The sequence below is a fragment of the Rhodobacter sp. TJ_12 genome, from assembly GCF_020023995.1.
Classification (GTDB): domain Bacteria; phylum Pseudomonadota; class Alphaproteobacteria; order Rhodobacterales; family Rhodobacteraceae; genus Rhodobacter.
Window position 1 is genome coordinate 1 of sequence record NZ_NRRD01000001.1, and the last position, 55259, is coordinate 55259.

A 55259-nucleotide genomic window follows, 5' to 3' on the forward strand; every position below is an offset into this window, starting at 1 on the left:
CCGGCCTCCTGCTCTTTGATCATCCCGATAATCTGTGCCTCGGTGAAACGGCTCTTTCGCATTCGTCTGCTCCTTCAGGTTGGGCAGACTCTACATCAGATTGAGGGAACTTCCGGGGGGCAGGTCAGCCACCATCGCAAACTGACCGACGACGAACGCCGCCAGATCATCGAGGCCCACACCAGAGGCACATCAGCCGCCGCTCTGGCCCGCCGCTTCGGCGTCTCGAGCCGGACGATCTACAACACGCTGATTCGGGCCAAAGGCCCGTGCCCTGGCCCCACCACGACGATCAGCACCCGCTTGAGCGCGCGCCAGCTGGCCGGCTTTCAGGCCGCACTGGCGCGCCGCGGAATCACCGACCAACCCGCAGCGCTCCGCCGGTTAATGGGGGCAGCCGACACCCTGTTGCGCCCAGCCGATCCGGTCGTGCGCGATCACCTGCAAGCCTGGGGTGCGCTGGTCGCCGCCGAAGGTGCTGCGGTCAACCGCATCGCCCGCAAGCTGAACGAGGCCAAACTGCGCGGTCGCACGATGCCCTTCACAGATGAGGACATGACCACGATCCGTCTGTTCGCTGCGGGCCTGGTCGAATTCGCCGAGGGGTTCCGTATCCTATGGGAGGCACAGTTGGCCGAGAAGGCGCGCGAGGTCGACAATGCGCTAAAGGGGTTGGTCATAGATGCACCGGAACCTAAAGCAGGTTCAGCATCTGCGCCGCCCGCTGCGTCGCATCGCTGGCGATCGGCTCGCTGACTGCCGCCGGGACCTGATCACCCACCGCCAGAAGCGTGCGCTCCAGCGCAGGGCCTAGCCGATTGGTCATGTCCTGCAACAGCTCCAAGGCGCGGCCCTTGGGCAGACCCGCCGCGCGCCCCTCGGCCTCGAAGTGGCGCGGCACGATCTCGTCGATGCCGTAATGGCAATCGATCGACATGGCGAGGCGGTAGCGCTTGCGCTGCAAGCGTCCGGCGCGGACGACCGGGGCGACGCTCAGGATGTCATAGAGGGGCGCGAGCGTGAAACGCGCCCGGCGGCCCAGACGCAAGCTGAAGTTCTTGGCGTGCCCGTCTGAGGCCCCGATCAGGAAGAAGAAGATCTGCGCCCGGAAGAACGTCTCCCGGTCTTCGATGGGCGTGTCGGATTCCCTCAAGAGCTCCATGATCTGCGCGATGCCGGGGCCGCCTAACCTCTGGTATTTCATGGCAGAAGGGTAGCCCAGCGACTGGCAGATATCCTCTTGCGGCAGGCGTTTCAGGATGCCGCCGCGCCAGTCGCGATCGAACCGCTCGACCGACAGCACGACCTGCCCGGGAAGGGTAAGCTTTTCGACATGCGCGACGGGCAGGCCGATTTCACCAGCTAGGGTCATGCAGAACAATTCGTTTTCGACGCTGTCGCTCAGGTCGATTTGCTCAGGGCCGGGAATGATGCCCATGGGCGTCTTGAAGATATGGCTGGTCGGCGTGATACCGCGCGGCTTGGCCCAGTGTCCGTCGATACGCAGATAGGCCGTCTTCTCCTGCGCGCCGGCGATGGAAATCCGGAAATCCTCGTTTTCACCAAGGGCGAGCGGCGCGGTGGCGAGGTTCTTCAAGTCGGCGACCATCTCCTCTTCCGAGACGATGCGATACTGCATGTCCTGTTCGGACGGTGTCTCATCCACCGGCAGGAATTGCAGCGCGCCGACACAATCACGCCCCAGCACGGACAACAGAGAGAACACATCTTTGCCCTGTGCGCCTACGCGCGCGGCGATCTTCTCTCGCAGCTCTCCCTCGGCATCGGGCAGGAGGTTGTCGAAGGCCGCGACAACCGGATCGCCCTGCCATTTTAGCCTAGTGAGCGGCAGGGCGCTGGCAACCGGAAAAGCGACCTCGGACACAAGCCAGTCAGGATCGTAGGTGAAGGCGATGGCCCCATCCGTCGCGCGGGTCAGCGTGCCCACCCGCGCCGTTTCGAACCAGACGGCGGTCTTGCTTTGACGTGTGCGGTGGCCCGCGCGTGCGATGCGTGCCATCCTAGCGCTGCACCGGGTCAGCTATTCGATCCGTCGCGGACAGTTCCGCGCCGAGGGCCTCGAGAAGGCGCAGGTAGACATCGAGGCTGACGGATACGACACCATTTTCGATATCGGAAATGGTGGATTGCGCCGTTCCCGTCATCTCGCCAAGCTGCTTTTGGCTGATCTTCCGCGACGCGCGCCGCGCCTTCAGCACGGCCCCGGCTTGGCGCAGGCTTCGGATTGGGTCGGCTGATGCTTTTGTCATGGAGCATGCATAGCTCAAGGACTATAATTTGTAAATATCCCTTCTGGGCTATAATGCAGGGTTATAGTTCAAGGGCGATAACTCGTGCCCCCTTGACTAAGACGCACAGTTGGTATCCGTGCTTGCCCCTACAAATCCTTCAGAAGGGTCTCAGCTTGCTCGAGAACGATCTGGGCAGCTTCTGTAGATAAATCCGGCGGATAGCCGTATTTCTTGAGTATGCGCTTTACAAGAATGCGCATCCGGGCCCGAGCACTTTCTTTCTTGTGCCAGTCAACGGTTGCATTCTTGCGAACCTGATCGAGCAATTCATGCGCGATCAGGCGCAACTGTTCGTTGCCCATGGCTTCAACGGCGCTCTCGTTCTGTGCCAGGGCGTCGTAAAAGGCCAACTCTTCATCAGACAAGCCTTCGGCTTCACCACGGGCCGCAGAAGCTTTCACGTCTTTGGCAAGGTCGATTAAGGTCTGGATCATCTCGACCGTGGAAATGGCGTTCGCGTGATAGCGGGCTACGGCTTCTTCAAGGCGCTGACTGAAGGCGCGGCTTTCGACGATGTTTCGTTTGGCTTTGCTTTTGATTTCTCCGTTCAGGAGTTTCTTGAGCGCCTCCAGGGCAAGGTTCTTGCGCTCCATAGACTGAATTTCGAGAAGGAATTCATCGGACAGGATGGAAATGTCTGGTGTCTTGATACCCGCCGCATGCAAGATGTCGACGATTTCCGCATTGGCAACCGCCTTGTTGACCAACTGCTCGATGGCAAATTGCTTCGCCCGCGAAGAGAGTTTGCCCTTGACCGTGGTTTTGGTCATCGCCGCGCGAACGGCCTGAAGGAAGCCGACCTCGTCTTTGACGTCCTTCGCCAAATCACTGGACGACGCCAGAGCAAAGGCGCGTGACAGTTCCAGAGCTGCGTCTTGAAACCGCGAAAGCTCGTTCTTCTTATCGACGTCGGACGACTTCTGGCGTGCTGCCTGTGCTTGCTGTCCGACGATCCAATCGACCGCATCACCGAGCGCCTGCAAGCGTGCCTGAGCCATGCCGTGCAGGCCTGCGCTGTAGTCATGCCCATTGAACATGTGGCGGACTACGTCGAGCTTTTCAGCCAGCAGAGCCACGGCTTCTTCCTCGTCGATACCGGTGCGTTCGCGGTCGGCGTCGGAATACTGTGACAAAGCATTTTTGAGGTTCTGGGCAATGCCGATATAGTCGACCACCAGTCCGCCCGGCTTGTCCCGAAAGACTCGGTTGACCCGGGCAATGGCCTGCATCAACCCATGTCCCCGCATGGGCTTGTCGACATACATTGTGTGCATGCACGGGGCGTCGAAGCCGGTCAGCCACATGTCCCGAACGATGACCAGCTTCAGTGGGTCATCCGGGTCGCGCGCCCTTTTCGCAAGTTCATCGCGCCGTTTCTTGTTTCCGATATGCGTTTGCCATTCGAGCGGGTCCGATGCTGAGCCAGTCATGACGATCTTGACCGCGCCAGATGCATCATCGTCCGAATGCCAGTCGGGGCGAAGCGCGACGATCTCGTTATAGAGCGCGACGCAGATCCGGCGGCTCATGCAAACCGCCATGGCTTTGCCACCAAGGGCGGAAGTCCGCGCTTCCAGGTGCTTTACAAGATCGGCGGCCACTTGCTTCAGCCGCTTTTCTGCACCGACCAGCGCTTCAACGGTGCTCCACTTGGCCTTGGTCTTCTCCTGTTCGGACAGCGTATCGTCTTCGAGGATCGCAGCGATCTCATCGTCGATCTTCGGCTTCTCGTCTTCGTCAAGTTCGATCCGGGCCAACCGGCTCTCATAGTAAATAGGCACCGTGGCCTTGTCTTCGACGGCCCGCGTAATGTCGTAAATGTCGACATAGTCGCCAAAAACCGCTGGGGTGTTTACGTCCGCAGTCTCAATCGGCGTGCCAGTGAAGCCGACAAACGAGGCATTGGGAAGCGCCTGACGTACGTAGTGGGCATAACCATATTTCCGTTCACCGGTCTTTGTGTTCACCTTCGCATCCAGCCCGTATTGGCTGCGATGCGCCTCATCGGCGATGACGATCACGTTACGACGGTCGGTTAAGGTCGGGAACCGCTCTTCGCCCTTCTCCGGGGTGAACTTCTGCATGGTCGTGAATATCACGCCGCCGGATTGCCGGGCCAGCAAATCGCGCAGCTCTTCCCGGCTTTCCGCGTGCTCGGGCGTCTGCCGGATCAGGTCTTTCGTCATGGCAAAGGTCTGGAAAAGTTGATCGTCCAGATCGTTCCGGTCTGTCAGGACAATAAGTGTAGGGTTCTCCATCGCAGGGCTGCGCACCAGCAAGCCCGCGAAGAACGCCATGAGCAGCGATTTCCCCGACCCTTGCGTGTGCCAAATCACACCGATCCTGCGGTCGCCTTTGGGCTGCGTCGCCTCGATCGCACTGGCCAATGCCTTTCGCGCGCCGAAAAACTGGTGATAGCCTGCGATGATCTTGAACGGCCCCTCGCCCAGATCGCCGAACACCGTGAAATCGCGCAAAAGCTCAAGAAACCGCCCCTTGTCGAACACGCCCCTGAGCAGCGTCGCCATTTCCTGCGGCCCCTCGGGTGTGAAATCCCCCGCTGCGCCGGTGACAGAGCGCCATGGCATGAAGCGCTCTTCATTCGCAGTCAGCGAGCCGATCCGGGCCAACAATCCGTCCGAACTGATCAGCACCGCGTTCGTCCGGAACAGGGACGGAACTTGCTGCTTGTAGGTCTGGAGCTGGGCGAAGGCATCCTCGATGGTCGCGGCCTCGCTGGCCGCGTTCTTCAGCTCGATCACAGCGACAGGCAGACCGTTCAGGAACACGACCACATCCGGGCGGCGCTTGTGCTTGCCTTCGATCACGGTGAACTGGTTTGTCACCAGCCAGTCATTGGCCTGCGGGTTCTCGAAATCGACCAGCCAGACCTTGTCGCCCTGGATCGTACCATCATACGCCTTGAACTCCACATCCACGCCATTGACCAGCAGCGCGTGGATGCGCCTGTTTTCTTCGGTCAGGCTTTGCGACGCAGCACCGGTGACCTGCCGCAGCGCGTCCCGGCGGGCGTCTTCGGGGACGCGGGGGTTCAGCCGCGCCACGGCCTGTTCTAGCCGCCCAAGCAACACGACCTCGCCATAGGATGCGCGCTCTGGGCCTGTGCCATCGGGCGAGATCACATCCGCGCCTAGGTAGGGAATGCCCTGATCCTGCAAAATGGCCAGCGCGGCTTGTTCAACGAGGTCTTCGTTAATCATCGACGGCCCCGTCTATCGATGCTGCAAAGCGGGATGGGTCAAGGGCTTTCACCTTGGCGCGGAAAACCCGATCAAAGTCTTCCAGTTTTGCAGTCAGCCATTCACGATATTCCTGCCATCGAGCCTGGTCCTCTAGAGGGCATTTCTCGCGGATAAGCAAGATTCGGCTGGCCCGCTTGTCCGGTAAGGCGCGCCAATCCACAGCATAGCCCAATTCTTCTTCGATGGCAGCTTTGCTGGCCTCCAGCTCCCGAAAATACGCCATGGCATTCTCGTCACCCAAATACAGTTCGACAGCAATCTTCTCTTCGCGGGAATTGAGGATCGCGCCCAAGCGCGCACCAGAGCGACCAATAGGTATGTTTGTCCAATGCTGCGGGCGCGGTTTCTGCGTGCGTATTCCGGGATGCGTCTGAAGTTCAGCATGAAGCTGCTCCCAAAAGGCCAATTGCAACTGCTTGGTATCCGTCAGTGCTTCCGTCTCGATCCGCCGAGTGGCCGCTCCAACTGTCTTCGACCATTCATTCGGCTTGGAAACGATGTTGAATTTCGGCGCAGCTGGGCTTTCGCCAATCCGCCAAAGCTCCACCTCCAAAGCAAAGAAACGGAAATCATCGCCCGTTACCGCATTCAGCCAATCCAGCGCAGCGCGGTGCTCTTCAGTGAACGTTGCCGCTACCCAAACAATCGTCACGGCCTTGAGCCCTGCCGCATATGTAATCAACTGGCCGAGATGCCTGTGATCGGTGCGCTCCAGCTGGTTCTCGATCAAGACCCAGCTGTCATTGCGGATGTCCTTGCACAGAATGTCGGCACGAAACGGCCCAACCTCCTTCTCCTGCGCCTCGACTTCCAACTCCAGCCCGAGCGTGTCAGCAAGGAGCGAGATATTTTCCTCCCGCGCCAACCATGGAGTGAAGTCCTGATCTTCGGTGCGCCAGATATCGCGGAGGTCAATTTTCTCTAAACGGCCGAGCGCACTCACAGCTCATCTCCGCTACTTCCAAAGCCTGGGCTGAACAGGCGTTTATAAAGCCGCTCTGCATAGCTGTCTGTCATCCCAGCGACGTAGTCGCAAACCCGTCTTTCTGGAGAGCTTTCCCTGCATCCATCTTGCCAGGATGAAGGAGGAATAAGGTGCTCGGGGTCTGAGATCAGAGTGTCAAATAACTGCGCCACGACCATTTGGCCGCGTCGTTCAAGCTGCTGGGCCTTCGCCTTTCGGATCACGAGTTCGTAGGCTAGTCCCTTCAGAGCTTTCAGAAGCCTTGCGTGAGGCTCGGGCAAACTTGCGTTAAACCTGAGTAGCGCGTGCTCGTACGAACTGTGCTCTGAAAGAGCCACGTTCGTAATGAAGAGGTTCACAAGCCCCGAAATCGTCTGCTTTCTTCGAAAACTGTCGGACAGAAGGCCATCGCAGACTGTTTTCGCGTCAAAACCAGCCAGATTTTCAATTTTCGCGAACGCCTCAGTGATTTCTTCTCGGATCTCTTTGTCTGACGCGAGGCCGCGCGCAACAATATCTTCAATGTCATGAATGCCGTAAGCTATATCATCAGCGAGTTCGAGAATGCTGCAGTCAAGGCTGTGATGAGCGCCTTTGCCATCAGCAGATGTAATTAGCTTCTCTCGATCGCTCTCGGTAAATCCCGCCAAAGCCCAATCTACAACTGTGGCCTCATCGTCGTGATAAGATTTCGGCGGTTTCTTAGCGTATTCATCGAGATTGAACGACGCCATGGAGCGCGGATACTTCAAGATCCCGAGAACCAGGCGACGGGTTGGGTACAATCCCTTCCCGCGCTCCTTGTATTTTTCGAGCTTCGTGAGAATGCGAAGTGTCTGGCCGTTTCCTTCAAAACCACCATGGCGCAACATCGCCTTATGCAGCGCTTGCTCACCTTTGTGGCCAAATGGAGGGTGTCCAAGATCGTGGGCGAGACACGCTGCTTCAATCAGATCACGCGGCGGCAACCACTCTTGAACATCCTTATGAAAAGTAGCCTTCTCGGCTCTCAGCACTTGTAGCAAGCCATAGCCGATCTGCGCGACCTCAATAGAATGCGTAAGCCGGGTGCGATGGAAATCACCCTCTCCGGTTCCCATGACTTGCGTCTTGCCCTGCAGTCGGCGAAAGGCCGCTGAGTGCATGATCCGCGCCCGGTCCCGTTGAAATGGCGACCGGCCATCTTTGAGGCGATTGGGCTGATCCTCGTGAAGTCGTTCTTCAAAAAATGATTGTTCAGATGTCATGCTTAAATCCCAACGTTACTCATCCGGCAGGTCCCTCGGCTCAGGACGCTCCGGAAAATCGCGAACATCAATCTCGACCAGACGACCGATCCCTCGCTCGCGGTAGTCTGCCGCGCTCCCTCGGCGTTCAAATTCCGGCTCGCCAATTTCCACGAGACCTTCGATCTCCCGGTCTGGGCGATCCGGGGCGTTCAATTCATCGAGCGTTGGGAAGCCCAGTGCCGCCGCGCTGTCCCGCGAACGGTCAGAGCCGGTCGCGACCCTCACATCGGCAGAGGAAACGACGAAACGCAACACGCTGCTGTCTACGTCCAACACGTGAGTCAGGCTCGCTTGGGCATAGTCCCGCCGCTCCACCAGATAATGCCATGGCACGCAGTCTTTCTCGATATCGGCGAGGGTCTTGGGCATCTTGGCTTTGACGGTCTGTGCGTGGGCCAGGAGACAGCCCGCTTCGAAGGCCTCAAAGCCCCCGCCAACGTTTTCCTTTTTCCAGTGGTCGCGCTGCGCTTCCGTTGAATAGATGCAATACACGGGCTTGAGGCGATGTTTCTTCGCATCCTTGATCAACAGGTCGATCTGCTCTTTGCCCGTCGATTTCACCTTGTGCGGGATCTTCAGCTTGTGGTCCTTTTGCAGCCGCTTGGCCTGGACGCGCATCCGGAACTTCCGGCGACGCCCGATAATGTGCCATTCCCAATCCGCGCCGTTTTTTGCTTCCTTCGCCTTGCCGAAGGTGTTCAGCGTGATGATGGCCGGATGGCGGCGGCGCAGTTCCAGTAGGTTGGTTTCGGTAATCGTTTCCTCGCCATAGCTGACATGCACATCGTCGCGATGCGCGAACCCGAGGTTCTGCGAAGTCGCGTGGGCCAGTTCCAGCAGGCTGTGCAGCAGCGATCCCCTCACACCACATCCTCCGCGCCGGTCAGGCGGAGGTCGCCGGACATGAGTTTGGGGAGGAGGAGGTCTCGGGTGGCGGCGAGGGTTTGGTTTTCTTGGCCGTTGGCTTTGATCAGTTCGAACATTGGTTCGATCAGCCTCTCAAAGGCCGTGAACACATCCTCGCCCGCCCAAGCGAAGTTCAGGCTTTCGAATGTTGCGCGGGTGATTGTCGAGAAGACGGACCCATGCGCCATGGCCTTCAGTCGTTCGACCATGCGTTCGGTCGCAAGGTAGACGAAAATGTCGCCGACTGGCTCAACGGCACGTAGCGCGTAGCAAGACTGGTTAAACGTCATTGGGCGCGCTGCCATTGCTATGTTGCCGACCGTACCACGCGCCGAGATGATCGTGGTTCCGGCGTCGATCATCCGGACAGAGCTTTCGGCAACGCCACGCTCGGTGATGGTTTTCTCGGTATTCCAGACGAAGACTCCACCCGTGGGCGGCGTGTCCACCACCGAGAACCAAGGCACCTTTCCCCCCCAATACTCGGGGACCTTAGTTTTTGGTGTTCCGCCACCGATGATGTCAAGAAACCCCACGAATGGGCGCTCTTCCCACCCCTCCGGCAGGCCGTTGTCTCCGAAGCTGTCGGGGAAGAGGGCGACGAGGGGGGCCGCTTTTTCGGGGTCGGGGAGGAGGCCGCCGAGGATGGCGGCGGGGTCGGTGATCCCTGCGGCCTTGCGGCGGGTGGGGCCGAAATCGACGAACCAATCCCGAAACACCGCCCGCGCCATCGCCTCCAACGTCTCATTCATCCGCCGGTTCAGCTCGATCTTGTCGTCGAGGGCGCGCAGGATTCTAGCGATGTCCTCTTGTTCCCAAGTTGGCGGAAAAGAAAACTCGAACTTGGGAACGTCCCCACAACGCAAGCTGGAAAAAACAGCGCCGACATTCAGATATTTTTCGATCTCCACCCACCAAGCGGGAGAATGAACTATCCAGCGAAGAAACGGGGGAAATACCTTTGTTCCATCGGCGCGCAACAACACCAAGTTCTGACCGAGCGCAAACTCGGTTCCCGTGTCATCAACAGCGGTAACACCAGGGTTTGTGCGCCGCGAGAGGATTACGTCGTCCTTCTGATACTTGGTTTTCCGTGTCCAAGTGATAAAGTCCGCCTCGGAGATTTTTCTGGCCGACGCAAAATCCACGCGACCTGTTGTGATCTGAGGTATGCCTACATAAGGCCGCCCAGATTGTTGGGCGGCTGGCGTCTTGTGGTCGCAATCAAGCAGAGTAATTCCCGCTTCTGCGAAGGTCATATGCTGCCAATCCGCAGGCACCCTCTGCCGCTCCACAATCGCCCGGAACTCTGGCGACACGGCGGTCAGGTCGATCACGTCCACCTTCCATGGCAGATCCGAGGCCTCGAACGCCTCTTCCAGATCGATCAGCACATCGGGTGCCAAGGGCGCGGCCCCTTCCAGCGCGATGTCCAGATCGGAAAAGGGCTTGGCTGTCCATGCCACGCGGCTGCCAAAGGCCCAGGCCAGCGTGCCCTTCGGCAGGTGATCCTTCAATATCCCCTGCACGATGGCCAGTTGTTCGGGGCTGATGTCGATCTTAACCGTCATTCCGCGTTCCGCTCTTGCAGGCGGGCCAACAGCACCGCAGCCTCGTCCCGAAAGGCGGGGATGCGCTCAAACACCTCGTTGGCCTTTTTCTCGTTGTAGGCATGGCTGGTCGCGTTGCGCGCATCGCGGAAGCGCCGCCATTCATCCCAGCCATTGGCCAAGAGCCCGCGTTCCGCGCCAGAGCGGATCATGTCGGGAAAGCTCATCTGGTCGATCTCGGACGGGTTGGGCGACATCGCCTCCAACTGCCGTTTCAGCAGCTTATGGGCCAGTTCATAGGTGTATTCGAACCGCTGGATGCAGGCGTCTTTCACGAACTGGCTTTGGGTGCGGTCAAATTCCGTCAGCGCCTCGTCCAGCGAGGCTAGGGCTTTCTCAAACGATGACAGCTCCAATTTCATTGCGTGCCTCCCGGAATGCGCGACAACGTACGCCGGATCAGATCGGCCATGCGGGCGCTTTCCGTCAGTTGCGCGTCAAGCTGGGTGGCGAGGGCTGCGAATTTCTCCTCGAAGGGCACGCCGTCGTCTTCCTCATCCGCGGCACCAACATAGCGGCCCGGGGTCAGGACGTAGTCATGCTTGCGGATCGCGTCGAGATCGGCGCTGGCGCAGAACCCCGGTTCGTCTTTGTAGGGCTGATCTGGCGCCTTGGCCCGCCAACGGTGGTAGGTGTCGGCGATCTTGTCGATCTCGGTATCGTCGAAGTCACGGCGCACGCGGTCGACCATGTGGCCCAACTGGCGCGCATCGATGAACAGCACCTGTCCCTTGCGGTCGCGGTGGCCATTGGCGGATTTGTCATTGGCAAGGATCCACAGGCAGGCGGGAATCTGTGTCGAATAGAACAGCTGCCCGGGCAGGGCGACCATGCAATCGACCTTGTCCGCCTCGATCATGGCTTTGCGAATGTCGCCTTCACCCGATTGTTGCGAGGACATAGAGCCATTGGCCAGCACGACGCCCGCCGTGCCGCGCGGGGCCAGATGGTGCAGAATATGCTGCAGCCAGGCGTAGTTGGCGTTCCCCTTGGGCGGCGTGCCGTATTTCCAGCGCCCATCCTCGGTCAGCCGCTCTCCGCCCCAGTCGGAGATGTTGAAGGGCGGGTTGGCGAGGATGTAATCGGCGCGCAGGTCCGGCAGTTCATCGCGGATGAAGGAGCCTTCATTGTTCCATTTGATCTCGGCGTCGATGCCTTGGACGGCGAGGTTCATCATCGCCAGTCGCCATGTGGTGTGGTTGATCTCCTGCCCGTAGACCGAGATGTCGTTGCGGCGGCCGCCATGGTCTTCGATGAAGTTCTCGGACTGGATGAACATACCGCCTGAGCCACAGCAGGGGTCGTAGACACGGCCCTTTTTCGGTTCCAGCATGGCCACGAGGGTTTTGACGACAGAACGGGGCGTGAAGAATTCGCCGCCCCGCTTACCTTCGGATGAGGCGAAGCCCGAGAGGAAGTACTCATAGACCCGGCCTAGCAGGTCGCGGGCCTCGGTCGCGTTGCCGCGCATGTCGATCTTGGAGAAGAGGTCGATCAGGTCGCCCAGCATCTCTTTGTTGAGCGTGGGGCGGGCGTAGTTCTTGGGCAAAACGCCTTTTAGCTTTTCGTTGGCCGGGACGCGCTCGATGGCCTCCATCGCGTCGTCGATGATCTTGCCGATGTTCGGATCACGCGCCTTGTTGCGCAGGTTCGACCAACGCGCCTCTGGCGGCACCCAGAAGATGTTTTCGGCGAGGTATTCCTCGGGGTCCTCGGGGTCCGCGTAGTCGTCCAATGCCAGCTTGGCGTGGTAGCCTTCGAACGCCTCGGAGATGTATTTGAGGAACACGAGGCCAAGGACAACGTGTTTGTATTCGGACGGCTCTAAGTTGCCGCGCAGTCGGTCGGCGGCTTTGAAAAGATCGGCCTCGAATCCGAGATCAGAGGTGCGCGCTTCGGCCATTGGAATTCCTACCAGTAAATGTCTTCAGGCGAACGATCACCCCCTGCCTGGCAGTGAAGTTTTCGCGGTGCAGGCGGCGTCGGAAATAGCTTTCAATCGCGACTGCCAAGGTGAAGGCCGGAGTTGTCACGGCCATGATGCAGGCGGAAAGTCCCGCGATCAGAAGCGGAAGCCATGGCATGTTGTTAGCATCCCCAAGGCCAATGAGCGGCCCCCAGGACATCAGGTAGGCCAGAGAGCTGACGCACATGGTGATCATCACCGGGCGCGTAAAGTGGCCAATGTCGGCCTGCATTCGCTCAGTGGTTGCCAGTTGGTGGCGCTGCCACGCCTCGGTTTGCCTCAGGTCCATTCTTATTCTCTCAACAGTTCGATCCAGGTGTGGACATCGTCCATGGAAATTTCCTTTCCTTCTAGAAAGGAGCGATACCAACGCGCGGCGATAGCCCCGCGCTTTTCGCTTCTTATCTTGATCCCGCTGGCGGAAAGATGCCTATCCAACGCGATTTCGAATTCCTCCAGCGCAGTCAGGTCGTGTTCCAGCCGAACGGCTTCGACGCCGAGGAGTATCCAGTTGAGGTCCACGGCGAACTGACGGTGCAGTTCGACCAGCGCCTCGACTGGGATCGAGCGCTTGCCCAGCTCGTAGCTCTGGTAGGCGCGCAGCGATATCCCAAGCGCTGCCGACATTTTGGCCTGCGACATGCCAAGTTCGTTGCGCGCGATCGAGATGCGCGCGCCTAGGGCGCTCAGGTAGTCATGCGGACGATCCACCATTTTTGACGGCAAGACCCTTGTTTTAGCGCTCGATTGAATGCTATACGCACAAATGAACGTTATTTGACGTGTTTCAGTTCGGGCGCGGTGCTTTGCTGCGTGTGACCCGATTCGCTCCACTTTACGAAAAGGAGATGGTTTTGGCACAAGAAAAACTGCTTTCGCCCAAGGAGCTAGGCGAAATAGTCGGACTGAGCCCCGCGCAAGTTCGCGCGTTGATGAACGAGGGGCGCCTCGAGTTCGTCGAGATATCCTCAAAGACGAAGAGATTGACGATGACCGGTTGGGAGCGCTTCCGGCAGCACGCGACCAGGGGTCCGGAATTAGAGAGGAAGAGGCCTGACGGGGATTTGGGGCAAGTTGATTGAAAGAGGGAAAACAAAATGTCCATGCCCTGCGCAGCGTTGACACATGGAACGAAAGCACACGTCTCCAAGGAAAACCGAACTGCATACTTATCGGTCACCAGGTTGCAGATCGTTCCTGAATACTCGAGCCGATCTGATCATATCGTCACGGCCCCCGGTGCCTACCATACGCAGATCCCGAGCGGAGCATCAGAGAAATGTGCCTCGCTGTTCACCGTCGCCGCAGCGCGCAAGACCGCCCACTGCGGCGGGAAAGGGTAGGCGACGATGAACACGGAACATGCAGAGCAGTCCCAGATACTCACCATTGGCAAGACGCCCGCTCAGTGGGTCGAGATAATGGCCACGCACGGGATCGAGATTTCCGAGCGGACGCTGCGCGAGAAGGCCAACGACACCGGCGCGTTCTTCCGGCTGGGGCGCACGATGCTGATCACGCCCGCGCAAATTGACACCATTTTCGAGGAAGGACAGGCATGCCGCTCGAAATCTACAAGCGTGGCTCCGTCTTCTGGGTCAAGGGCTGGGTCGAATACAATGGCCGACCGATCGCCGGTCCATACCGCCAAAGCACGCGAGCGACTACTGAAGCTGGCGCGCGGGACTGGATAAACGACGAAACGCAGCTGCAGATCCGCAGGCACCTCGTCGGGGAAGAGCACAGCTTGCGGTTCGCTGATGCGGTCAATTTCTACCCGGCAACCGCCAAGGATGCGCGGCAACTTTTGCCGATCCTGGACTTGATCGGGGATATGCCGCTGGGAGCAATCACCGGCGCGCTGCTGAAAAGCCTTGGTCGTAAGCTGAAGCCGAATGCCTGCACCGATACCTGGTGGCGCGAGATCGTGACCCCGGCGCGGGCGGTCATCAACCATGCGCATGAGCACAAGGGGACGCCGCATCTGACGGTCAAACGCTACGACAAGTTCGAGCGGATCGCGCAGGACGAGCGGCGAGGCAAGACAAGTCGTGTCGAGCGAACCCCCGCGACGCGCGATTGGATCGAGGCGTTTTGCGCGGAGGCCGATCCTTACAACGCAGCCTTGGCCCGTTTTATGTTTGAGACAGCAGCCCGGATCGACCAAGCGATCTCGATCGAGCCGAATGATCTCCGACCAGCTTCCTGCCAAGTGAAGATCAAGGCGCAGAAGGGGCACACCGAAGGGTGGATTACCGTCTCGCCGCAGATGATGGCCGAGCTGGTCGCGTTGAAGGCCAAACGGCCGAAGAACCTCAAGACTGGGCAAGTGCTATCGCCCCGCGTCTTCGGATACGGAAGCTCGACCGGCTACAACAATCGCTGGAAAACGATCTGCAAGCGCGCAGGCATCCCTTATCTGTCCGCGCACCGCGCCGGGCGGCACGGGTTCTATACCGAACTGGTGGTGCGGCAGGGGGTCGATCCCGTCACGGCGGCTAAGGCAGGGCGGTGGTCAGACGCCACATTGCCCATGCGAATTTACGCCCATGCAGAGACGGACGAGGCTGCAGTCAGGGCGCGGTTTCGTACAAACCATGTACAGATGGAACCTGTGGAAAAACGTAAGCGCAAAAAAACAAAGAAGGATCGGCAAAATGAATGACTCCCTCCTAAGGGGCAGGTTGCAGGTTCGAATCCTGCCGGGGTCACCAGTTTCCATTGGCCTGCCAATGCACCATAAGCTTGCACGTTTTGGCGGTTTTCATGCACACCCCATTTCAAGAGGCTTGGGGTGCCGTGTCGAAGGTTTCTTCTAGCACACTGGGATAGAACGGTATTTCATCGTAACCCGTGGTTAGCGGTCACTTTTCACCCTGAGTTTTCAAGAGTGCGACAACCGGCTCAACAGCGTTGCGAAGATAGATCGGTCCGACATCCAAGCCGTTCGGTCGGAACGGCTGGACCCCCTCGTTCTGCAGAACGGCCCGGATCGTGTTCCTATGCGCACCGGTTTCGGCCGACAGAATCGTTAGTGTCGTGTAGCTGAGCGTTATGCGCGCAACAAGCGGGGCCGCGGGAGCTCGGACGTGCGCGCCCTCATGATCGGCGAATTCTGTGAGATGGACGAGTGTCGGGTGTCATTGATTACGTCAGCGAAGGCCAATGGTTATTGGCATACGCTGTCTGAAGATATGAAGAAGGCGATGGAATGGGCGGATGAGGAAATCCGCAGCCGCCTCACCATTCTGGTCATGATCGATGTCGCGACACGTATGCCGCTGGCCTGGGTTGTCAGCGACCAGCCGAAAGCCGAAGCCACGCTGCAGTTGCTGCGCATGGCAACGCGCGACAAGACGCGGGAGAAGCGCATCTACGGGTGCGAAGGCGATCCGATGCCCGCGATGGGACTTGGCATGGTGCGCAATGATAATGGCACCGGTCTACGCAACGCGGAGGTCAAGGCCGCGATCATGGGGATTGCATCGGCGAATACCGACGTGCGGACCCACGCTTCCGCAGACAAACCTTATGTCGAGCGCATCCTCGGCACCTCCGAATCCGTCATGTTCAAACTGGTTCCCGGCTACACGGGTCGCAAGGCGGGAGAGCTGCCGGGATATGACGCCAAGGCATCCGGCGTGCTGGATATCGACCTCCTCTATGAAATCCTGACCAAGTTTTTCATCGATGAATACCCGTCCCTGAAACATATGGGCGTCGGGATGGCTGGGCGTCGGTCTGCCGAGGTCTATAAAGAACTGAATGAGACCCGCGGGATCTTTCGACCTTTGGATGAGGATCTCCGTCGCATCCATCTGGGCTGGAAATTTGATCTGAAAGCCAATGACGAGGGTGTGCGGGTTCTGGAGGGCCTCTTCTATTCGTCCGACGAATTTCAGCTCGCTATCGATGGGTATCAGGGCAAGGTCGCCGTATATCTTGATCCCGACAATCTGAACTTTGCAACCGCAGTGATCCCTCGTGATCCAGAGCCATATAAGCTGGCATTACAGACGACCGCCTTCGCCGATCTGACCGCATCCGAATTCCTGGAGCTGATGACGCACTACCGGCGTGAAAACCCAGAGTTGACAACGCTCTACGAAGACCGGATCGCAAAGGTTCGCCTCGAGAGGCATGATCAGCTCAAGAAAATCGGCGTCGAGCGGCGGCTTCCAAGGAGCTATGTCACTCAGGCCGAAGCCTGCAAGAAGGCCAAGAGCCTGTTCGCCTCATCTCGGCTGGTCAACACGCATGTGCCGCTCGATACGGTCGCCCCCGGCTCTCTGGCCACCGCGACCTCGGGGCCGGGGATCCTGCCGCTCGGCGCTGAAAATGTCATAGACCACGAGCCTGAAGGACCGGTCTCTACGCCCGCTCTGCCAGCGAGGAAGCCGAAGCCCAAGGCCGAAAAACCATCTTCGGAGCCCCCTGTTCGGCTCGGCCGACCCGCCCAAAAGGGTGAGATCTTGTAACTACCGCCATCTCAATCACCTCTAGCCTTTCAAGGATACCCATGGGTTTCATCGACCAGAAACGCGTCAACGCATCACTTGCTCTGCAGCGCGGCCATTATACTTTCCCGCGCGCGGCAAAGCTCCGCGAAGCTTTTGAAAACTGCCTGCACGATTACTATGTCAAAGCCAAGATTGGCGGGCATTTCGAAGCGCGCGGCCTGCTGGTGACTGGGGAATCCCGGGTCGGCAAGACCTCCGAAACCGTCCGGCTTGTCGATGAATTCAACGCCAGTATGACCGCGATGCCCAACGGGAAACCGGGCAAGATTGTCTATTGCAAGCTTGATGGGTCGATCAGCTGGAAAGATCTTGGCCACAAGTCTCTTGAGGCAATGGGCTACAGCGCGAACCCTCGGCGTACCCAGGGTGAACTCTGGAACATGGTTCGCCATCAATGCCGCGAACAGGGCGTCATCGGACTCTACTATGATGAATGCCAGCACGCCTTTACGTCGGGCCCAAAGTCCAACGAAAAGCTCCTCGACCGTTTTAAGGCGCTGATGAAGGAACCGGAATGGCCATTGATGCTCATCCTGTCAGGCGTCCCGGTTCTGGCCAGCCATGTGAACGCTGAAGAGCAGATCGCCCATCTCCTCTCCCACATTCATTTCGATAAGATCAACCTTGGCAGGTTCGCCGATCCGACAAAGGATCCGGACATGATCGAGTTGAACAAGCTCGTCTACACCTATGCCGAACGCGCCGATATTGATGTCGAAGACCTTGTTGACGTCGATTTTCTGCAGCGCCTCGATTTTGCCTGCGCCTCCAGGTGGGGCCTCGTCATCGAGCTTCTGATCCGCGCCTTCGGCTTGTGCAGACTTCGCAGCCAGAGGACCGTCACTGTCAAAATGTTCTCCGAGGCCTATGCCCAGAATTCCCGCCTGCCTCAGGGCTTGTGCCCTTTCACCGCACCCGACTATCGCAACATGATCGACGGCGAAAAGCTCACGCAGATGATGCTGGACGAATAGCGGCTGACCAAGATTGGTATCGACGTTTCAGGGCTCGCATCGCGGGCCCTTTTTTTGGCCGCAGCCGTGCATGCTTATGTGTCAACTGTGCATGCTTATGCCTTGCGGGTGAAAGCTGTGGTCTCGCAAGGCATTGAAATAATATATTTATTCGAGGGCCACATCGCCCCCGAATCATCTGGGTGTGCAAGCTTATGGTACATTGGCAATTGGCCGCTCTCAAGTCTGCCGTGCTAGCCTTATTTCAGCTGCGCGATCTGGCGGGCGAGTTGTTGCAGGGCCAGTGCTTGGGCTGCGGCGATCGCTTGCGGGCCGTCACCGTTCAGCGGCACCGAAATGTTGAAGCTGCGCGCGACATCGCGGCCAGGGCTCATCACCGGGGTAACGAAGTATTGCCCCGACAGGTGAAATGCCCCATCCGATCCTGCCAAGAGCTGCGCGACGCGGATTTCCAGCCGGCGTTCGGGGCCATCGCTGAGCGGCCAAGGTTCGGCCACCGCCGTCGCCCCGCTATAGGCCGAGATTTGCATGGCAATCACACGGGTGATCGCTTGGCTGGGCGCATCCGCCCAAAGCTGGTTGCGTTGGGGGCGCAGCGCGCCGTCGGGCTCTTGCACCGTTACCTCGGGCGCGGTGGCATATTGCGGCAGCACCACCTCGCGCACCTCGACGCGCCCCAACCGGTTGGCCAGTTGCTCGGTCGGGGCCGGGGGCTCCACCAGATAAAGCGCCGCATTGGCGCCACAGCCAGCCAGCGCAGCGCACAGCAGGGTGCCGAGGATCAGGGGTTTGGGGGCAAAGGTCATCGCGGGGTCCTATCGGCCGAGAATGAGGGATTGCGGGTTGCGTTGCAGCATGCGGATCAGCCCGTCGAACGAGGCGGCGGTCTTGCGCAACTGGCGCAATGTTGCCACCGTTTCGGTGTTGAATGCAGAGCGTTCGCCATAGCTGGCCAGCACGGCATCGATATTGCGGATCACGCGATCCAGCTTATCGGTCAGCGCGGGCAATTGCGTGCTGGCCTCGGCTACCGCATCGGCGGCCTTGCGCGCTGAGCCAAGCGTTTCATTCAAGTTTTCGGTCGCGCCCCCCTGTTCAAGATCGGTCAACATCACGGTCAGCGCATCGAGCGACTCGGTCAAGGACTTCGGCAGCGCTTCCATATCCGTCGAGGACGCCAGTTTGTTGAGCGATGCTGTCAGATCGGCGGCGTTTTGGGTCACTTCTTGCAGTGGGAGGGTCTTGGCTGTCTCGCCGATCTCATTCAACGTCTCGACCAGTTTCGGCACCCCGGCCACGCTATCGGTCACCGCCTGCGCGGCTTCGCTGGCTGTGGTCATCGCGCCTGTGATGCTGTCGACCGTGCCCGCCTCGGACAGATCGGCCATGAAGCGGCCGGTTTCATCCAGCACCTTGCGCAGCGCGCCGGGCGCGGCTTGCAGATCGGGCGAGCCCACGACCCCACGTGCCTCGTCGATCAGGGCCAGAACGGCGCCTGGCACCTGTTGCGTTTCGTCTTGCCCGATCAGCGCTGTCGTTGTGTCCAAAAGCGAAATCGTCGACTCCATTACCTCTTCGATCGGCAGCGCGCTGATGCGCGACATAACCCCCTCGGCCGAGGCCGAGAAATCCGAGATATCGGGGGCGACGGTCGGCAAGACCGGGTTGGGCTTGGCGCCCATATCGATCTGGGCGGGGGCGGCGTCTTCGACCCCGATCAACTCCACCACCAGTGATCCGCCGAGCAAGCCAGTGCTGGCGACCCGTGCGCGCAGGTTCTTTTGATCCACCTCTTCAGACAAAAGCGCCAAAACCGCCGCCGCATCGGCATTGCGCGGCAGGCCCATCCGCGCGGGCGTCACATCGAAATCAATGCGCTGGAAGACGGTTGCCCCGCCTTGATCGGTGGGGGCGGTCGCGATGCCGATATTGGTGATTTCGCCCACTTTGACGCCGCGCAGATTGACCGGATCGCCCAGTTTCAGCCCGCGCACGGCCCCATCAAGCCGGATCGACAGCGCCACCCGCACATCGGCCGTATCGGCAAAGATACTGTCGCGCGCGGTCGCCTCATCGGCAAAGATGCGGAAGCTTGGGTCCGGCCCAAGCGGCTTGCCGCCCGAAACCAGCGTGTTGAATTCTACCCCGCCCTGGATCAGCGATGACAGGCTGCGCACATTTAGCTTTACCCCCGAAGCGCCGAGCGAGACCGAAAAGCCCGAGGTGTTCCAAAACAGCGTGGATGAGGTCAGGCGCTTGTCATAGGGCGCTTCGATAAAGGCATTGATCGTCACCCCGTCGCCGCTTTCATTGACACGAAGGTTGCGCAATTGGCCCACCTTGATGCCACGATAAAGCACCGGCGCCCCCTCGATCAGCGAGCCGCCATCGGGCGCGGTCAAGGTCACCCATGACCCCGATCCGGGCGTTTCCGCCAAGGGCGGGGTTTCCAGCCCGGTGAAAACCGCAGGCGGCGGGCCGGAAAAGGCCTTGTCCCAAAGCCCTTCTATGAACACGCCCGACAGCACCGTATCGAGCCCGGAGATGCCATTGAAACCGATTTGCGGCCGCGCCACCCAAAATTGCGCTTCGCTGTCGATATGGGGGGCCATATCCTTGTCGACGCGCACGGTCACAAGGGTGGCGCGCAGATCCTCGGTGAAGCCGACCTTTTCGACCTTGCCGACCACGACCTGACGGTATTTCAGCACGGATTGTCCGGGCACCAGCCCGGCGGCATCGGAAAAGGTAATGCGGATCGGTACGCCCCGGTCGTGAAAGGTTTTCCACGCCACGCCCAGCGAAACGATCAGCGCCAAGATCGGCACGACCCAGACGATCGACAGCCGGTTCAACCATGAAACCGGCGCGGGAGAGATATCGGGCTGGGCGATGGGATCGGGGCTCACGCGGGGTATCCTTGGTCTTTTTCCCAGATCAATCTGGGGTCGAAACTTTGTGCCGCCAGCATTGTGAAGGCGACCGACAGGGCAAAAAGCGCGGCGGCGGGCCCCGGGTGTATGTTTACCACATAGCCCAGCTGCACCAAGGAAGACAGGATCGCCACAACGAAAACATCGACCATTGACCAGCGGCCGATGAAATCCATGATTTCAAGCAGCTTGTGGCGGCGGTGGCTCGACATCGTGGCGCGCCCGCGCAGGCTGATCGCCAGCGCGGCAATGGCGATGAATTTCGCAATCGGCACCAGCACCGAGGCCGCGAACACAATCCCTGCCACGGCCCATTCATGCGCATGCACCAATTCGACTACACCGCCCATGATGGTGTTTTCGGCAGTGCCTGTGGCAACCGTCGAGGTGCGCAGCATCGGGTAAAGATTTGCCGGAATGTAGCAGATGATCCCGGCCGCCATCCAGGCCCAGACCCGTTGCAGCGACAGGTTGCGGTCGGGCTCAAGCGCGCCGCCGCAACGCGGACAGACAGAGGTGTCGCCGGGCGACACCCGGCCACAGGCACGGCAGCCGATCAGGCCGGCGGCCCGGGCTGTTAGCGTTGGGTGTCGATTGCTTTCCATAAGGTCCAGTCACACAACAGGTTGTCTTTTACGGTGACCACGATCACCAAAAGCCCAAAGGCCCAAAATGCCGGGCCAAGCGTAATCGTGGCGAGCCCCGCCAATTTCACCAGCGCCACCACCGCCCCGACGACAAAAATCTCGGCCATTGACCAAGGCTGAATCGCCTCGGCCAGCCGAAAGGCGCGCCGCGCATGCCGCCAAGGGGCGCGGCCCTGCGCCAGCGGCCAAAGCGTGTAGAGCAGCAAGGTCACCCGTAGCAGTGGCAACACCACGATCAGCGCCATCACCACGACCGAAAGCGGCAGCAAAATCCCTTCGGAAAAGGCCAGTGCCGTATCGAAGATCGAGCTTTGATGCCGAATGCCCCCCGCAGAGATTTCCAAAAACGGAAAGAACACCGCCCCGATCATCAAGATCGCGACCGTTAGCGACAGCGCGATCACCTGCGCAAAGGTCTGCCGCCGCGGGGCGTAAAGCAGATGATGGCAGCGGCTGCAGCGGCAATTTTGTTGCGCTTCGAGCGACGGGGCAGCCATCAAAAGATCGCAGGCGGGGCAGGCGATCAGGGTTTCGAGCGGCGGCAATGTGGGCGGTGTGGCAGAAGCGGAAGATATGGACGACATAAGAAGATGCTAGCGCTCGCGCGCCCGAACGGGAAGGCCCTTCGCAGGTTTGCGCGGGCGCGGCGCATCAAGGCGATTGAGGCTTTTTGCCTGCGACGATATGTAAAGCCGAATTCGGGTCGGAATGGAATCGTGCAATGGAAATCGTCGCTGATAGGATCGGCAAAGCCGCCATCATGGCTGCAATCAGCAGCCGCGAGGAAGAAGAGCGGATCAAGCAACAAATCGCGGATAGGCCGAACTGGAAGGTCGGGATCACCTATGTGACCGGTCGGCGCACCGAGATCGAACGGGGGTTCGTGAAATCGATCGTCGCCTGTGCGCTCAATGCGCAGGTGATCCGCCATCGCCCAGATGAGATTCATGGGGTGATTCATGCCGGTCTGGAGTGTCTGCACGGGGTCAGCTCTTCGGTGGTGGCTGAGTCGAACCTGAAACTGAAGGTGGCTTTGGTCGCTGACGGGCATTGGGTGGCGGTTGCCGCGCATGGAGAATCAGCTTTTCACCCGGTGACGAACCATGAACGCATCGGTTTTGGGGTGATGCATATCTGAGTGTTGAAAAACGCATGGCGGCGCGGGTCGAGGCCAATTTGCCCTTCATACTCGCGGCTTTGTGAAAATGTCGCAGGGCCCGCGCCGCAGTGCAGCATTGGTTTTCTGAAGCTGTGAATCTGACCTGTATAATTTCCTAAGTGACCAAATTAGCTTCATTTAATCCTGTCAACTGCGACATTTGTGCCCAGTTTTTTGGTTGCGAAAACGAATACTGGACAAGCTGAAAAACTAGGCGTATCGCTTTCGTCAACCCCGGTGTGACACTTTCTCACGGAATGTTGACCGAGGCCGCCCGAGCCCTGAAAAGCCGGGCCGTGATGACGTGATGAGCCTGATGCCACACTCGGCAAATATGGCTGACGAGCCCAAAGCACCGCGTGCCTAAGTGTCTATCGTGTGGTGCATATCTGACGGTTTTCCTGACCTGATGTAGTCCCTTCATCTGGCCTTGAATGGCAAGTTGCGCCTTGTTGCGCGCTGCACCGCCGTCGATTGCGCGGGATAGAAATCATGAAATATGCCTTGCGGCGCACGCTGGACTGGTACAGCGACATGTCGCTGTGGCCCCAGTCGAACGCCTGGGCGATTGGCTCGGCCTTCCTGACCGGTGCCCTTCTCGAAATCTCTACCCATCCCAAGCCTGGCCTCGTGACGCCCCGCTCCAACGGGTCGCACCGGGACATGAACTTGCAGACCTTCATGGTCTCCTCGGCGGCGATTGCGCCGTGCCTTTACCAATGCGCCGAGCTGGGCCTTGGCCATTCCGGTCCGAACTGGACCGTGCTGGCCAGTGTCCGCGAGATCGGTGCGCGCTATGAAGCCCGGCTGCTGAAAGCAACCGGGGGCGTGAATACCCAGCGCGGTTTGCTGTTCTCGGCCGGTGTGCTGAGCGCGGCGGCAGGGCTGGTGATGCGCCATCAACCCAATTGCAGCGAAGCCGCGCTGTTCGACACGGCCGCAGACATGGTGCGTGGCATCTGTGACCGTGAATTGCGCAGTTTGGGAAACCGGACGCCGCAGACCGCCGGAGAAAAACTCTACAAAGAATACGGCGTTCTGGGCATCCGTGGCGAGGCCGAGGCCGGTTTCCCCACCGTCCGCAGCGCCGGGCTTCCGGCGTTGCGGACGGCACGAGACAGCGGCGCGCCGCTGGGTGCTGTGCTGCTTGATACGTTGATTGCGATCATGGCCGAGGCCGAGGACACCACGCTGTTGTGGCGCGGTGGCCCCGAGGCACTGACCTTCGTGCAAGCCGAGGCGCGGCGTATTCGTGCTCTTGGTGGTGCGCTGACCGAAGCCGGGATGGCCGCAATCCAAACCCTCGATGCAGATTGCATCGCCCGCCACCTGTCGCCCGGCGGTTCCGCCGATCTGCTCGCCGTCACCGTCGGTGTCGATGCGTTGCTTGGCGGCATCCTTCCCCCTGCAACTCCCGAGCCCGGCGCCTCCCCCGCCCCGGCTCCCAACCTCTGAGGATATCCGATGAACATCATCGTCTATGCCGCGGCCAGCTACTTGATCACCGCGGTCATCTCTTTCGCCGTGATCGGCGTGATCGTGGGCATTTCCAAGCTCTTGTCCAACTCTAACGCCGCCTGAGGAAAGAATAATGTTAGAAACCCTCTTCAACGTGTTCCCCGGTATCGGGACACTGTTCATTCAGGAGCCGCTCATCGCCTTTGCGCGGATTGCCTTCATCGGGCTTGGCTTCGTGTTGGCCTATCTTGGCTTTAAGCGCACGCTTGAGCCGTTGATCATGGTCCCGATGGGGCTGGGCATGATGGCCGTCAACGCCGGTGTCATGATCCTCGAAGGCGGCCAGATCGGCACCCTGATCATCTCGCCGCTGGTGTCTGATCCCGGCGAACTGATCAACATCATGCAGATCGACTTCTTGCAGCCGATCTATAACTTCACCTTCGTGAACTCGCTTGTGGCCTGCATGTTGTTCATGGGCATCGGCACGATGGCGGATATCTCCTTCATCTTGGCGCGTCCCTGGGCCTCGATCACGGTTGCGATCTGTGCGGAACTCGGCACCTTCGTGACGCTGATCATCGGCTACTACATGGGGCTGTCCCCGAACGAGGCCGCCGCTGTCGGCACGATTGGTGGCGCGGATGGTCCTATGGTTCTGTTCGGCTCGCTGATCATGGCCAAAGACCTGTTCGTTCCGATCTCGATCATCGCTTACCTCTATCTGTCGCTGACCTATGCGGGTTACCCCTACCTCGTCCGCTGGCTCATCAAAGAAGAGCACCGTGCAATCGAAGTCGAATACGATTTCCCGGACGTGACGCCGCAAGCGAAATTCACCTTCACCGTTGCTGCTGCTGGTCTGCTGTGCCTGCTGCTCCCGGTGGCCACCCCGCTGATCCTGTCCTTCTTCCTGGGCGTTGCGATCAAAGAAGCCGAAATCGAGCCCTATCAAAAACTGCTCGAAAACACCGTGACCTATGCTGCGACGCTGCTTCTCGGCCTGGTTCTCGGCGTGCTGTGCGACGCTGGCACCCTGCTCAACCCGCAAGTGGCTGTGCTCGTGGTCCTCGGCATCACCGCTCTGGCGATCTCGGCTGTGGGTGGCATCGGCGGCGGCTACCTCGTGTGGAAGCTCTCGAACGGCAACTACAACCCCGTCATCGGTATCGCTGGTGTGTCCTGCATGCCCTCGACCGCGAAGATCGCCCAGCGTGAAGCCTTCGCTGCAAGCCCCCACGCCATGATCATGCCGCTCGCCATGGGCGCCTCGATCTGCGGTGTCATCGTCTCGGCCATCGCCGTGGGTGTGTTCGCCTCGACCATCGGCCTGGTGAACTAACAAAGAACCGGCAGGAGCAACCATCATGACCATGCATAGACATCCCATCCAAACCAGCACCCCGGCCCTGACCCGCTTTTCGCGACTGGAACGGACGCAGGGGGGCGTCGGCAGCGCGGTCTTGTTCCTGCCGGTCGTCGATTCCACGAACCGTCGCCTTGCCGAAATGGCCCGCGAACCGATGCTTTCTGGCACCGTTCTTGTGGCCGACCATCAAACGGCAGGGCGCGGCAAGGGCGACCGCCCGTGGATTTCGCGTCCCGGCACCGGGCTGATCCTCTCGGTGCTTCTGCGCCCGGCGCGGCCGGTGGAAGAGCTGGCGCAAGTCACGCTTGTCACCGCCGTCGCCGTGGCCGACGCGATCGCCGCCGCCTCCGGGCTGCGTGCCGAAATCAAATGGCCCAACGACCTGATGGTGGGTGGGCGCAAATTGTGCGGCATCCTGTGTGAAATGGTCCTGACGCCCGAGGGCGAGCTGGATCACATCATCGCCGGGATCGGCATCAACGTTCAAAAATCCGACGACGATTTTCCCGCCTTCTTGCAAGGTATCGCCACCTCGATCGAAACCGAAACCGGCAAACATGTGCATCGCTATGATCTGCTGGGCCATCTGATCGACAGCCTCGAAGCGCGTATGACCGAATGGGAACGCGAAGGCTTTGAGCCCGCCCGCCAAGCTTGGAGCGCGCAATCGTGCACGCTTGGCCGTGAAATCGTCCTGACCACCGCCGGCGCTCCGTTGCGCGGCATTGCCACCGCGCTGGAAGCCGATGGCACGCTGACGCTGCGCGATGCGCAAGGCCAAAGCCACAACGTCGTCTTCGGCGAAATCAGTTCCCCCCCGGAAATCACCACTCACGGCGCCTTTCCGAGGACTGCACCTGCAAAGGAGGAAAACGAAAGCAAATGACCCATCACGACACGCGCAAGGATTGGCGCACGCGATCTGCGGATACCGCAGCGCGGAAAGAAGCGGCCGCGCCGCTCTTCGCCAAGGGCAAAGAAGTGCTCGCCAAAGATACCGTGGCTCTGCTGGAAGCAGTGATCCGCGCAGGTGACATCGTCAACATCGAAGGCAACAACCAGAAGCAAGCTGACTTCTTGGCCGAATGCCTCAACCAAGCGGATAAATCGAAGATCCACGATCTGCACATGGTGCAATCGGCGGTGCCGCTGAAATCCCACCTCGATCTGTTTGAAAACGGCATTGCGAAGAAACTCGACTTTGCCTTTGGTGGCCCGCAAGCTGGCCGTGTGGCCGAATTCATCGGCAACGGCAAAATCCAACTGGGTGCGATCCACACCTATCTGGAACTGTTCGGCCGTTACTTCCTCGACCTGACGCCGCGCGTCTCGCTCGTGTGTGCCTATAAAGCCGACCGCAAAGGCAACCTTTACACCGGCTTCAACACCGAAGACACGCCGGTCATCGTGGAAGCCACCAAGTTCAAAGACGGCATCGTGATCGCACAGGTCAACGAAATCGTCGACGAACTGCCGCGCGTCGACATTCCGGGCGACTGGGTGGATGCGGTCATCGAATCGCCCAAGCCCTTCTTCATCGAGCCGCTCTTCACCCGTGACCCGGCCAACATCACCGACAACCAGATCCTTCTGGCGATGATGTGCCTCAAGGGCATCTACGGCGAATACGGCGTCACCTCGATGAACCACGGGATCGGCTTCCTGACCTCGGCCATCGAACTGATCCTGCCGACCTATGGCGCGGAACTGGGCCTGAAGGGCAAGATCTGCACCCATATGATCATCAACCCGCACCCGACCATGATCCCCGCGATCGAAGAAGGCTGGGTCGAGGCGATCCACTGCTTCGGTGGTGAGTTGGGCATGGAAGATTACGTGGCCTCGCGCCCCGACATCTTCTTCATCGGGCCCGATGGCACGCTGCGCTCGAACCGCGCCTTTGCACAAACGGCGGGTCACTATGCGGCCGATATGTTCATCGGCGGCACGCTGCAGATCGACAAATACGGCAACTCCTCGACCGCGACCGCGGGCCGTGTGGCTGGTTTCGGCGGTGCGCCGAACATGGGCTGCGACCCGAAAGGCCGTCGTCACCCCTCGGGTGCGTGGCTCAAATGCGGCGAAGAACTGCCCTCGCTCGACACGCTCACCGGTTCGGTGCCGCGCGGCAAGCGTCTGGTGGTGCAAGGGGTCGAAACCTTTGGCGAAGGCCGCAAACCGGTGTTCGTGGACGAGCTCGACGCTTGGAAACTGGCGAAGAACGCGAACCTCGATATCCCGCCGGTGATGATCTACGGCGACGACCTGACCCACATCGTGACCGAAGAAGGCATCGCCTATCTGAGCCGTTGCAAAGACATGGAAACCCGCATGGCGGCGATCCGTGCCGTGGCTGGGTTCACCGATATCGGTCTGACCGCGAAACCTGAAGAGACGAAAGCCCTGCGCGAGGCCGGCATCGTCAAGACCCCGTCCGATCTGGGGATCGATCCTTCGCGTGCGACCCGCGACCTGCTCGCGGCGAAGAACATGCGCGATCTCGTGACCTGGTCCGGCGGTCTCTACAACCCGCCCGCGCGTTTCCGCAACTGGTAATGGAGGCTTGAAACCATGGCTTTGCATACCCTCGAGCTGACCCTCGAACCCGCCGCAGCCGCCGGCCCGGTGAAAGCGCCGACCCATATCGGCGTCACCGGCTCCAGCGATCTTGAAGTGCTGATCCAGCCCGAAGCGCTGGACGGCAAGGTGGCGGTGAAACTCGTCACCCCGGTCACCGGCTTCGATCCGTTGTGGGAGCGCGTGCTGCGCAAGTTCATCGACGAAACCTCGCTGTCCGATACCCGGATCGAGATCAATGACAACAACGCCACCCCGGCCGTCGTGCTGCTGCGCCTGCATCAGGCCTTCACGGCAGCGAACGCGGCCTGAGGCGGAGGGCAAACGAATGAGCAATTGGCAAAATCTTCAACCCCGCAGCTTCCTTGAAGCCAGCGCGCGTGACCGGGCCCTTGGCCTGGTCGACGAGGGCAGCTTCACCGAGCTTGCCGGTCCGTTCGATCGGGTGACGAGCCCGCATCTTGAGCTTCTGGGGGATGCCGTCGCCTTTGACGACGGGATCGTCACGGGCATCGGGCGGATCGGCAAGACCCCCGTGTTCGTGATCTCGCAAGAAGGCAAGTTCATCGGCGGGTCCGTGGGCGAAATCGGCGGTGCGAAGATGGTCAACACCATCAAACTGGCGATCGAATTCCACGATGATCTGGTCGCCAAACATCCCGACCTGACCGACGAGGAAAAACCCGTTGTGGTGATTTCCTTCGAAACCGGCGGTGTGCGTTTGCACGAAGCCAACGCTGGCCTTCTGGCCCATGCCGAAGTCATGGACCAACTGCAAAAAGCGCGCGGCAAGGTTCCGGTGATTGCGGTCATCGGCTCCAAGGTCGGCGGCTTCGGCGGCATGGGCTTTGTGGCGGCAGCGACCGACGCGATCATCATGAGCGAGTTCGGCCGTCTTGGCCTGACCGGCCCGGAAGTGATCGAGCAGGAAATGGGCAAGGAAGAGTTCGACGCGTCGGACCGCGCCCTTGTCTATCGCACCACGGGTGGGCGTCACAAATACATCATGGGCGACGCTAACTTCCTTGTGCAGGACTCGATCGAAGCGTTCCGCAAGCAAGTCGTCGAACTGGCGCCGCTGCCGGTGTCCGACTTCGAGGCGATGCGCCGCATCGGCTCGCCCGAGACGGTCGAAAAGCAACTGCGCTTGGTGGCTCTGGCCGCTGAAATGCAGCCGCAAGACGCCGTCGATGTTTGGGCCAAGGCGGGCAATGAGAACGCCGCCGGTCTGCTGGACGTGCCCTTCGCGGAATTCATGAGCACCGTCAAACGGCTCGCCGTCTGACCCCCGCAACACAGGAGAAAATCATGGAGATGCAAGAAAGCATGATGGGCCGGGGGCGTGAGGCGATCGATATGATCGTGGACCCCGAGTCCTTCCAAGAAAACACCGTTGGCGCGCAAAGCTTCGACGATCCCGAATTCGGCCCCGGCGCCGTTGTCGGGACCGCCACGCTGGACGGCAAAACCACCACGATCATCGCGTCGGATGGCAATGCCTTCAACGAGAAGTTCCCGGTCGTCTATGCGGGCATCATCGGCATGGAAGAAGGCTACAAGATGGCGCAGGCTGTCTATGCCTCGATCGCGGCCGATGCCGAAAAGCCGCTGGAAGAAAAGCGCGCCTTGGTGCTGATCGTCGACACCCCCGGTAACGGTCCGGGCAAGGTCGAAGAGATCTTTGGCATGAACAAGGCGACGGCGGCCTATCAGCTTGCGCTGGCCGAGGCCCGTCTGAAAGGTCACGCGATCATCGCTATGGTGATTGGCCGCGCGATCTCTGGCGCCTTCTTGTGCCACGGTCTGCAAGCTGACAGCATCGTTTCGCTTGATGCGAACTATGGCACGATGATCCACGTGATGCCGCTGACCTCGGTTTCGCGGATCATCAAGAAGCCGCTCGAAGTTCTTGAGGAAATCTCCAAGGACAACGCCGTCTTCGCCGCCGGTCCGCGCTTCTTCTACTCGCTCGGCGGTGTCGGCCTGATCGTGGATCACGTCGATGGCATGCGCCCGGCGATCATCGATCGCGTCGCGGAAGTTCAAAAAGCGAAAGCCGAAGGCAAACAGGACACGCTCGGCCCCTGGGGTCGTGGTGCGCTGGGCGCCGAGCGCGGTGGCCGGGTCGAACGGCCCAAAGTCATGGCGCTGATGAACGAGGAATTCGCGGCGGTCGCCGGGCAATACGCCCCCGCCCGCTGAGAATTCGCAAAAAGAGCCTGAAGGAAGTCAGATATGTCGGACGAACTCAAAGCGATCGAAGACGCCCTCGAAGTCTTCGGCTCGGCGCCGACCCTTGCAGACATGCCGCGCCGCTCCCTCTCCGACAAGGGCATTCATGGCCCTACGGCAGCGCATGTCATCGAGGAGGTGCATACTCCGTTCAATCTGGCCTATCTGACCTTCACGACTGGCTCTTCAGCCTTTCAGACGATCGTTGGGGTTACATACGCGGAACTCCCCGACCGCAGCGCCGTTGCCCGCGAGCTGTTTGAAAGGCTGAACCTAGAGGGGGGGGCACGGATGTTGGTCACCTACCCCCCCCTCGTCAATGTTTTCTCGAAACAGGCGCTCGACGATTGCGGCGTGGAATGGAGCCACCTGCTGCGCTCCAGCCGCGATGCGCTGATCGTGGCCGCCTGCCGTCAGGCCCCGCAGGTGATCTTGGGCGAATCCTCGTTCCTGCGCGCCAGCCTTGAACAGGTTCTGGCATTGGGTCTGAAAGACGAAATGCCCAAAGGCTGTGTTCTGCTGTGTGCGGGCACGCCGCTGGATCAGGAACTGATCCCGGTCGCCGCGCAATTCGGCTATTCCGTGCACGACCTTTATGGCTGTCAGGAATTTGGCTGGCTGGTGCTGGATGGCGTGCCGCTGCGCCCTGATGTGTCGCTTGTGCCCTCGCCGCGCGGCGAAGGCTGGCGCGAACTTGTGGTCGGCGGTCTGCCGATGGGCGACAGCTTCCTTGTGTCTAGCGCAGGCCATGTGTGCAACCGGGCGGGACAGATCATCACCTATCGGCGCGAACGCACTTACCCGGAATATGAGGTCGTCGTGACCCATACCACGGCCAGCGCCGCCGATACGATCGACAAGGCCGCGCGCACGATCCTGCGCATCAAAAGCCGGGTGGTGAAAGTGGCCCCAGATCTGGTGACCGGGGCCGAAGCGACCCGGTTGGAACTGGTGCCCGGTGCCGTCGGTGCGGCCGATGATACGGCGGAAAAGATCGTGATCGAAGGCCCACAGGCCACAACGCTGTTTGACGCGATGGTGACCGCGCAGCGTGAAATGAGCCGGACCGCGAAAACCGATCCTGCATGGGTGAAGAGGCGCTAAAAATGCTGCAGACACGTCATACCCTCGCCTATATCGAAGACGCCGCGCGCGAAACTTTGTTGCCCGCGCTGCTGGCGGCCCTTCCGGCGCCGATGCGCTATTCCGACATGCAAGACCTTGTGACCGAGGTTTTCATCGAAGACCGTATTCCCGGGATCGTGTGCCGTCCCACCGGTGCCGTGCCGGAAGGCGGTGGCCAGCTTGGTTTTGCCTTCCCGTTCCGCATGGGGGCCGCGCGCGTGCGTTCCGCCGTGCCAGTGGCGGCGGGGCAGGTCACTTCTTACGTCACCCCGTGGGAGGTGATGGCGCTGGCGCAGATGCTGGGCGATACCGCCCATCCGGTGATCGCGGCGCTTGAGGATATCGGACATCGCACCGGCGTGCAGATCGGGCTGATCGGCTCGTTGGCGATGAAGATCGTCACCGGTCTGGGCTACCTGCGCCCCGATTCCGATATCGACATCGTGTTGCGCGCCGAAGACCCGCTCATGCTGGAGGCGGCGCAAGCGGATTTGCAGATGCTCAGTGCCCGCACGGGACTGCGCATCGATGCAGAAGTCGTGCTGCCCGAGGGCACCGGCGTCAAACTTTCCGAACTCTTGTCGGCCGCCGATGCGGTGCTGGGCAAGACGATTTCGGGTGTAGAATTGATTTCGCGCAATCGATTGAGCGAGATCATGTCGCTGCGGCAAAATAGCGTTATTGCCGGGTGAAAGAAGCATAACCCCAAGAAGCAAGCCAAAGGAGAAGGCTATGGATGTGAAAGTGAAGATGCCGTCGGTCATCATCTCGTTGGAAGTCGCCGAAGGCGCCACCGTGACCAAAGGTCAAAACGTGGCGGTCATCGAAGCCATGAAGATGAAAAACAACACCCCGGCGCCCTGTGATGGCGTGGTGAAGTCCATCGCGGTGCAGGTCGGCGACCGTGTCAAACCCGGCGCGGTTGTCATGACCATCGAATAACAGGATTGGCCGGGGGCGCAGGGTCGCGCCCCCGGCCATCCACGTCTCAAGGAGGACAAGCAATGCTTATTTACGGTGTCGCTCTGATGAGCGGCTGCATGATCGTCGGGACTTTCCTGGGTTACCTCGTGGGGAACCTTGTGGGGATCTCGGCAAACATCGGTGGTGTCGGTATCGCCATGCTTTTGCTGGTGATCGTGTCGCGTTACCTGATGGACCGTGACCAGCTTTCGAAGCTGGCCCAAGACGGGATCAAATTCTGGTCGGCGATGTATATCCCGATCGTGGTCGCCATGGCTGCCAAACAAAACGTGCTGGCCGCGTTTGATGCGGGCGCGCTCGCCTTCATCGCCGGGCTCGGCTCGGTGCTCGCCGGCTTCTTGCTGATCCGTCCGATTGCGGCGCTCAGCCCGAAATCGGCCCCCGAAAACAACGCTGCGGAGTAAGATAGATGTTTCTTGATATTCTGAACACCGCGCTTGGAAAATACCCGTTGGTTCTGGCCTTCGCTTGCGTTGGTCTGATCATGTGGGTTGCTTATGCACTCGGCAAACTGACCAACAACCGTGTGCATGGTTCGGCCATCGCCATTCTGATCGGCCTTATCCTTGCTTACATCGGTGGTGTGCTGACCGATGGCAAAAAAGGGATTGCCGATATCACCCTGTTCTCCGGCTTCGCCCTGATGGGTGGGGGCATGCTGCGCGACTTCGCCATCGTGTCGACCGCTTTCGGTGTGAAACTTGAAGAGCTGAAAAAAGCGGGTCTGCCGGGCGCCGTCGCCCTGGTCGTGTCGGTGATCATCGCCACGGTGCTCGGCTCGCTGGCCGCTTATGCGTTCGGCTATACCGATCCGGTTGATATGGCCACGATCGGTGGCGGTACGGTGACCTTCATCGTCGGCCCGGTGACCGGTGCGGCGCTGGGCGCTTCGTCGGAAGTGATCGCGCTTTCGGTGGCTGCGGGCGTGGTGAAATCCATCGCCGTGATGATCCTTACCCCGTTCCTCGCCAAAGTGGCTGGTCTGGATAACCCGGCGGCGGCGGCTGTCTACGGTGGGTTGATGGGCACCACAAGCGGCGTCAGCGCGGGTCTGGCGGCAACCGACCCGAAACTGGTCCCTTATGGTGCCCTGACCGCGACGTTCTACACGGGCTTTGGCTGCCTCGTGGTGCCGTCGGTCGGCTACATGGCCATCCTCGCCCTGTTTGGCTGATCTCCGGCAAGAGCTCTCAAACAGACACATATGAAATCATGCAACCTCTCGTGACCTAGGCCGACAAGATGATCCGTTCAAGTGTTGGAAATGCGTTCGCGCGGTTGCATGGTGCCGCAGGCAGTGTCAGCGTCCCTTCGCTGCCTGCGGCCCCCGGTGCTCAAACCGGGATTGAAATCTCTGATGTCTCGCACCGGTTCGGCGATACCGAAGTGCTGCGCGACATCACCCTTTCCCTGACCGAAAAGCGGATCGCCATCGTCGGGGCCAATGGCTCTGGCAAAAGCACCTTTTCACGGCTTCTCAATGGCTTGCTGGTTCCCGATACCGGCAGCGTCCTGATCGACGGCCTGTGCACGGCAAAAGCGGCCAAGGCCGTGCGCCGCAAGGTCGGCTTTGTCTTTCAAAACCCCGATACCCAGATTGTCTTCCCAACGGTTGAAGAAGACGTGGCCTTCGGGCTCAAGGGGTTGGGGCTGTCGGCGCCAGAGCGCGCTGCCCGCGTCAGTGATGTGCTCGCCCGCTATGGGCTTGAGCCGCTGCGCGAGCGCCCCGCCCACAAACTTTCGGGCGGGCAAAAACAACTGCTGGCCTTGGCTGGCGTTTTGATCACCAATCCCGATTACGTGGTGTTCGACGAACCCACGACCTTGCTTGATTTGCGCAATGCGCGCTTGGTGGGCCGGGTGATCGAGGCGCTGACGCAAACCGCGATTGTCGTCACCCATGACCTGCCGCTGATCGATGCGTTCGAGCGGGTGCTGGTGTTCGAGGGCGGCCGCATCGTGGCCGATGACGAACCCTCCAGCGCGCTTGCCAATTACATCCGGCGGATGCGATGACGGGCGGCTCGATCTTGCATCGGGCCCCGGCGGGGCTGAAGCTGGCCGCGCTTGCCATGGCGGGCAGCGCGGTGGTCCTTGTGCCCGACTGGCGGGTGATGGTCGACCTTTTCTTGCTGGTGGCCTTGGGCTTTCCGCTGGCGCGATTGGGGCGCGGTGCGCTGCGTGCGCAGCTGCGTCCGCTCATGCCGATGCTGGTGTTACTCTTTTTCACGCAAGGTCTGCTCGCCTCGTGGGAAATGGCGGCGCTGGTCGTGGCGCGGATCGCAACGTTGGTGTTGATGGCCGCGCTTGTCACCTTGACCACCCGGAGCGAGGCGCTGATTGCCACGGTCGAAACGCTGCTGCGCCCGCTGGCGCCCTTGGGCGTCAACCCCGGCAAGGTCAGCCTCGCCTTTTCGCTGGCGCTGCGCTTTTTGCCGGTGATCGCCGAAGAAGCCGAGCGGGTGCGCGAGGCACAAACTGCGCGCGGGCTTGGCCATTCCCCGTTGGCGCTGGCGCTGCCCTTGATCGTGCGCGTGCTCAAGGCCGCCGAGGATATTGCCGATGCCATTGATGCGCGGTCGGGGCATGACGACCCGAGCCTGCGCCCCCACCCCGAAACCGCCCCCGCGCCCGGGCGGCGGTTCCTCTTTAGAAGTGTGAAGGAACAAGTCTGATGTCACCGCAGCCGATCAGCACCCGAGATATCGTCTACATCGCCCTGTTCGCAGCCCTGACGGCGGCGCTGGCGCTTTTCCCGCCGATCACCCTGCCGCTGATCGGGGTGCCGATCACCGCGCAGTCGATGGGGCCGATGCTGGCCGGTGCGATCTTGGGCGCGCGCCGAGGGGCCTTGTCGATCCTGCTGGTGCTGGCGCTGGTGGCGATTGGCCTGCCGATCCTGTCGGGCGGGCGTGGCGGTCTGGGCGTTTTTGCCGGGCCGACTGTCGGCTTTTTGCTAGGCTGGGTGGCGACCGCCTATGTCGTCGGGCTGCTGCATGAACTTGGCTGGAACAAGCTGACGCTGTTCAGCTCTTTTGCCCATGCGATGATCGGCGGCATCATCGTGCTTTACGCCATCGGCATTCCGGTGCTGGCGGTTCAGGCCAGTTTGTCGATAAAGGCTGCGACGATGGCTTGCCTTGCCTTTATTCCGGGCGATTTGGTCAAAGCGGCCCTGACGGCGGTGATTGCGGTTGCGATCAAACGCGCCCATCCGATCATCGGGACCCGCCGGGGACAGACCGCCTGACGCGCATCACCGCGCCGGAACCTGCTGCGGACGGGCCCCATGGATGGGCCCGTCCGTTCACGTTTGCATGGCCCAAAGGGCACAGGAGCCACCATGAGTTTTCTCAGACGTCTTGGCATCGACACCTACATGCTGCTGTTGATTGGCATGGTTATTTTGGGGGTGATCGTCCCCGCACAGGGCTTTGCCGCCGCAACGTTGAAGCAGGTGACCTATTGGGCGGTTTCGCTGCTGTTCTTGCTTTATGGGCTTAAGCTGGATCCGTCCTCGGTGCGCGCCGGTTTTCTGAATTGGCGGTTGCAGGGACTTACGCTGATCGCCACCTATGCGATGTTTCCGCTGTTGGGGCTTGGCTTCGCGCAGGTCTTTGGGCCGGTGCTGGGCGCGCAGGTGACGCTTGGCGTTTTGTTCTTGGCGGTGCTGCCGTCGACCGTGCAAAGCTCCATCGCCTTCACCAGTATCGCGGGCGGCAATGTGCCGGGCGCAATCTGTGCCGCTTCGGCCTCTAACCTGATCGGTGTGGCGCTGACGCCCGCGCTGGTCGCGGTGATGTTGCAAACCGGCGGCGGCGAGGTGCGGCTGGATGCCGTTTTGCGCATCGGCACGCAGATCCTGCTGCCCTTCATTTTGGGGCAAGTGCTGCGGCCTTGGCTGGGCGCGCTGATCGCCCGGCATCGCCAGCTAACGCTTTATGTGGACCGGGGCTCGATCCTGCTGATCGTCTATGCCGCCTTCAGTGCGGGCACCCGTACCGGGCTTTGGGACACGGTGCCGGTGCCTCGGCTGGCGGCGCTTTTTGGTGTGATCGCGATCTTTCTGGCGGTTTCGATGGGGCTGATGGTGGCAGCGGGACGAGCCTTCCGCTTGCCGTATCCCGACCGGGCAGCGCTGTTTTATTGTGGCTCGACCAAAAGCATTGCGACCGGCATCCCCATCGCTTCGGCGCTGTTTCCGGCGGCAGAGGTGGGGGCGATCGTTCTGCCCGCAATGATGTATCACATCACCCAGCTTCTGATCTGCGCCTTCGTTTCGCAGCGCGCGCGGCGGCGGGCCGAGGCGGCAGAGTAGCACCGGCAAGAATTTTCTGGTCGCCATGCGTCGCAAGATGCATTCTGACATTTGAAATTGTCAGAGTGAGAGGGCGCCATGACAACGGCGGGAACGATTTTGCGGCGCGCGGCTATGGTTTTGGTGCCCGCCACGCTGGGCGTAATGGCGGTGCTTTACGCGGGCAAGCTGACCTCGGTGCCCGAACCGGGCACGATGGTGCGCAAGCCGACATTGGTGCGGGTCGTCACGCTGGAAGAGACCGATTTCCTGCCCCGGGTGATCGGTTATGGCACGGTCACTCCGGTGCGCGATTGGCGTGCGGTCGCCCGGATCGAGGGGGAGGTCGCCGCGCTGGCCGAGGGGGTGGCCCCGGGCCAGATCGTGCCGGGAGGCACGGTGCTGTTTCGCATTGATGACAGCACGATCAAGCTTGATCTGGCGAATATCGAAGCGCAGCTTTCCGCCTCGCATGTGCGCGATCAGACGCTACAGGCGAGCCTAGATCTTGCGCGCTCGGACCTTGATCTCGCGCGGGAAGATTTGCGGCGCCAAGAACAGTTGCACGCCCAAGGCGTGGTGACGCAGGCCGCGCTGGAAACCACCCGCCGCCAAGAGTTGACCACCCGCACCAAGGTGATTGATCTGCAAAATCAACTGGCACTGAATGCGGCCGAACGCGCGGTGCTGCAAACCCAGCGCGCCGCGCTTGAACGCGATCAAAGCTTGGCCGAGATTCGCGCGCCCTATGAGCTGCGCATCACCGCGCTCGAGGCCGATCTGGGCCAGTTCGTCAGCCCGGGACAGGTGCTTTTGTCAGGCGAGGGGACCGCGGCGGTCGATATTGCGGCGCAATTCCCAGTGGGCCGGATCGGCCCGCTGTTGCGGCTTTTGGGCGAGGGCACGCAGGTGACCGATCTCAAGGCGCGGGTGCGCCTGCCCGCCGCCGATCATGCCGTGGTCTGGAAAGCCGAAGTGGCGCGCGTGGGCGAGGCCATCGACCCCGCCACGCAAAACGCCCCCGTCGTGGTGCGTGTCCCCGACCCTTTGGGGCAAAGCGAGGCGGGCAGCCGTCCGCCTTTGCGGCGCAATATGGTGGTGGAGGTTGAATTGTTCGCCCCCAAACGCCCGGCGCTCGTGGTGCCCGCTGAAGCGATCTCGGACGGGGCGGTTTTGGTGGTCTCGGCGGAGAACACATTGGAACGCCGCGCTGTGCAAAGCGGGTTCGCAACCGGTGATCTGGCGGTGGTGACCGGCGGGTTGGCCCCGGGCGTGCAGCTTGTCCTCACCGATCCCGCGATTGCGATGCCGGGAATGGCGGTCAAGCCGGTTGAAGATGCCGCCCGCAAGGCCGAGATCGCCGCGAGTGCGCTTGGACAGGCGGTGCCGACCGCCAAGCCCGGTAGTGGGGGTGGCGCTGGCAAGAAGGGGGCACAGCCATGATCCGGCTGTTTGCCGGGCACCGCACGGCGGCCAATATCGCGATGATCGCGATTTCTGGTCTGGGGCTGATGGCGCTGCCCGCTTTGCAACGCGATACCTTTCCGATCACGCCGCCCTCGGATGTTTCGGTGCGCATCGCTTACCCGGGGGCCGCGCCCGCCGAGGTGGAGACCGGCATTTGCACGCTGGCCGATCCGCTGCTGATGCGGGTTGAAAATCTGGATACGCTGACTTGCCTTGCACGCGAAAACGCCGCCCAGATCACCGCCGAAATGATCGAAGGCGCGGATATGGCGCGCTTTTATGCCGATGTGAAAGACACGGTGGAGGGGATCACCGGCTTCCCCGCCAAGGCCGAGGCGCCGGTCACCCAGATTGTCGAGCGCACCGCCTCGGTTTCGTCCATCGCAGTCACCGGCCCCGATGACCCGGCGGTGCTTTACGCCTATGCGCAGGATCTGGCGGACCGGCTGCGCGCCGATCCACAGATTTCCATGGTCGACGTGAACGGCTTTTCCGACCGCGAAATTGCGGTGGAATTCGATCGCGCCGGGCTGGAGCGGTTCGGCCTTGACATGACCGACATTGGCGCGGCGCTGGCGCGGTATAGCCTTGATATGCCGGGGGGCACGCTGGAGGGCCGGGCGGGGGATGTTTCGATCCGGTTTCTGGGCGAGCGGCGCACCCCCGCAGAGCTTGCGCAAATCCCCATTGCGGGCAGCGCCACCGGCGGGCAGTTGCGGCTGGGCGATGTTGCCAAGATCCGCGCCGGGTTTGCCGAACCCGCGCAGGCCAGCTATTTCAACGGCCAGCGCGCCGCCATCGTTGCTGTGTCCAAGACCGCCGCGCAAGATGCGCTAAAGGTCAAGGCAGCGCTGGATCGCCAAATAGCCCAAGCGGCGGCAGAGGCCCCGGCAGGGATCACTCTGGCCATTTCACAAGATTCGACGTCGAATATCGTCGAGCGGTTGCGGATCATCGGCGTGAACGGGCTGCAAGGGCTGGTCTTGGTGCTGGCGGCGATGTGGCTGTTCTTCGGGCTGCGGATGTCGTTTTGGGTGGCGATGGGGCTGCCGGTGTCCTTCCTTGGCGCGATCTTTGCCATGCAGATGCTGGGCTATACCGTCAATATGATGACGATGGTGGCGCTGCTGGTTGCGACCGGGCTGTTGATGGATGATGCCATCGTGATTTCCGAAAATATCGTGCGGCGGCGGCAGGCGGGCGAAAGCGCGCGCGAGGCGGCCGTAAATGGCGTCTTGCAGGTTGGGCCGGGGGTTCTGGCCTCGTTCCTAAGCACGGCTTTGGTGATTGGCCCGCTGAGCTTCCTCAGCGGCAATATCGGTGCGCTTTTGAAATATATCCCCATCGTTTTGCTGATTACGCTGACGGTCAGCCTGATCGAGGCTTTCTTGATCCTGCCCGCGCATATGCGCCATTCGCTGGATCGCGATATGCGCCCCGGCGCGGTGGGCCGTGCGGTCAATAGCGTGTTCGAGCGGTTTCGCGATGGTGTCGTGGTGCCCTTTGCCGAACGGCTTTTACAGGCGCGCTATTTAACACTGGGCATGGCGATCTTGCTGGTGGCCCTATCGGTTGCACCCTTTACCGGGGGATTTTTGAAATACCAAAGCTTCCCCACGCTGGAAAGCGACACGGTCGAGGCGCGGCTTTTGCTGGTAGAGGGCAGCCCTCTGGACCGGACCGAGGCGCGGGTGGCCAAGGTGGTCAAGGCGCTGACCGAACTGGATGACGCATTCAGCCCCGATCAGCCCGATGGGCAGCGCTTGGTGAAAAGCTATACGATCACCTATGGCACCAATGCCGACAGCCCCACCACCGGGCCGAATATGGCCACGGTCAGCGCGGCGCTTTTGCCTGCGGGCGTGCGCACGACCGAGGTGGGGGCGATCCTTGATGCGTGGAAAAAGGGCGTGGGGCAGATGCCCGATATGGCGGCTTTTCGGATCACCGACAAGGAACGCGGCGCGGGCGGTAAGCCCATCGATCTGCTGTTGGAAGGCAATGATCTAGGGGACCTGGCCACGACCGCGCGCGAATTGCGCCGGTTCTTTCGCGGCTTTGATGGGGTGCGCGATGTGACCTTTGATCTGCAGCCGGGCAAGCCCGAATTGGTGGTGCGCATGAAGCCCGCACAGGCGAACCTTCTGGGCGTGACGCCCGCCGCGCTGGCGGGGGAATTGCGCGCGGCCTTTCGGGGGGACAGCGCGGTCAGCTTTGCCGATGCGCGCGGCCAGATCGATGTGGTGGCACGTCTGGCCGCCAGCGACCGGCGCAGCTTGCAAGATGTGCTGGCGTTGCGGGTTCCGGGGGCGGGGGGCGCGCTGGTGCCGCTGGCGGTGGTGGCTGAGGTTACGCAAACCCGGGGCACTTCGACCATCACCCATGTGAACGGCATACGTGCGGTTTCGGTGCAGGGCACGATCAACCCGGCGGTGGCCAATGCGCGCGAATTGATGGCGGCGATGCGCGCCGAGTATCTGCCCGAATTGGCGCAAAAGCGCCCCGGTGTCAGGGTGCGGGTTTTGGGCGAGGAACAGGATACCGCAACCACCGGCGCCTCTTTGCTTCGGAACATGGCGGCGGGGGCGGCGGGGGTTTATCTGCTGCTTGCCTTCACGATGAAAAGCTTCCTTCGTCCGGTTGCGGTGATTGCGGCGGTGCCGCTAAGCCTGATTGGCGTGATCTGGGGGCATATGGCCTTGGGGCTGCAAATTTCCCTGCCCAGTCTGGTGGGCCTGGCCACGCTGGTGGGGGTGGTGGTGAACAATGCGATCTTGCTGGATGCCTTTATCGGCGCGCGCCGCGCGGCGGGGATGGGGATCGTGGATGCCGGGCGCGAGGCGGTGCGTGACCGGTTCCGCGCGATTTTCCTGACCTCGCTGACAACGGTGGCAGGGCTGGGGCCGCTTTTGTTCGAGCAAAGTACACAGGCGCAATTCTTGCGCCCGATCGTGGCAAGTTTGGCCTTCGGGCTGACCTCGGCCACGCTTTTGTCGCTGTTTGTTACCCCGGCGATGCTGGCGATCTTGGAAGACTTCGGCATGCGCGTCGCCGACCGTGACGCCTAGGCGCCAAAGACAAAGGCCCGCCAAGGCGGGCCTTTTCAGAGAGCCTCAACCGGGGCTCAGATCGCGCGGTCGGTGCCGGTGGTGTCAATCACTCGGGTCGGCAGGCCGATCTCGCCCAGCAGTTCCAAGAACGGGCGCGGCGGCAGATCTTCGACATTGGCCATATGGCCCACATCCCAGACCCCCTTGGCGATCAAGATCGCGGCGGCCACAGGTGGCACGCCAGCGGTGTAGGAAATGCCTTGGCTGCCCACTTCGTTATAGGCGTCTTTGTGATCGGCCACGTTGTAGATGAACACCTCCGCCGGTTTGCCGTCTTTGGTGCCTTTTACAAGGTCACCGATGCAGGTCTTGCCGGTGTAATCGGGCGCAAGGCTGGCCGGGTCTGGCAGCACGGCTTTGACCACCTTGAGCGGGATCACCTCTTGGCCTTCGGCGGTTTTGACCGGCTTTTCGGACAGAAGGCCAAGGTTTTTCAGCACGGTAAAGACGTTGATGTAATGCTCGCCAAAGCCCATCCAGAAGCGCACATCGGCATGGGCGTAGCGCGCCGACAGCGAATGCACCTCGTCATGGCCGGTCATATAGGCTTGCTGCTTGCCGACAACGGGCAGATCCCATTCCTTGCCGACTTCGAACATCTTGTTCGTTTGCCAGGCCCCGTTTTGCCACGAATAGACCGTGCCGGTGAATTCGCGGAAGTTGATTTCCGGGTCGAAGTTGGTGGCAAACCAGCGGCCATGCGAGCCCGCGTTGATATCGACAATGTCGATGCTTTCGATCGTGTCGAGGAATTCATCCTCGGCCAGACGTGCGTAGCTGTTGACCACGCCCGGGTCGAAGCCCACGCCCAAAATGGCGGTCACGCCCGCGGCTTTGCATTCGTCACGCCGCTTCCATTCGTAGTTGCCATACCACGGCGGCGCTTCGCAGATCTTTTCCGGGTCTTCGTGGATCGCGGTGTCCATATAGGCGGCGCCCGTTTCGATGCAGGCGCTCATCACCGTCATATTGACGAAAGCCGAGCCCACATTGATGACGATCTGCGCACCGGTCTTGCGGATCAGTTCGGCCACCGCCGCGCTGTCCATCGCGTCGACCCCATGGCCCTCGAACGTGCCTTGCACTTTCATCGCGCCCTTTTCATGCACCGAGGCGATGATGGCATCGCATTTCGCCTTGGTGCGCGAGGCGATGTGCAGGTCACCCAGTATGTCGTTGTGCTGCGCACATTTGTGGGCAACCACCTGCGCGACGCCACCGGCACCGATGATAAGCACGTTCTTTTTCACTTCTTCTGGCTCCTTTCATGAGCAAGGGAAGGGGGGCGATCAGCCCCTCAGGACAGGGATGTCAGATAATCCTCGTAACCGAACTGTCGAATAAGCTCGATCTCGCCGGTTTCTCGTTTGATCGCGATCGACGGCATGTTCACACCGTTGAACCAGTTCTTCTTGACCATCGTATAGCCCGCCGCATCGGCGACCGAGATGCGGTCGCCCACCTTCAGCGGTTTTTCAAAACGGGCTTCGCCAAAAATATCGCCCGCAAGGCAGGATTTGCCGCAGATCTGATAGGCGTGATCGCCGGTTTGCGGCAGTTTGGCACTTTCGCGATAGATAAGAAGGTCGAGCATATGCGCTTCGATGCTGCTATCGACGATGGCAAGGTTCTTGCCGTTGTCGAGCAGGTCAAGCACGCTCACTTCAAGCGAGGTGGATTGCGTGATCGACGCCTCGCCCGGTTCCAGATAGACCTGCACGCCAAAACGCTCCGAGAAGGTTTTGAGCCGTGCGGCAAGCGCTTCAAGCGGGTAGCCTTCGCCGGTGAAATGGATACCGCCGCCAAGGCTTACCCACTCCAGCTTTTCCAAAAGCGGGGCAAAGTCGCGTTCGATCCGGCCAAGCTGTTCGTCGAACAGTGCAAAGTCGGCGTTTTCGCAATTGTAGTGGATCATCACCCCGGTGATGCGATCGGCCACACCCAAGAGCTTATTCACATCCCATTCGCCCAGCCGCGAGAACGGTCGGGCCGGGTCGGCCAGATCAAACCCGCTGGTCGAAAACCGCGGGTTCAGCCGCAGCCCGCGCTGAATATGCGCCGATTGCGCTTCAAACCGGGTCAACTGCCCAACGGTGTTGAAGATGATCTTGTCGGCATAGCCGCAGGCTTCATCAATCTCGCTATCCGACCACGCCACCGAATAGGCATGGGTTTCCTTGCCGAATTTCTCGTGCCCCAGACGCAGTTCGTAAAGCGAGCTGGAGGTGGTGCCATCCATATAGGGGCGCATGATGTCAAACGCCGACCATGTCGCAAAGCACTTGAGCGCCAAAAGCGCCTTCGCCCCCGAAGCGGCCCGCAAAGCCTCGATCTTGCGCATGTTCGTCAGAATCCGCGCTTCGTCGATCAGGTAGAAGGGTGTCGGAATCATGGGCGCCCCCCCAAAAAAGTGAAGCCGCGATATAGGCCCCTAACCCCTGTGACGCAACAGGTTTTGGCCTTAATCGACGCGCAGACGTTCCTTCGCTACGCCCAGCGTGTAACCCTTGCGTGAAATGTTGCGCACCAGCAACTCGCTGACCAAGGCATTGCCCAAGCTGTCGCGCAGCCGTTTGATGCGCGTGGCGCCTGCGGCTTCGTCACAATCTGCCTCGGGCTTGCCGGAAATCATCGCCTCAATCTGCGCCCCGGTCAGCAATTCGTCATCCATCCGCGCTTCGGCCAGAACCGACAGCGTGTCGATGGCCGCAGGCGTCAGGGTAAAGGCCATCTCGTTCAGCATCACCGCGTTTTCCGCGCGCAGGATGCGCAGGCTTTGTACTTCGATGCCAGAGCGTTGGATCGCGCTCATGCGCCGGTTCAGCCCCGCAATCGTGACCAAAAGCACCAGCGCCGCCACCATCAGCACCGTGGCGAAGACCAGCAAGATAAAGATGATGATGCGGTAAGAGGTAAGCACCTCTGCAAAGGCCGTGCCCGATTGCGCCAGCACCTCCAAAAGCCGCAACTGGCTGGGGTTGGTCAGCGCATCGTTTTGCACGAAAATCTCTTCGACCCGCGCGTTGAAGGCATTGGCATCGGGCAGCGACAAAAACAGCATGGCGGCGGCAGCGGCCAGCGCTACGGCAATCGCGGCCACGCCCCAGATCACGGCGCGCGAGCCGGTTTTCAGCCCCTCAGTAACGGAGGAAGTAGGCACCGGCACTCGCCTTCTTGCTGTTGAGCGTTTCGGGCCCGAAAACGGACACGACATTAAGCAGGGTCCAGCCGCCCGCAGCCAGACGGGGCGACAGAACGGCCGTGGCCGCCGCTTTGGAGCAGGCGCTATCGGGCACCTGCGCGACACCGTAATGCAGCCGCAAGGGATCGTCTTGCTTTGCCTTGTAATCGGCATAGCACTGAGCCTGCGCGGGGGCTGCGGCCAGAAGGGCAAGGGCAAGAAGCGCATGTTTCATCATGCGATCAAGCTGCGCGCAGCGGCGTTGTTATGCAATAGCCAAAGGGGTTTGCGGGTCTTGCTATCGCATAACAGCTTGCTGTTATTGCGTTTCGAGGGGGCTTGGCGCGACGGTCGGACCATACCGAACGCGGCTTGCCGCCCGATTTGAAGGACACGGAAATGATCAAGAAATTCTGCACAGGTTTCACCGCTGCGCTGACCGCTGTCGCCTTGGCGGCTGGCAGTCTGACCGCCACGGTCACCCCCGCCGCTGCGATGAATGATAAGGACAAAGCCGCGCTGGGCGTGGTGCTTGGGATCGGTGCGCTTGCGCTGATCGCCAACAGTCAAAACGACGATAGCCGCGTGCGTCCGAGACCGCGCCCTCAGCCGTATGACGTCCGCCCCGGCCGACGCGATGATTGGCGGTGGGATGATGGTTGGACGAACCGGCGTGATGAGCGCCGCCGGGAGGCGCGGCGCACGATTCCCGAGCGCTGTCTTGTGAACACGGGCGCGCGCAGCACACGCAATGCGCTGGTCGCGGCGCATTGCGCGGCCGATGCCGTGGGTTGGCGCGCCTTGCCGATCAACTGCAAGATCAACCTGAGAAATGATCGCGCGCGTGGGGCCACCCTTTATCGCCGGTCCTGCCTTGAGGATTACGGGTTCCGTATCGGGCACCGTTAAAGCGGCAAAGTTAAAGCGGCAAAAAGGCGAGGGGCTCCCCTCGCCTTTTTCATTGCGCTGTCTCCTGTGACGCGGCACTGGGGGGCATGGCAAACCAACCTGATGACAGTTTTGAAATCGCCGCCCGTGCGCGCGGGCTATTGCGTGTGGCGGGCGTGGACGAGGTCGGGCGCGGCCCGCTGTGTGGCCCGGTGACCGCCGCTGCCGTGGTTTTGGACCCCGCGTATATTCCCGAAGGTCTGAACGATTCGAAGAAGCTGTCGGCCAAACGCCGCGCCGACCTTGTGGCGCAGATCACCCAGACGGCGGATTGGTGCGTGGCCCATGCCAGCGTCGAAGAGATTGATACCCTCAACATCTTGCAAGCCAGCCACCTTGCGATGTGTCGCGCGATTGCGGGGCTGCAAACGCCGCCCGATCATGTGCTGGTGGATGGCAACCGGCTGCCTAAGGCGCTGCGCTTGTCTGCCGAAACGGTGGTGAAAGGGGATGCGCGCTCGGTCTCGATTGCGGCTGCGTCAATTTTGGCGAAACAAGCGCGCGATGCGCTGATGGTGGATTTGGCGCAACAATACCCCGGCTATGGCTGGGAGCGGAACGCCGGTTATCCGACCAAGGACCATTTGCAGGCGCTCCTAGATTTGGGGGTAACGCCCGTTCATAGACGTTCGTTCAAGCCTGTCCACAATATCTTGTGCCAAGCGAAAACTGTAACCCCCTGATTCAAAAAAGAAATTGACGACGAATCAGCTTTGACTCATCTTTAGCCCCATAGACCGGCACAAGCTGGCGACCCACCGGGCAAGACCCAGACGGGCAGAATGAGGCAGACATGACCAAGACCCAATCGCGGAAGCCGCAACCGGCTCTTCCGCTCAATCAGATCATTGCGGGCGACTGCATCGAGGAAATGAACCGCTTGCCCGAGGCAAGCGTCGATCTGATCTTCGCCGACCCGCCCTATAACCTGCAACTGCGTGGCGATTTGCACCGGCCTGACAATTCACGGGTCGATGCCGTGGATGATGCATGGGACAAGTTCGGCTCCTTTGGCCATTATGACCATTTCACCCGCGATTGGCTGGCCGCTGCCAAGCGTATTTTGAAGCCCAACGGGGCGATCTGGGTGATTGGCTCTTACCACAATGTTTTCCGGCTTGGGGCCGAGTTGCAAAACCAAGGCTTCTGGATCTTGAATGACGTGGTTTGGCGCAAATCGAACCCGATGCCCAACTTCCGCGGCAAACGTCTGACCAATGCGCATGAAACGCTGATCTGGGCGAGCAAATCCGAGGGCGCGAAATACACCTTCAATTACGAGGCGTTGAAGGCGCTGAACGAAGGCATCCAGATGCGCTCGGATTGGGTGCTGCCGATCTGCACTGGGGGCGAGCGTCTGAAAGACGATGCGGGCGATAAAGCGCATCCGACGCAAAAGCCCGAAGCGTTGCTGCACCGGATCATTCTGGGCACCACCAACCCCGGCGATGTGGTACTGGACCCGTTCTTTGGCACGGGCACCACGGGCGCTGTGGCGAAGATGCTGGGGCGCGAATATATCGGTATCGAGCGCGAAGAAGCCTACCGGGTCGCTGCCGAAAAGCGGCTGGCCAAAGTGCGCAAGTTTGACCGCGAAGCGCTGGAAACCACCACCTCGAAACGCGCCGAACCGCGCGTGCCTTTTGGCCAATTGGTCGAACGCGGCATGCTGCGCCCGGGCGAGGAGCTTTATTCCATCGGCAACCGCTACAAGGCGAAAGTGCGCGCCGATGGCACGCTGGTCGGCAATGATGTCAAAGGCTCGATCCATCAGGTCGGAGCGCATCTGGAAGGCGCGCCAAGCTGCAATGGTTGGACCTATTGGCATTTCAAGCGCGACGGCAAACTGGTGCCGATCGATCTGCTGCGCCAGCAGATTCGCGCCGAAATGAACTGACGAAATACAAGGTTACCGCCAGCGCCCCGGCCGGACCGGGGCGCGACCTTGCCCCGCCGTTCACTCGGCGGGGTCTTTTTGATTTTCAGCTATCCTCCAGCCGGGCGCGCAATTCGCGTAAAACCGGCAGCGCCATGCGCACCTTCTCGGCGCCGATGTCGCGCACGATGTCGCCAATCAGCGGCATCAAGGTGGCCAGTGCCGCATCGCGCGCCTGCCGCCCGGCGGGGGATATGGCCACGAATTTGCGCCGCGCATCATCCCAATCGGGGCGGATATGCACATGCCCCGCCCAGACCAGTTTCGACAATGTGTTGGTCATTGCGCCACGCGTGACATGAAAGGTCGCGGCCAGTTGCGCGGGGGTGCGTTCCTCGCCGATATGGGCAAGGTGGTTGAGCACGGAAAAATGAGAGATTTCCATGCCTTTGGGCAAAGCCCGGCTGACGACATTACGCGCCAACTGATCGGCCATGAAGACCTCGGAAAACAGCGCGGCGGCCAGCGGATCGGGCATGTCAGGGCCCCTCGAACGCGCGGTCATGGGTGATCGAGGGGACGCGGGCGCGCGCCTCGGCCACCCGGGCCAGATCAATATCGACCAGTGTCACGCCCGGTTCGGTGCCGCCATCGGCCAGCACCTCGCCCCAAGGGGCCACGGCAAGGCTGTGGCCATGGGTGCGGCGCGGCTTGCCACCATGCGCGGCATGGGTGCCACATTGCGCCGGTGCCAGAACGAAACAGGTGTTTTCAATCGCCCGCGCCCGGATCAGGCTTCCCCAATGCGCGGCGCCGGTTGTGTCATTGAAGGCGGCAGGCAGGGTCAACAGATCGGCCCCCGCATGCGCCAGACGCCGGAATAGATGCGGAAAGCGCAGATCATAACAGATCGCCATACCGATCTTGGCAAAATCCGTTTCCGCCAGAACCGCGCGCGCGCCGGGGCGATAGGCATCCGATTCGCGATAGCGTTCCGTGGGCGAGACATCGACATCGAACATATGGATCTTGTCATAGCGCGCCGCGATCTGCCCTTGCGGGTCGATCAGAAAGGATCGGTTGGCAAAGCGGCCATCGGCCTCATGTGTTTTCAGACCCAAAGACCCGATCAAAAGCCAAACGCCAAGGCTTTGCGCCTCGGCGCGCAGCGCGGCAAGGGTCGGGTCATCCTCTTCATGGCACAGCACCGCTTGCTGATGCGCGCGGTCTGACGACAGTAGATTGGTGCATTCGGGGGTGAGCACAAAGCCCGCGCCCTGCGCCGCGGCTTGGCGCATGAAATCGAGCGTCACCGGCAGGTTTTGGGCCGGATCGTCGCCGACGGAAAGCTGAACCAGCGCGGCGCGCATCACTCGGCCAGCATCGGATCAAGCTTGCCTGCCGCCTCCAGCGCATGCAGTTCATCGCAGCCGCCCACCGGTGTGCCGCCAATGAAAATCTGCGGCACGGTATAGCCGCCATTGGCGCGTTGGGTCATCTTTTGCCGTTCCATCGGATCGGCACCGACATCGGTTTCTTCAAATGGGATGCCCTTGCGGATCAGCAGCTCCTTGGCGGCAATGCAATAGGGGCAGGTGCGGGTGGTGTAGATTTCGACGCGTTTCATGAAAGCTCCTTGTTGGGTCCAACGTAAGGGCTTCACGCCTCCTTCGCAACGCGGGCCAGCACAGCAACCGACACCTGCGCCGCTCCTGCGGCCAGTGCCGCCTCGGCACAAGCGTCAAGCGTCGCGCCCGAGGTCAGAACGTCATCGACCACCAGAATATGGCGCCCCTTGATTTTGGGGGCATAGCGCGGGCGCAGTCGGATCGCCCCGGCCAGATTGTCATGGCGCTCAGTGCGGCTGTGCCCCTCTTGGCTGGGGGTGGCGCGGCGCCGCTCGAACAAATCGGGCAGACAGGGCAGCCGTTGCGTGCGTGCCATAGTCTGCGCCAATAGGGCGGATTGGTTGAACATCCGTCGCACCATCCGCAACCGATGCAGCGGCACCGGGGCGACCACCATGCCCGGTTCCAAAATCGGTTGCGCGGCGCGGGCGAGCATGTCGCCCAAAGACGGCACCAGATCAAGCCGATCAGCATGTTTGAATGCCAAAACCAACGCCCGTCCGGTGCCCGAATACAAAAAGGCGGCCCGCCCCCGCGCCCAAGGGCGCGGCGTCCCAAGGCAGTCATCGCAGTGCACGATGTTTTCTGAAATGCCCGGCAGGGGCGCCCCGCAGCAATCGCAGATTGTGCCGGTGATAAACCGCATCTCGCGCCAGCAGGGGCCGCACAAGCCGTGATCGGTGCCCACCGCCTCGCCGCAGCAAATGCAGCGCGGTGGAAAGACGGTGTGCAACAGCGCCGCGACCGCGCGCTGCATCCCGTCTGGTCTCCGGGCTCGAACCGCCTTATCGTCTCGCATCACCATGACCACCTCGCACCACTTAACCGACCGCCCCGCCCTGATCCGAAACCGGGCCCGCGCCGAATGGCGCGGCCTCGAGCTGTTCTTGCACGAAGATGCAGCCGAGGAACTTCAGGAGAGGCTGAACGAGGTTAACAAAAGGTTTACGTCGCCCGCCCTGATCGCGCCTTATGCCGCGCCGTGGCAGGCCGTTTTGCCCGGCGCAAAGCGGGTTTCGGATACGGACGTGCTTGATCTGGAAGAAGGCGCGCATGATCTGGTGGTGCATGCGATGTGTCTGCATTGGGCCGAAGACCCGGTGGGCCAGATCGTGCAGGCGGCGCGCGCGTTGCGCCCCGACGGGTTGTTCATTGCGGTGATGTTCGGCGGTCAGACGCTGGCCGAATTGCGCGCGGCCTTGGCCGAGGCCGAGGTGGCGGTCAGCGGCGGGCTGTCGCCGCGGGTGCTGCCGATGGGCGAGATTCGCGATCTGGGCGCGCTTTTGCAGCGCGCGGGTCTGGCGCTGCCGGTGGCAGACAGTGTTTTGCGGAAGGTCACCTATGAAAACCCGTTGCGGCTTTTGGCCGATCTGCGCGCAATGGGCGAAACCAATGCTTTGGCCGGGCGTATGCGCCATTTCACCCGCCGTGCAGTGCTGGCGCAGGCGATGGCGCATTACGCCGAACATTTTGCCGAGCCCGATGGCCGGGTGCGGGCAAGCTTCGACATGGTCTGGTTGACCGGCTGGAAGCCGCATGAAAGCCAGCAAAAACCACTGCGCCCCGGGGCAGCCTCGGCCCGGTTGGCCGAGGCGTTGGGCACCTGTGAAATCCCGGCTGGGGAGAAACCCTGACTAGCCGAGTTCGTGCAGGAAGTTCTTTGACCACCAATGCACGTCTTGGGTCAAAAGCACTTTCATCAGCGCCTCATAGCGTTCGCGCCGCTCCGAATGTGACATGGCAAGCGCGGTCAGGATCGAACTGGCCATCTGTTCGGTGTCATGCGGGTTTACGATCAGGGCTTCTGGCATCTGTTCGGCGGCCCCGGCAAATTGCGACAACACCAGAACGCCCGGATCTTCGGGGTTTTGCGCGGCGATGAATTCCTTGGCGACAAGGTTCATCCCGTCCATCAAGGGCGTGACCAAAGCCACATGGGAGGCGCGGTAAAGCCCCGCCAGAACCTCACGCGGGACGGGGCGGTTGATGAAGCGCACCGGGGCCCATTGGATATCGGCGAAGGTGCCGTTGATCCGTCCCGATAGGTGTTCGGTCTCTTCGCGGATCTGATCATAGGCCTGCACGCCCTCGCGGGTGGGGGGCGAAATCTGCAAAAGCGAGACATGGCGATGCCATTCTTCATGCCGCGACAAAAATTCGCCGAAGGCGCGGAAGCGTTGCGGCACGCCCTTGGAATAATCCAGCCGGTCCACCCCGATCATCAGCCGCCGACGGTCTTTCACGATGCCAGAGGGCAGGGCCTGAAACTGTTCTTCGGCCAGATCCATGAATTCGCGCGCATCAATCGCAATCGGAAAAGCGGCGATCCGGCTTTGGCGTTGGCCGAGGTGGATATAGCCCGTGCCCAGATCGATTGCCTCGCCAATCTCCACCATCGAGGCCAGACAGGCGCGCACGTCGCGGTCGGCCTGTAGGCCGATCAGGTCGAAGCCCGAAAGCCATTGGCACACCTCGCGCCCATTGGGCAGCACATGCATGGACAGCGGCTCTGGGAACGGGGTGTGCAAGAAGAACCCGATCCGGTTGCCCACCCCCAGCACGCGCAATTCATGCGCCAAGGCCATCAGGTGGAAGTCATGCACCCAAATCCGGTCTTCGGGGTCCAGAAGGGGGGCCAGCATGCGCGCCAGACGCCGATTCACCTTTTTGTAGCTTGCCAGATATTCCTGATGGATATCAACCAGATCGGTGCGGCCGTGAAACAGCGGCCACAGCACCGAATTGGCGTAGCCCGCATAATAATTCTGCTGCTCTTCCTCGGTCAGATCGAAACACAGCCGCCGGAAGGGCCCGCCCTCGATCTCGCGGAATTGGTCCGAGGGGGTATCGCACAATTCGCCCGAGGTGCCGATCCAGATACCGCCAGCCTGTTCCAGTGCGTCCCCCAGCGCGACAACCAACCCGCCCGAGGGGTTGGCCCCGGTGGGAATACGGTTTGAAAGACAGATCAATCGTCCCATCAATAGTCCTCCAAAGCGGCTTTCAGCCAAGCGCGCACCTGATCGGGGGCGGGCAGGCGGTGGCTGGCGGCGGTGACGCCATCGCCCACCTTCACACCAAAACCGCCATGCGCCTCGGCCCAGGCCAGCGCAGGTTCATCGGTCACGTCATCGCCCGCATAAACCGGGCGGCGCCCGGAAAAAGGCGCGATTTGCGACAGCATTTCAAGGGCCCGGTCTTTTGACACGCCGCCGGGGCGCAGTTCGACCGCCATTTTCGCCAGTTGCACTTCAAACCCGGGGTAACGGGCGACCAGTTCGGCGGCAAAGCCTTCGGTCACGCCCTGCAACTCGGGCCTTGCGCGGTAATGCAACCCGCCGCCCAAGGATTTCGGTTCATAAAGCAGACCCTGTTCGGCACAGAAGGCCGCCATTTCGTCTTGCAGCGCCGCAAGACCTTCGGGGCGAACGGGCGCGCGGCCAAGCCCACGGGACTCTGCCCCGTGGCTGCCCACCATCGGCCCGTCAAAGCCCGCAAGGAAGGTTTCCAACTCTGGCAAGGACCGGCCAGAGACGATGGCAAGCGCCCCGCCCAGCCTTTCGGACAGGGCGGTTAGGGTTTTGCCAAGCTCTTTTGGAACAATAATCGCGTCAGGACGGGCTGCGATCTCGACAAGGCATCCGTCGAAATCTAAAAACAGCGCGTCCTGCGCGGGGTCGAGGGCGGGCGGAGCATCTTCGGCTCCGGTCGGATCACTCATTGGCATGCTCCCAACTTAGGTGAGGCGCGACACATTGCAAAGGCGGCATTGACCTGAGCGGTAAACCCATTAAGTCCGGGTCAGGTTTCATCGGAGTGACGACAGGAAAAGACATGACCGAAGAACGGCCAGCACGCCTTGCCCATGCGCCTGCCGATCACCCCGCGGTGCCGCCAGCGCGGATCGGCGTGTTGTTTGCAAACCTTGGCACGCCCGATGCGACCGATTACTGGTCGATGCGGCGCTATCTGAACGAGTTCCTTTCGGACCAGCGCGTGATCGATATTCCCGCGTGGAAATGGCAGCCGCTTCTGCAATTGATCATCCTGTCCAAACGGCCGTTCACCTCGGGCGAGAATTATCGGTCGATCTGGAACGAAGAGCTGGACGAAAGCCCGCTGATGACAATCACCCGCCAGCAGGTGACAAAGCTGCGCAAGGCGGTGGATGCGCGCTATGGCAAAGACAATGTCGTGGTCGATTTCTGCATGCGTTATGGCAACCCTTCGACCCATGATGTCGTCGAGGAAATGGTCGCCAAGGGCTGTGAACGGATCTTGTTCTTCCCGCTTTATCCGCAATATGCGGGCGCCACCTCGGCCACGGCGAATGACCAATTCTTCCGCGCGCTGATGGCGCAAAAGCGCCAGCCCGCCGCCCGCACGGCGCCCGAATATTTCGCAAGGCCTTCATATATTGACGCTTTGGCGCAATCTGTCGAACGTGCCTATGCCGATCTGGAACATCGCCCCGATGTTTTGGTGGCGTCCTATCACGGGATGCCAAGCCGCTATTTGCGCGAAGGCGACCCCTACCATTGCCAATGTCAAAAAACCTCGCGGCTTTTGCGCGAGCGGCTGGGCTGGGACAAGGATGCGATCGACACCACCTTCCAATCCGTTTTCGGGCGCGAGGAATGGCTGCGCCCCTATACGGTCGAACATGTCGCGCGGCTGGCGGAATCGGGCAAAAAGAACATCGCGGTCATTTCCCCTGCCTTCTCGGCCGATTGCATCGAGACGTTGGAGGAAATCAACGGCGAGATCCGCGAGGCCTTCGAGGAAGCGGGCGGCGAGTTCTTCACCTATGTGCCCTGTCTCAATGATGACGATGCCCATATCGCCGCGCTGATGGAAGTGGTCGAAGAAAACCTCTGCGGCTGGATCTGCTGATCCACCCGATTGGTCGCGCGGCGCTTTGGCCTGTCTTTCTCCTTGCCTTGCCGTCTTCCGGCGTTACGCTGACCTTGCGTAAAGAGTGGGCCAAGTGGGCCGGGAGGGGGCAAACCTGCGCAAAGCACTCCAATCCGGGCTGCGGCACGTCGCCGCACGCGTGACTGCCGGGGGCGTCTCGGTGCTGATCCGTTTTTTGACGGCACCGCAGGCGCTTTATACCGTGGCGCTGCCGCCCGGGGTGCAGCGGGTCTATTTTGCCAACCATTGTTCCAATGCCGATGCGGTGCTGATCTGGGCGGTGCTGCCGCCCGAGGTGCGCGCCCGCACCCGCCCCGTGGCCGCCGCCGATTATTGGCTAAAGAACCGGTTGCGTCAGTTCATGGGGCGCGATGTCTTCAAGGTGCTGTTGATTGAGCGGCTGCGCGAAAACCGCAGCGAAAACCCGGTCGAGCGGATGATCGCTGCGGTGGACGAGGGGGCCTCGCTCATCATCTTTCCCGAAGGGCGGCGCAATGAAAGCGATGAAATGCTTTTGGAGATGCGCCCCGGCATCTACCACCTAGGCCAAGCCCGGCCCGATCTGGAATTGGTGCCGGTCTGGATTCACAACCTGAATGCGGTGCTGCCGCGTGGGTCACTGGTGCCGGTGCCGCTTTTGTGCACCGTGGGGTTTGGGGCGCCGATGCGCCCGGGGGCCGCCGAAAGCAAAGAGGCGTTTATGGCCCGCGCCCGCGCCGCGCTTTTGGCGCTTGCACCGAAGGAGGGGCCATGAGCGCCGAAACTTCGGTCAATCTGATTACGCTCTTTGCGGCGGTCTTCGCGGTTTTGGGGCTCGCCTCGGCGGTGGTGCAGCTTTTGCGCTGGCGCTTCGACCCCGAGGGGAACAGCCCGGTCATCGCCACGCTGAATGCCCGGATCGATGGCTGGTGGCTGATGATCGTCGTTTTATGCATCGCCTTCTTGCTGGGGCAGGGGGCGGTGCTGTTGCTGTTTGCCTTTGCGTCGTTCAGCGCGCTGCGCGAATTCTTGACGCTGACCCATCGCCAACGCGCCGATCATGCGGCGCTGGTCGCCTCGTTCTTTCTGGTGCTGCCGGTGCAATATGTCTCGATCTGGCAAGACTGGTATGGCTTCGCCGCGATCTTCATCCCGGTCTATGCCTTCCTTGGGCTGCCCATCTTGACCGTGCTGCGGGCCGAAACGGCGCAATTCCTCACCCGCGTGTCAGAAACCCAATGGGCGCTGATGATCGCGATCTATTGCGTCAGTCATGTGCCCGCCTTCCTGACCTTGCAGATCCCCGGCTTTCAGGGCGACAGCATCCTGTTGATCGTGTTCTTGCTGTTCGTCGTGCAGTCGGGTGATGTGCTGCGCTATCTGGCCGATAAGGCGATCGGCCGGCACAAGGTGGCGCCGCAAGTCTCGCAAACGAAAACATGGGAAGGCTTTGCCGTGGGCGTTTTGGCGGCCTCGGTGATTGGTATGGCGCTTTGGTGGATCACCCCGTTCAGCCCGGCGCAGGCCTTCGCCATGTCGCTGGTGCTGGCCAGTTTAGGCTTCTTTGGCGG

55 protein-coding genes (1 of these 55 running past the window's edge) are annotated in these 55259 nt (G+C 61.0%); 30 read left to right on the plus strand and 25 right to left on the minus strand.

Annotation, left to right across the window (positions count from 1 at the left end; translation table 11 throughout):
* Window positions 1-42 precede the first annotated feature (42 nt).
* The gene (locus CKO11_RS00005) at window positions 43-756 is read left to right on the plus strand and encodes a helix-turn-helix domain-containing protein (protein ID WP_223632328.1); all 714 of its coding nucleotides are present in this window, start codon (window positions 43-45) and stop codon (window positions 754-756) included.
* On the opposite strand, the gene CKO11_RS00010 is transcribed toward CKO11_RS00005, so the two are convergent.
* The 11 genes from CKO11_RS00010 to CKO11_RS00060 form a co-directional block, all read right to left on the minus strand.
* A complete protein-coding gene (locus tag CKO11_RS00010; RefSeq protein WP_223631667.1) occupies window positions 695-2020 on the minus strand; it encodes a type II toxin-antitoxin system HipA family toxin in 1326 nt (441 codons plus the stop codon). The genes CKO11_RS00005 and CKO11_RS00010 overlap by 62 nt on opposite strands.
* Before the next feature lies 1 nt (window position 2021).
* The gene (locus CKO11_RS00015) at window positions 2022-2270 is read right to left on the minus strand and encodes a helix-turn-helix domain-containing protein (RefSeq protein ID WP_223631668.1); all 249 of its coding nucleotides are present in this window, start codon (window positions 2268-2270) and stop codon (window positions 2022-2024) included.
* Between the two features lie 128 nt (window positions 2271-2398).
* Window positions 2399-5533, minus strand: a complete 3135-nt coding sequence (locus CKO11_RS00020) for a type I restriction endonuclease subunit R (protein WP_223631669.1) — start codon at window positions 5531-5533, stop codon at window positions 2399-2401.
* Window positions 5526-6518, minus strand: coding sequence for a DUF4268 domain-containing protein (locus tag CKO11_RS17550; protein ID WP_223631670.1), 993 nt, complete (start codon window positions 6516-6518; stop codon window positions 5526-5528). The genes CKO11_RS00020 and CKO11_RS17550 overlap by 8 nt, the downstream gene beginning before the upstream one ends.
* Window positions 6515-7786: an anti-phage deoxyguanosine triphosphatase gene (locus CKO11_RS00030; RefSeq protein WP_223631671.1), complete on the minus strand. Its 1272-nt coding sequence runs from the start codon at window positions 7784-7786 to the stop codon at window positions 6515-6517. The genes CKO11_RS17550 and CKO11_RS00030 overlap by 4 nt, the downstream gene beginning before the upstream one ends.
* 15 nt (window positions 7787-7801) lie before the next feature.
* Window positions 7802-8692: a DUF6615 family protein gene (locus tag CKO11_RS00035; RefSeq protein WP_223631673.1), complete on the minus strand. Its 891-nt coding sequence runs from the start codon at window positions 8690-8692 to the stop codon at window positions 7802-7804.
* The gene (locus tag CKO11_RS00040; protein WP_223631675.1) at window positions 8689-10305 is read right to left on the minus strand and encodes a restriction endonuclease subunit S; all 1617 of its coding nucleotides are present in this window, start codon (window positions 10303-10305) and stop codon (window positions 8689-8691) included. Before CKO11_RS00040 ends, CKO11_RS00035 begins: the two co-directional genes overlap by 4 nt.
* On the minus strand, window positions 10302-10706 hold the full coding sequence (locus CKO11_RS00045) for a nucleotidyltransferase substrate binding protein (RefSeq protein ID WP_223631676.1): 405 nt from the start codon (window positions 10704-10706) through the stop codon (window positions 10302-10304). Before CKO11_RS00045 ends, CKO11_RS00040 begins: the two co-directional genes overlap by 4 nt.
* Window positions 10703-12247 (minus strand): type I restriction-modification system subunit M, encoded by a 1545-nt coding sequence (locus CKO11_RS00050; protein WP_223631678.1) that lies wholly within the window; start codon window positions 12245-12247, stop codon window positions 10703-10705. Before CKO11_RS00050 ends, CKO11_RS00045 begins: the two co-directional genes overlap by 4 nt.
* A complete protein-coding gene (locus tag CKO11_RS00055) occupies window positions 12225-12599 on the minus strand; it encodes a hypothetical protein (protein ID WP_223631679.1) in 375 nt (124 codons plus the stop codon). The genes CKO11_RS00050 and CKO11_RS00055 overlap by 23 nt, the downstream gene beginning before the upstream one ends.
* Before the next feature lie 2 nt (window positions 12600-12601).
* Complete coding sequence (locus tag CKO11_RS00060) at window positions 12602-13024, minus strand: helix-turn-helix domain-containing protein (protein WP_223631680.1); 423 nt, start codon at window positions 13022-13024, stop codon at window positions 12602-12604.
* Window positions 13025-13868: 844 nt separating this feature from the next.
* Between CKO11_RS00060 and CKO11_RS00065 the strand changes: the two genes are divergently transcribed.
* The 3 genes from CKO11_RS00065 (at window position 13869) to CKO11_RS00075 (ending at window position 17804) form a co-directional block, all read left to right on the plus strand.
* Entirely contained in the window at window positions 13869-14975 is a 1107-nt protein-coding gene (locus tag CKO11_RS00065) for a tyrosine-type recombinase/integrase (protein ID WP_223631681.1), read from the plus strand.
* 436 nt (window positions 14976-15411) lie between these two features.
* The gene (locus CKO11_RS00070) at window positions 15412-16788 is read left to right on the plus strand and encodes an integrase catalytic domain-containing protein (RefSeq protein ID WP_223631682.1); all 1377 of its coding nucleotides are present in this window, start codon (window positions 15412-15414) and stop codon (window positions 16786-16788) included.
* 41 nt (window positions 16789-16829) lie between these two features.
* Window positions 16830-17804 carry an ATP-binding protein gene (locus tag CKO11_RS00075; RefSeq protein ID WP_223631683.1) on the plus strand — a complete coding sequence of 325 codons (975 nt, stop codon included), beginning with the start codon at window positions 16830-16832 and terminating at the stop codon, window positions 17802-17804.
* A gap of 239 nt (window positions 17805-18043) precedes the next feature.
* Here CKO11_RS00075 and CKO11_RS00080 read toward each other — a convergent pair whose 3' ends face one another.
* Genes CKO11_RS00080 through CKO11_RS00095 form a run of 4 tightly spaced genes read right to left on the minus strand, consistent with a single transcriptional unit; the run spans window position 18044 to window position 21968 of the window.
* Window positions 18044-18610 carry a membrane integrity-associated transporter subunit PqiC gene (locus tag CKO11_RS00080; RefSeq protein ID WP_223631684.1) on the minus strand — a complete coding sequence of 189 codons (567 nt, stop codon included), beginning with the start codon at window positions 18608-18610 and terminating at the stop codon, window positions 18044-18046.
* A 9-nt stretch (window positions 18611-18619) separates the two neighbouring features.
* Window positions 18620-20713 (minus strand): intermembrane transport protein PqiB, encoded by a 2094-nt coding sequence (locus tag CKO11_RS00085; RefSeq protein WP_223631685.1) that lies wholly within the window; start codon window positions 20711-20713, stop codon window positions 18620-18622.
* The gene (locus CKO11_RS00090) at window positions 20710-21342 is read right to left on the minus strand and encodes a paraquat-inducible protein A (RefSeq protein ID WP_223631687.1); all 633 of its coding nucleotides are present in this window, start codon (window positions 21340-21342) and stop codon (window positions 20710-20712) included. The genes CKO11_RS00085 and CKO11_RS00090 overlap by 4 nt, the downstream gene beginning before the upstream one ends.
* Complete coding sequence (locus tag CKO11_RS00095) at window positions 21315-21968, minus strand: paraquat-inducible protein A (protein ID WP_223631689.1); 654 nt, start codon at window positions 21966-21968, stop codon at window positions 21315-21317. Before CKO11_RS00095 ends, CKO11_RS00090 begins: the two co-directional genes overlap by 28 nt.
* 137 nt (window positions 21969-22105) lie before the next feature.
* Between CKO11_RS00095 and CKO11_RS00100 the strand changes: the two genes are divergently transcribed.
* The 19 genes from CKO11_RS00100 to CKO11_RS00190 all read left to right on the plus strand — a co-directional run bounded on the left by CKO11_RS00100 (window position 22106) and on the right by CKO11_RS00190 (window position 41120).
* Window positions 22106-22522: a HutP family protein gene (locus CKO11_RS00100; RefSeq protein ID WP_223631691.1), complete on the plus strand. Its 417-nt coding sequence runs from the start codon at window positions 22106-22108 to the stop codon at window positions 22520-22522.
* Between the two features lie 513 nt (window positions 22523-23035).
* Window positions 23036-23998, plus strand: coding sequence for a triphosphoribosyl-dephospho-CoA synthase MdcB (gene mdcB / locus CKO11_RS00105; protein WP_223631693.1), 963 nt, complete (start codon window positions 23036-23038; stop codon window positions 23996-23998).
* A 136-nt stretch (window positions 23999-24134) separates the two neighbouring features.
* Window positions 24135-25343, plus strand: coding sequence for a Na+-transporting malonate decarboxylase, carboxybiotin decarboxylase subunit (madB, locus tag CKO11_RS00110; protein WP_223631695.1), 1209 nt, complete (start codon window positions 24135-24137; stop codon window positions 25341-25343).
* A gap of 25 nt (window positions 25344-25368) precedes the next feature.
* Window positions 25369-26256, plus strand: coding sequence for a biotin--[acetyl-CoA-carboxylase] ligase (locus tag CKO11_RS00115; protein WP_223631697.1), 888 nt, complete (start codon window positions 25369-25371; stop codon window positions 26254-26256).
* Entirely contained in the window at window positions 26253-27926 is a 1674-nt protein-coding gene (gene mdcA, locus CKO11_RS00120; protein ID WP_223631699.1) for a malonate decarboxylase subunit alpha, read from the plus strand. The genes CKO11_RS00115 and mdcA overlap by 4 nt, the downstream gene beginning before the upstream one ends.
* Window positions 27927-27941: 15 nt before the next feature.
* Window positions 27942-28259 carry a malonate decarboxylase acyl carrier protein gene (mdcC, locus tag CKO11_RS00125; protein ID WP_223631700.1) on the plus strand — a complete coding sequence of 106 codons (318 nt, stop codon included), beginning with the start codon at window positions 27942-27944 and terminating at the stop codon, window positions 28257-28259.
* Window positions 28260-28275: 16 nt separating this feature from the next.
* The gene (locus CKO11_RS00130; protein WP_223631701.1) at window positions 28276-29232 is read left to right on the plus strand and encodes a biotin-independent malonate decarboxylase subunit beta; all 957 of its coding nucleotides are present in this window, start codon (window positions 28276-28278) and stop codon (window positions 29230-29232) included.
* 23 nt (window positions 29233-29255) lie between these two features.
* Entirely contained in the window at window positions 29256-30149 is an 894-nt protein-coding gene (gene mdcE, locus CKO11_RS00135; RefSeq protein ID WP_223631702.1) for a biotin-independent malonate decarboxylase subunit gamma, read from the plus strand.
* A gap of 33 nt (window positions 30150-30182) precedes the next feature.
* Window positions 30183-31283: an acyl carrier protein gene (locus CKO11_RS00140; RefSeq protein WP_223631703.1), complete on the plus strand. Its 1101-nt coding sequence runs from the start codon at window positions 30183-30185 to the stop codon at window positions 31281-31283.
* 2 nt (window positions 31284-31285) lie between these two features.
* Window positions 31286-31996, plus strand: a complete 711-nt coding sequence (mdcG, locus tag CKO11_RS00145; protein ID WP_223631705.1) for a malonate decarboxylase holo-[acyl-carrier-protein] synthase — start codon at window positions 31286-31288, stop codon at window positions 31994-31996.
* Between the two features lie 40 nt (window positions 31997-32036).
* Complete coding sequence (locus CKO11_RS00150; RefSeq protein ID WP_223631707.1) at window positions 32037-32246, plus strand: biotin/lipoyl-containing protein; 210 nt, start codon at window positions 32037-32039, stop codon at window positions 32244-32246.
* A 62-nt stretch (window positions 32247-32308) separates the two neighbouring features.
* A complete protein-coding gene (madL, locus tag CKO11_RS00155) occupies window positions 32309-32692 on the plus strand; it encodes a malonate transporter subunit MadL (RefSeq protein ID WP_223631709.1) in 384 nt (127 codons plus the stop codon).
* 5 nt (window positions 32693-32697) lie between these two features.
* Entirely contained in the window at window positions 32698-33462 is a 765-nt protein-coding gene (madM, locus tag CKO11_RS00160; RefSeq protein WP_223631711.1) for a malonate transporter subunit MadM, read from the plus strand.
* 68 nt (window positions 33463-33530) lie between these two features.
* Window positions 33531-34304 (plus strand): energy-coupling factor ABC transporter ATP-binding protein, encoded by a 774-nt coding sequence (locus CKO11_RS00165; protein ID WP_223631713.1) that lies wholly within the window; start codon window positions 33531-33533, stop codon window positions 34302-34304.
* Window positions 34301-34963: an energy-coupling factor transporter transmembrane component T family protein gene (locus CKO11_RS00170; protein ID WP_223631715.1), complete on the plus strand. Its 663-nt coding sequence runs from the start codon at window positions 34301-34303 to the stop codon at window positions 34961-34963. The genes CKO11_RS00165 and CKO11_RS00170 overlap by 4 nt, the downstream gene beginning before the upstream one ends.
* Window positions 34963-35538 (plus strand): biotin transporter BioY, encoded by a 576-nt coding sequence (locus tag CKO11_RS00175; RefSeq protein ID WP_223631717.1) that lies wholly within the window; start codon window positions 34963-34965, stop codon window positions 35536-35538. Before CKO11_RS00170 ends, CKO11_RS00175 begins: the two co-directional genes overlap by 1 nt.
* A 93-nt stretch (window positions 35539-35631) precedes the next feature.
* Window positions 35632-36606 carry a bile acid:sodium symporter family protein gene (locus CKO11_RS00180; protein WP_223631719.1) on the plus strand — a complete coding sequence of 325 codons (975 nt, stop codon included), beginning with the start codon at window positions 35632-35634 and terminating at the stop codon, window positions 36604-36606.
* 78 nt (window positions 36607-36684) lie between these two features.
* Window positions 36685-38028, plus strand: coding sequence for an efflux RND transporter periplasmic adaptor subunit (locus tag CKO11_RS00185; RefSeq protein WP_223631721.1), 1344 nt, complete (start codon window positions 36685-36687; stop codon window positions 38026-38028).
* Window positions 38025-41120: an efflux RND transporter permease subunit gene (locus CKO11_RS00190; protein WP_223631724.1), complete on the plus strand. Its 3096-nt coding sequence runs from the start codon at window positions 38025-38027 to the stop codon at window positions 41118-41120. Before CKO11_RS00185 ends, CKO11_RS00190 begins: the two co-directional genes overlap by 4 nt.
* Before the next feature lie 56 nt (window positions 41121-41176).
* Here the strand turns inward: CKO11_RS00190 and CKO11_RS00195 are convergent, their stop codons facing one another.
* From CKO11_RS00195 to CKO11_RS00210, 4 genes are all read right to left on the minus strand, one after another.
* Window positions 41177-42412: a saccharopine dehydrogenase family protein gene (locus tag CKO11_RS00195; protein ID WP_223631725.1), complete on the minus strand. Its 1236-nt coding sequence runs from the start codon at window positions 42410-42412 to the stop codon at window positions 41177-41179.
* A gap of 47 nt (window positions 42413-42459) precedes the next feature.
* Window positions 42460-43554, minus strand: coding sequence for a carboxynorspermidine decarboxylase (locus CKO11_RS00200; protein WP_223631727.1), 1095 nt, complete (start codon window positions 43552-43554; stop codon window positions 42460-42462).
* Window positions 43555-43623: 69 nt separating this feature from the next.
* Window positions 43624-44376: a hypothetical protein gene (locus CKO11_RS00205; RefSeq protein WP_263298359.1), complete on the minus strand. Its 753-nt coding sequence runs from the start codon at window positions 44374-44376 to the stop codon at window positions 43624-43626.
* Complete coding sequence (locus CKO11_RS00210) at window positions 44300-44578, minus strand: hypothetical protein (protein WP_411741974.1); 279 nt, start codon at window positions 44576-44578, stop codon at window positions 44300-44302. The genes CKO11_RS00205 and CKO11_RS00210 overlap by 77 nt, the downstream gene beginning before the upstream one ends.
* A 164-nt stretch (window positions 44579-44742) precedes the next feature.
* Here CKO11_RS00210 and CKO11_RS00215 point away from each other — a divergent pair, with 164 nt between their 5' ends.
* The 3 genes from CKO11_RS00215 (at window position 44743) to CKO11_RS00225 (ending at window position 47188) form a co-directional block, all read left to right on the plus strand.
* Window positions 44743-45252: a hypothetical protein gene (locus CKO11_RS00215; protein ID WP_223631734.1), complete on the plus strand. Its 510-nt coding sequence runs from the start codon at window positions 44743-44745 to the stop codon at window positions 45250-45252.
* Between the two features lie 86 nt (window positions 45253-45338).
* Complete coding sequence (locus CKO11_RS00220; RefSeq protein ID WP_223631736.1) at window positions 45339-45974, plus strand: ribonuclease HII; 636 nt, start codon at window positions 45339-45341, stop codon at window positions 45972-45974.
* 110 nt (window positions 45975-46084) lie between these two features.
* Window positions 46085-47188, plus strand: coding sequence for a site-specific DNA-methyltransferase (locus tag CKO11_RS00225; RefSeq protein ID WP_223631738.1), 1104 nt, complete (start codon window positions 46085-46087; stop codon window positions 47186-47188).
* 85 nt (window positions 47189-47273) lie between these two features.
* On the opposite strand, the gene CKO11_RS00230 is transcribed toward CKO11_RS00225, so the two are convergent.
* Genes CKO11_RS00230 through CKO11_RS00245 form a run of 4 tightly spaced genes read right to left on the minus strand, consistent with a single transcriptional unit; the run spans window position 47274 to window position 49552 of the window.
* On the minus strand, window positions 47274-47705 hold the full coding sequence (locus tag CKO11_RS00230; RefSeq protein ID WP_223631739.1) for a MarR family winged helix-turn-helix transcriptional regulator: 432 nt from the start codon (window positions 47703-47705) through the stop codon (window positions 47274-47276).
* Window position 47706: 1 nt separating this feature from the next.
* Window positions 47707-48537, minus strand: coding sequence for a carbon-nitrogen hydrolase family protein (locus CKO11_RS00235; RefSeq protein WP_223631740.1), 831 nt, complete (start codon window positions 48535-48537; stop codon window positions 47707-47709).
* Entirely contained in the window at window positions 48537-48794 is a 258-nt protein-coding gene (grxC, locus tag CKO11_RS00240; RefSeq protein ID WP_223631741.1) for a glutaredoxin 3, read from the minus strand. The genes CKO11_RS00235 and grxC overlap by 1 nt, the downstream gene beginning before the upstream one ends.
* A gap of 32 nt (window positions 48795-48826) precedes the next feature.
* Window positions 48827-49552, minus strand: a complete 726-nt coding sequence (locus CKO11_RS00245) for a ComF family protein (protein ID WP_223631742.1) — start codon at window positions 49550-49552, stop codon at window positions 48827-48829.
* A 46-nt stretch (window positions 49553-49598) separates the two neighbouring features.
* Between CKO11_RS00245 and CKO11_RS00250 the strand changes: the two genes are divergently transcribed.
* Window positions 49599-50429, plus strand: coding sequence for a methyltransferase domain-containing protein (locus tag CKO11_RS00250; RefSeq protein WP_223631743.1), 831 nt, complete (start codon window positions 49599-49601; stop codon window positions 50427-50429).
* On the opposite strand, the gene CKO11_RS00255 is transcribed toward CKO11_RS00250, so the two are convergent.
* The gene (locus CKO11_RS00255; RefSeq protein WP_223631744.1) at window positions 50430-51776 is read right to left on the minus strand and encodes a trehalose-6-phosphate synthase; all 1347 of its coding nucleotides are present in this window, start codon (window positions 51774-51776) and stop codon (window positions 50430-50432) included.
* Window positions 51776-52516, minus strand: coding sequence for a trehalose-phosphatase (otsB, locus tag CKO11_RS00260; RefSeq protein ID WP_223631746.1), 741 nt, complete (start codon window positions 52514-52516; stop codon window positions 51776-51778). Before otsB ends, CKO11_RS00255 begins: the two co-directional genes overlap by 1 nt.
* Before the next feature lie 113 nt (window positions 52517-52629).
* Here otsB and hemH point away from each other — a divergent pair, with 113 nt between their 5' ends.
* The 3 genes from hemH to CKO11_RS00275 form a co-directional block, all read left to right on the plus strand.
* The gene (hemH, locus tag CKO11_RS00265; RefSeq protein WP_223631748.1) at window positions 52630-53688 is read left to right on the plus strand and encodes a ferrochelatase; all 1059 of its coding nucleotides are present in this window, start codon (window positions 52630-52632) and stop codon (window positions 53686-53688) included.
* Window positions 53689-53869: 181 nt separating this feature from the next.
* A complete protein-coding gene (locus CKO11_RS00270) occupies window positions 53870-54463 on the plus strand; it encodes a lysophospholipid acyltransferase family protein (RefSeq protein WP_223631750.1) in 594 nt (197 codons plus the stop codon).
* On the plus strand, window positions 54460-55259 hold the 5' portion of the coding sequence (locus CKO11_RS00275) for a phosphatidate cytidylyltransferase (protein WP_223631752.1). Its footprint extends 151 nt past the window's final position; only the first 800 of its 951 coding nucleotides appear in the window; the start codon lies at window positions 54460-54462; its stop codon lies beyond the right edge, outside the window. The genes CKO11_RS00270 and CKO11_RS00275 overlap by 4 nt, the downstream gene beginning before the upstream one ends.

What these genes read in the sequence shown, in the direction of transcription:
- CKO11_RS00010 (WP_223631667.1), bottom strand. Translation starts at nt 2,020, where the DNA reads ATGGCACGCATCGCACGCGCGGGCCACCGCACACGTCAAAGCAAGACC.
- CKO11_RS00015 (WP_223631668.1), bottom strand. Translation starts at nt 2,270, where the DNA reads ATGACAAAAGCATCAGCCGACCCAATCCGAAGCCTGCGCCAAGCCGGG.
- CKO11_RS00020 (WP_223631669.1), bottom strand. Translation starts at nt 5,533, where the DNA reads ATGATTAACGAAGACCTCGTTGAACAAGCCGCGCTGGCCATTTTGCAG.
- CKO11_RS00030 (WP_223631671.1), bottom strand. Translation starts at nt 7,786, where the DNA reads ATGACATCTGAACAATCATTTTTTGAAGAACGACTTCACGAGGATCAG.
- CKO11_RS00040 (WP_223631675.1), bottom strand. Translation starts at nt 10,305, where the DNA reads ATGACGGTTAAGATCGACATCAGCCCCGAACAACTGGCCATCGTGCAG.
- CKO11_RS00045 (WP_223631676.1), bottom strand. Translation starts at nt 10,706, where the DNA reads ATGAAATTGGAGCTGTCATCGTTTGAGAAAGCCCTAGCCTCGCTGGAC.
- CKO11_RS00050 (WP_223631678.1), bottom strand. Translation starts at nt 12,247, where the DNA reads ATGGCCGAAGCGCGCACCTCTGATCTCGGATTCGAGGCCGATCTTTTC.
- CKO11_RS00055 (WP_223631679.1), bottom strand. Translation starts at nt 12,599, where the DNA reads ATGGACCTGAGGCAAACCGAGGCGTGGCAGCGCCACCAACTGGCAACC.
- CKO11_RS00060 (WP_223631680.1), bottom strand. Translation starts at nt 13,024, where the DNA reads ATGGTGGATCGTCCGCATGACTACCTGAGCGCCCTAGGCGCGCGCATC.
- CKO11_RS00065 (WP_223631681.1), top strand. Translation starts at nt 13,869, where the DNA reads ATGCCGCTCGAAATCTACAAGCGTGGCTCCGTCTTCTGGGTCAAGGGC.
- CKO11_RS00070 (WP_223631682.1), top strand. Translation starts at nt 15,412, where the DNA reads ATGATCGGCGAATTCTGTGAGATGGACGAGTGTCGGGTGTCATTGATT.
- CKO11_RS00075 (WP_223631683.1), top strand. Translation starts at nt 16,830, where the DNA reads ATGGGTTTCATCGACCAGAAACGCGTCAACGCATCACTTGCTCTGCAG.
- CKO11_RS00080 (WP_223631684.1), bottom strand. Translation starts at nt 18,610, where the DNA reads ATGACCTTTGCCCCCAAACCCCTGATCCTCGGCACCCTGCTGTGCGCT.
- CKO11_RS00090 (WP_223631687.1), bottom strand. Translation starts at nt 21,342, where the DNA reads ATGGAAAGCAATCGACACCCAACGCTAACAGCCCGGGCCGCCGGCCTG.
- CKO11_RS00095 (WP_223631689.1), bottom strand. Translation starts at nt 21,968, where the DNA reads ATGTCGTCCATATCTTCCGCTTCTGCCACACCGCCCACATTGCCGCCG.
- CKO11_RS00100 (WP_223631691.1), top strand. Translation starts at nt 22,106, where the DNA reads ATGGAAATCGTCGCTGATAGGATCGGCAAAGCCGCCATCATGGCTGCA.
- mdcB (WP_223631693.1), top strand. Translation starts at nt 23,036, where the DNA reads ATGAAATATGCCTTGCGGCGCACGCTGGACTGGTACAGCGACATGTCG.
- madB (WP_223631695.1), top strand. Translation starts at nt 24,135, where the DNA reads ATGTTAGAAACCCTCTTCAACGTGTTCCCCGGTATCGGGACACTGTTC.
- CKO11_RS00115 (WP_223631697.1), top strand. Translation starts at nt 25,369, where the DNA reads ATGACCATGCATAGACATCCCATCCAAACCAGCACCCCGGCCCTGACC.
- mdcA (WP_223631699.1), top strand. Translation starts at nt 26,253, where the DNA reads ATGACCCATCACGACACGCGCAAGGATTGGCGCACGCGATCTGCGGAT.
- mdcC (WP_223631700.1), top strand. Translation starts at nt 27,942, where the DNA reads ATGGCTTTGCATACCCTCGAGCTGACCCTCGAACCCGCCGCAGCCGCC.
- CKO11_RS00130 (WP_223631701.1), top strand. Translation starts at nt 28,276, where the DNA reads ATGAGCAATTGGCAAAATCTTCAACCCCGCAGCTTCCTTGAAGCCAGC.
- mdcE (WP_223631702.1), top strand. Translation starts at nt 29,256, where the DNA reads ATGGAGATGCAAGAAAGCATGATGGGCCGGGGGCGTGAGGCGATCGAT.
- CKO11_RS00140 (WP_223631703.1), top strand. Translation starts at nt 30,183, where the DNA reads ATGTCGGACGAACTCAAAGCGATCGAAGACGCCCTCGAAGTCTTCGGC.
- mdcG (WP_223631705.1), top strand. Translation starts at nt 31,286, where the DNA reads ATGCTGCAGACACGTCATACCCTCGCCTATATCGAAGACGCCGCGCGC.
- CKO11_RS00150 (WP_223631707.1), top strand. Translation starts at nt 32,037, where the DNA reads ATGGATGTGAAAGTGAAGATGCCGTCGGTCATCATCTCGTTGGAAGTC.
- madL (WP_223631709.1), top strand. Translation starts at nt 32,309, where the DNA reads ATGCTTATTTACGGTGTCGCTCTGATGAGCGGCTGCATGATCGTCGGG.
- madM (WP_223631711.1), top strand. Translation starts at nt 32,698, where the DNA reads ATGTTTCTTGATATTCTGAACACCGCGCTTGGAAAATACCCGTTGGTT.
- CKO11_RS00165 (WP_223631713.1), top strand. Translation starts at nt 33,531, where the DNA reads ATGATCCGTTCAAGTGTTGGAAATGCGTTCGCGCGGTTGCATGGTGCC.
- CKO11_RS00170 (WP_223631715.1), top strand. Translation starts at nt 34,301, where the DNA reads ATGACGGGCGGCTCGATCTTGCATCGGGCCCCGGCGGGGCTGAAGCTG.
- CKO11_RS00175 (WP_223631717.1), top strand. Translation starts at nt 34,963, where the DNA reads ATGTCACCGCAGCCGATCAGCACCCGAGATATCGTCTACATCGCCCTG.
- CKO11_RS00180 (WP_223631719.1), top strand. Translation starts at nt 35,632, where the DNA reads ATGAGTTTTCTCAGACGTCTTGGCATCGACACCTACATGCTGCTGTTG.
- CKO11_RS00185 (WP_223631721.1), top strand. Translation starts at nt 36,685, where the DNA reads ATGACAACGGCGGGAACGATTTTGCGGCGCGCGGCTATGGTTTTGGTG.
- CKO11_RS00190 (WP_223631724.1), top strand. Translation starts at nt 38,025, where the DNA reads ATGATCCGGCTGTTTGCCGGGCACCGCACGGCGGCCAATATCGCGATG.
- CKO11_RS00200 (WP_223631727.1), bottom strand. Translation starts at nt 43,554, where the DNA reads ATGATTCCGACACCCTTCTACCTGATCGACGAAGCGCGGATTCTGACG.
- CKO11_RS00205 (WP_263298359.1), bottom strand. Translation starts at nt 44,376, where the DNA reads ATGTCGTGTCCGTTTTCGGGCCCGAAACGCTCAACAGCAAGAAGGCGA.
- CKO11_RS00210 (WP_411741974.1), bottom strand. Translation starts at nt 44,578, where the DNA reads ATGAAACATGCGCTTCTTGCCCTTGCCCTTCTGGCCGCAGCCCCCGCG.
- CKO11_RS00215 (WP_223631734.1), top strand. Translation starts at nt 44,743, where the DNA reads ATGATCAAGAAATTCTGCACAGGTTTCACCGCTGCGCTGACCGCTGTC.
- CKO11_RS00220 (WP_223631736.1), top strand. Translation starts at nt 45,339, where the DNA reads ATGGCAAACCAACCTGATGACAGTTTTGAAATCGCCGCCCGTGCGCGC.
- CKO11_RS00225 (WP_223631738.1), top strand. Translation starts at nt 46,085, where the DNA reads ATGACCAAGACCCAATCGCGGAAGCCGCAACCGGCTCTTCCGCTCAAT.
- CKO11_RS00230 (WP_223631739.1), bottom strand. Translation starts at nt 47,705, where the DNA reads ATGCCCGATCCGCTGGCCGCCGCGCTGTTTTCCGAGGTCTTCATGGCC.
- CKO11_RS00235 (WP_223631740.1), bottom strand. Translation starts at nt 48,537, where the DNA reads ATGCGCGCCGCGCTGGTTCAGCTTTCCGTCGGCGACGATCCGGCCCAA.
- grxC (WP_223631741.1), bottom strand. Translation starts at nt 48,794, where the DNA reads ATGAAACGCGTCGAAATCTACACCACCCGCACCTGCCCCTATTGCATT.
- CKO11_RS00245 (WP_223631742.1), bottom strand. Translation starts at nt 49,552, where the DNA reads ATGCAGCGCGCGGTCGCGGCGCTGTTGCACACCGTCTTTCCACCGCGC.
- CKO11_RS00250 (WP_223631743.1), top strand. Translation starts at nt 49,599, where the DNA reads ATGACCACCTCGCACCACTTAACCGACCGCCCCGCCCTGATCCGAAAC.
- CKO11_RS00255 (WP_223631744.1), bottom strand. Translation starts at nt 51,776, where the DNA reads ATGGGACGATTGATCTGTCTTTCAAACCGTATTCCCACCGGGGCCAAC.
- otsB (WP_223631746.1), bottom strand. Translation starts at nt 52,516, where the DNA reads ATGAGTGATCCGACCGGAGCCGAAGATGCTCCGCCCGCCCTCGACCCC.
- hemH (WP_223631748.1), top strand. Translation starts at nt 52,630, where the DNA reads ATGACCGAAGAACGGCCAGCACGCCTTGCCCATGCGCCTGCCGATCAC.